The organism is Helicobacter himalayensis, from assembly GCF_001602095.1.
Lineage (GTDB): Bacteria > Campylobacterota > Campylobacteria > Campylobacterales > Helicobacteraceae > Helicobacter_F > Helicobacter_F himalayensis.
Genome location: NZ_CP014991.1, coordinates 1,496,207 through 1,553,877 on the forward strand (window position 1 = coordinate 1,496,207; position 57,671 = coordinate 1,553,877).

The window sequence follows — 57,671 nt, forward strand, 5'->3', positions numbered from 1 at the left end:
CATTGTTATCAAGATTATCAAAAGTGCTTGTTGGTGGGAGTTTCAAGGAAGTAGAATCTTTTACATCGTGCCCGCTAATAGCATCAAGCAATAAGCTTGCATCTTCGACATTTTGCGTGATTGGTCCGATTTGATCCAAACTTGAACTATAAGCTATAAGCCCATATCTGCTCACGCGTCCATAAGTTGGTTTCAATCCAACGCAACCACAATACCCTGCTGGTTGGCGGATAGAACCACCTGTATCACTACCTAAGGAAGCGATGGCTAAGCCCCCCGCCACTGCCACAGCACCTCCACCACTTGAGCCACCGGGCACGCGTGAAGTATCGCGCGGATTTTTCGTGCGTCCATACGCGCTAGATTCTGTCGTGCTTCCCATAGCAAATTCGTCCATATTCGCGCGCCCAAAGCCACACATACCATTTTTATGGAGATTTTCAATCACACTTGCATTATATGGCGCAATATAGCCTCTCAAAATATTCGAGCCGCAAGTAACCTCCCAACCTTTGACATTAATATTGTCTTTGATTAAAATTGGCACGCCCACTTCATTTGAGCTTTCAAGCGCGCCGATATAGGCGTTTAATTCAATATTTTCTTTTGCTTTTTTGATGATTTCAGATTTTATTTCTTTGAGTTGTTCTTCTTTAAGACTTAATGCTTCTTTTAAAGTTACCATACAAACCTCTTAAGTGAAAATTTCGCGCGCATTATAATGGCTTTTGGCTTAGTAGCATATTATTTCACCATAGAATACACACCCTGATTTTTGGTGAGAATCTCAAGCAGATTCCCGCTTTTAAACATATTGCAAATTAAAATTGGCAGTTTATTTTCCTTCGCAAGTGCTATGGCAGTATCGTCCATCACCTTTATATGGTCGCGCAGTGCCTCATCATAGCTCACAACATCAAGCATTTTTGCATCACTAAATTTCTTTGGGTCTTTATCATACACGCCATCTACCTTTGTAGCCTTGATGATGACACCAGCACCAATCTCCACTGCACGCAAAGTAGCTGCGCTATCGGTGGTAAAGAATGGATTCCCGGTCCCAGCGGCAAAAATCACCACACGCCCTTTCTCCAAATGCCTAATCGCGCGCCTGTGAATATAGCTCTCACACACCTCTCTAATCTCAATCGCACTCTGCACTCTCACATCGATACCCAAATGCTCTAACGCCTCTTGCATAGCCACTGCGTTGATAACTGTTGCAAGCATTCCCATATAATCCCCGCTTGTGCGACGTATAATCCCACCTTGCGCAGCGCTCACACCTCGTATGATATTCCCTCCACCGATGACTAATCCGATTTCTAAGCCAGATTCTCTAAGCGTTTTGATTTCTTTTGCGATATATTCCAAAACACCAACATCAATGCCAAAACCGCTCTCTCCGCTTAATGCCTCGCCTGAAAATTTGATTAAAACGCGCTTGTAATTCATAGAATCTCCTCATAAAGTTAGGTTTAAGTCTTTTGGGTCTGTGTGAAAAAATACACGCAATGGTATCTAAGGCTTACTAATATTCTTATTAAGGTGAAGATTCCCTAATTTTAGAGAATCTTTAGCGGGCTAAAACTTTTAAAATCCTATAATCCTATAAGCGTTCTAGCAGTTTTCCAAAAACAAAATTATCTTTCACCTGTGTGATTTGGCAGAGGTACACTCCAGAAGCAAGATTTTGATGAGAATCTAACAAACCTAAGTCGTTCAAATCTGTATCATTAATAAGAATCTCTCCATCAATCTCGCGCGCCCAAAGCCTCGCGCGTGCGCTGTAAAAATACGGGCTAATTTCAGATTTTCCCTCAACAACCACTTCGATATTTTTACCTAGCATTGCGTGAAAATGCGCTTTTTGCTGTTTTGCTATAATCTTATTTAAGCGCTTGATACGCGCATTTATGAGCTTTTTTTCGACTTGTGGAAGGGCAAAACTCTGCGTATTTTCTTGCGGGGAATATTCAAAAATATTCATCCTATCAAAGTTAAACTCCTCCACAAACGCGCACAGCTCTTCAAACTCCACCTCACCCTCCCCCGGATGCCCAAGGATAAAACTTGTGCGCATAAAGGAATTTTCCACCTCGCGCATTTGCTTTAAAAGCTTTAGATGATAGTTTTTGTTCGCGCCACGATTCATAATCTTTAACATAGAATCTGCAATATGCTGCAATGGCATATCAAAATAAGGCAAAAATGTACTTGAGCGCGCGATAGATTCTATAAGTGCTGGTGTCGTGGTGCTGGGATAGAGATACAAAATGCGCGCAGTGATTGGAAGTTGCAATTTATCAATTGCCCCAATTAGCGCGATAAGTCCGTCCTTTTGCCCCCTATCGCGCAAAAATGAGCTAGAATCCTGCGCGATAAAGCTAAAGTCCCTAAAACCCCTGTTGTAGAGACTTTCAAGCTCTTTTAACACAGAATCTAATGTGCGCGAAAAGAGCTTTCCCTTAAAATGTGGTATCGCACAAAAACTGCATTGCTGATTGCAACCCTCACTCAACTTGATATACGCGTGAAAGGTGGAATTGACGATAATGCGCTCATTCCCCTCATCTGCCAAAAAGACCCTTTGTGAATGCAAGCTTCTTTTTTGCTCAAGCATTACATCAATCTTATCATAATCCCCAACACCCGTAATAATATCAATCTCTGGAATCTGCGCCTTAAGCTCATCATAATAGCGCTCACTCAAGCACCCACTCACCACAAGTATTGCGCCATTTTTACGCTTATTTGCTGCTTCAAAAATTGTAGCGATACTCTCTTGCTTTGCAGATTCTATAAAACCGCAGGTATTGATGATGATAGCATCAGCATTTTGTATATCTTGCGTGATGTCATAATGCTTCAGTCGTCCTAACATCACTTCAGAATCTACAAGGTTTTTCGTGCAACCAAGAGAGATGATATGAAGCTTTTTTGCAATTTCTTGTGTGTGTGAATCCACCAAAACTCCTTATGTGTAAAGCCTTGCAAAACCTCATTCTTGCATTAGCATTTCTACTAAAAGTCAGTCTTATTTAAGCAATTCCCAACGAGGCACAAGCCTGCCATCAACTTCATCAGTTGCACACATTCCCATAATATTATATCCAGCATCTACATAATGAATCTCGCCTGTCACGCCACTTGAAAGCTCGCTTAAAAGATACATTGCAGAGTTTCCGACTTGCGTAATGCTGACATTTTCACGCAATGGCGCATTTGCTTCATTCCACTTTAGCATAATGTTAAAATCGCTAATCCCACTTGCTGCAAGCGTTTTAATAGGTCCAGCAGAAATAGCATTCACACGAATATTTTTCTTACCCAAATCATAGGCAAGATAACGCACACTAGATTCTAACGCAGCCTTTGCCACACCCATAATGTTGTAATTTGTCACATATTTCACACTGCCTAAGTAAGTAAGTGTGAGAATCGATGCGCCCGGATTTAGCAAAGGTGCGAGCTCGCGTGAAAGCTCGATGAGAGAATACACAGAGATTTCCATCGCCACATTGAAAGCCTCTTTGCTCGTGTCTAAAAAATCACCCTCTAACGCCTCTTTATTCGCAAATGCCACAGAATGCACGATAAAATCAAGATTCCCAAAATCTTTTTTAATGCTTTCAAAAAGCGCCTTAAAATGCTCTGGTTTAGACACATCTAATTCATACACAAAATCTTGAGAATCTAGCTCCTCTGCAATTGGGCGCACGCGCTTTTCTAAGGTTTCATTAAGGAATGTGAAAGCAAGCTCTGCGCCCTGCTCTTTGCACGCTTTGGCGATTCCATACGCGATTGACCGATTATTAGCCACGCCTACGATGAGACCTTTTTTACCCTTCATAATCATTGTTTGCTCCTTAAAGTATTTTTAGAATCCGCTTTTTTCAAGGCGGAATTATAAAAAAGCTTGGCTTAAAAGAAGCAAACTAGGGCAAAGTTTATGCGAAAGATTTTTTCATATCAATCACATAGTGGAATTTCGCTTTGCCGGTGGTGAGATTCTCATACGCTTCATCGATTTTATCAGTGGTGATGATTTCAACTTCAGGATAGATTTTGTGCTTGAGTGAAAAATCTAGCATTTCTTGCATCTCCTTCATACCACCAATAAGTGAGTCATAGCCTTTTTTACCTGCTTTAAAGATGAAAGCATCAGTATTGAGCGTTGGCATAGAATCTTGTGGTGGCGACCCACATTTCAAAAGCTCAACATATTGCGCTAAATCATAATTTGTCGGAATGGTTGAAATAATCAAATCAAAGCGTTCTCTGACTTCATTTGGATTAGTCGTTGTGTGGAGTTTTAGCACCCATTGCAAGAGCTCCTTTTCTTTTTTATTGTTTCTTGCAAACACGCTTACTTCTGCACCCATTTGCACTGCGTATTTTACCGCCTTGAGCCAAGCACCAAAGCCTACCACCGCTACTTTGCTATCTTTTTTCACCTTGCTAAATTTAAGCGGAGAAGAAGTCATAATGCCCGCGCAAAGCAAAGGTGCGACTTTATCAAGTGGTGCGTCTCTTGGGATAGTTACGGCAAATTTTTCGCTTACAACGATATTGCTTGAATACCCACCGCGCGTGATTTCATCATCGTGGAAGAAGTCTTTGCTATGTATAAGTAAATACGATTTTTTTATTATCGCAGAATTACTCTTGCCCATTGTTGCACATCTCGCATTCTCCGCAGGAATTTACCTACAACCCACACCTGCATAATCACCGACCTTGAATTTTTTCACATTTTTGCTCACGACTATCACACCCCCCGCGATTTCATGTCCGGGCACTAGCGGATAGGTCGTGCCTTCCCACTCGTCTTTGACATAGTGAATATCGCTGTGGCAAATGCCAGAAAACAGAAACTCTATAACAATGTCATTTGCGCCATTGGGTGACGAGAGAAAGTCATAGGTTTGAATTTTGACTTGTTTGAATCTACGCCAAAGCCTTTAGTGAGGATCTCTCCATTGCTAATGGTGTTTTTTATAAAATCTTGCTCGCCCTGTGCGTTTAAGGGCGAAAGGATTGTCCCGCACCCAAAGCTAATGCACTAAATTTCCTGCGGTTTTTACAAACTCTATTCTGTCTTTGTTTGTCGTATTTTTATCCTTTATTTTAAGACTGAAAAATAAAATTATAAAAATGACACTTAGTGCCTATCAAGGGGTTTTGTAAAAATAAGTTTAAACCATCAATTGTTAAACAATCATAGGCTTGTTGCAAAATTAGGTTATCTAAAAAATTTCCCCAAATTTTTTGCCCAGTAGGCTTGCCAAAAGAAAGCCAGCAAAGCGTATTTGAAAGTGGGTAACGCTGAATTCCTTTCACAAAATCAACACGCAAACTTGCTTTTTGCGCAAGCTTTTTTTAATGAGGATCATAGAGATATAGATGTAGTAACCAGTAGGTAAAATGCTTAAAAGCTGTATTTTGATAAATACTCAAAAGCGCGCTGCATTGGCACTTCGATAATTATCTTGCCATTTTCCATAAGTCAAGGAGGCGAGTTGCTGTAAGATAGGGATAGACTCTTGCAAATGCTCTATGCAACGGAAGCTTGTAATAATATCATATTGCCCCCCCCCCTAAGCTCATTTGAGAATCTATTTCATTAGTTGGTATCGTCTGCGCGTAGTCAAATTCCACTTCGCCTCCGCCGAGCTTACGCTCGCGCTCATACTCGACGTTTTTTGGTTGATAAGAATCTTGGATTCTATCACGCTGGTGGAATTTATAGATTCTGTTAATAGAGAGAGATTCTGTGTAAGCGGAATATTATGTTTTTCATAAATTGGCTTTACCTGCTCCTCTAACTCCACACCCATAACAGATTTTGCAAACTGCTTTGCTGGGATTAAAACCCACCATATCCACTACCAAAATCAAGCGAATTCTTGTCGATGAGATTACTTAACACAAAATCAAGCCGAGATTTATTAAAATATAAGCGTCATTGATGAGGTCGTTACGTTGTGTGAGTTTGTCAATTTCCTCTTGGTTGTGCATATTGCCCTGTGCATAAAACTCATCGCTTGTAGTTTGCTAGCTCAAAAACACCAAGCCACAAGATTCACATTCTAAAATATCTAAATTTGGGTTATCCCTTACCTTTCTATCTCTTTTGTGATTTTTCTCACTGCCACATAAATAACATTGTTTCATTTACACTCCTTTTATCAAAGCATTCTTAAAACATGCAATTATATAGCAAACCTCTATTCTTTACGAAAAATAAGAAGTAAAAAGTCGCTTAAACCGTTCTCATCAAGGACTTTTTGCACTTCATTAAAACACGCACAAAGCTTAGTGTATAAATCATTATTTTTGTGATAAGGGGCAAAAGCATGTATCAAATCCATAAAACCTTGACCAAAACACCACTTGCCTACAAGGCTAAATACCCCCCCCCCATATACCTTGCATTAGCCACTTGCAATAAAGATCTTTCACTAAAAATATTAAGATGAAATGGTGGAATCATATGGCGATACACACGAGTTGGCGAAACCATATTCGCAAAACTCGCTAAGCTTGGATGAGAAGGCACTTCAATAACCAAAAGCGCATCTTTTTTCATGTGTATCTTAAAAAACTCAATCACGCCTTTTGGATTTTGTAAATGCTCAATGACATTAAAAAAAGTGATGATATCAGCCTTTTTGATATTTGCCAACAAACTTTCATCACAATTTTGTATATCTAAGAATCCCTCCTGCACAGCATCCTTTTCTAACTTTTGATTAGAAAAATTAATTGCTTTTAGGTCAGATTCAAATCCTTTTATCTCATAGCCTAATCTCTTAGCAGCCCATAAAAGCTCTCCGCCTCCACTGCCAATATCAAGCCACAAACCTCTAGAGAAACAGAATCTTTGCGCTACTTCATCAATAAACTCAGCTTTTGGGGTTGCAATAAGAGCTTTTCTCTTCTCAAAAATTTCATCTGTAAGATACACCTCAAAAGAACTTTCGGCTCCGTCATTGGTATAAAGCTGTGTGAGATCTACAAGAGGATTTTTAAGATACAGATTCTCACAATCCTTGCATTGCACATATTTAAACCCATAAATGCTAGCAAACTCCTCACTATTAGCACTTTCACACATTGGACATTGTGTGAGGTTATATTTTTGCTTGTCTTTAAATTTACGCGCATTCTCAAAACCAAGCCTAATTTGATTTTCAATCCACTCTGGTGTGCGTGCAATAGCACTATTATTAAAAGACTTCCCGTATTTGGTATAGATTCTATCAGTAAGCTTCATCTCATCTCCTTTAACATTTCATTTGCCCTCATCAAATCCTCTTGGGTATTTATATCAATGCTTTCTTTTTCATCCATTACATATGGCACGCTTTTTGGGATTAAAAAACTTTTATATTTCTTAAAAGATTCTGTCTTTGCAATATAAATTGCTCCATTGCTCATAAAAACTTCAGGTAAAGCCTGACGAGGCATAAAAGGAAAAGTATTATTACAAATTCCCTTTAAGTCTCCATTTTTATCTAACATAAAAGCTTTTAGTATTTCATTATCAATAATCTTAACGCTAATCAAGCTTTTTGCATTTTCACTTTTAAATTTCTTAAAGGCTTCATCAATATGTTTATGTGTCCTAAATGGTGAAGTTGGTTGCAACAAAATAAGATTCTCAAACCCTTCAAAACAGCTTAAAGCGTGCAAAATTACACCATCACTTTTGGCATTATCTGTAGCAAGCTCTTTTGGTCTAAGCAAGGGCTTTATTCCACATTCTTCGGCATAAGCTAGATATTCTTGCGAATCACTACTTAAAACGACTTCATCTACACAAGCAGCTTGCTTAACTGCCTGAAAAGTATAATAAAGCAAGGGCTTATCACCCAACAATGCAAGATTTTTGTTTTTTATACCCTTTGAGCCAGCCCTTGCTGGGATTATAGCCAAAGTCATTATCTCCCTTTCTCTAAAACTACTTTATTAAACCTCAATTTAGCCATTAAGTTAAATAAGTTAAAAAGGCGGGATTCTAGCATATTTAAAATACAAAACACATCTAATCTTTACATAAAATCAAATCAATAAATTCTCTCACAGCGCCAAACCCACCATATTTTTGCAAATGAATTATATTTGGAATTTCTTTTACTTTCTTATGAGCATTTTTTGGACAAGCTTTTATGCCTACTTTCTCAAGCACATAAGCACAATTTATATCATCTCCTATGTAAGCAACTTGTGATAATTCTATATTTTCCCTAGCACAAATTTGCTTCAAAACTTGTAGCTTTTGTTCTGGACTTAAACCTAAATAGACATAATCTATCTGTAATTTTTTAGCACGATTTTTTACAAGCTCTGTATTTTCCCCACTAAGTAATGCCGTTTTTATACCTCTTTCTTTCAGCATCTCAAAGCCAAAACCATCAATAGTGTTAAATCTCTTTGCCTCAATTCCATTGTCAAAATAATACATTCCACCATCAGTAAGTGTGCCATCAACATCACTTGCAAAAAGCTTTATTTCACTAAAATTCATAGAAACTCTCCTACTTTGAAAGCGCTGCATAAGAATTTGCGCGATTTCAAAATCAAGTGGTTCATCTACTTCAATACCCTTATACTCTTCCATTTCTATAATCCCCACCTTACCACAAAGTCTATTTTTAAACCTTTTTATATTGCCAAAAGTATTAATATAAAACGCTCCATTCTCCATAAACAACCCCCTAAAATCTTGCCTACGCGCACGCTTTTTAATACTATAATTAAGCGTCTTACCATTCATATCCCAAAAAAATCTTTTCGTTCGCACACAGCTCAATACACTATCAAACTTAGAATCCTCAAAAAGATTAAGCCCATTATTAAAATCAAAGCTCTGAGTAAGTGGTGATGTAGCTTGAACAAGCATAAAGATATCATTGTCTTTGTAATGTGAATTTGCTATAAACTCAAGCATTGCCTTTTCAGTGCTAGAAGAATCTTCTGCATTTTTAGGATCTCTTTTATAGATTCTTGCCTTGCTGAAGCTAAAAGAGCGCACAACTTGCTCTATTTTTTCACAATCAGTAGCGACAACAACTTCATCAATCAAGGATTCTTGCAAAGCCTGCAGATTCCAAAAACACAAAGGTTTGCCACAAAATTCCTTAATATTTTTAAACCTAATACTTTTGCTACCACAACGTAAGGGGACAAATCCTATCTTTCTCATTGACTAGCCTCGATAACAACCAAATTTAAGCTTATTTCTTTGCTCTAATTCTATATCTAAAATCTCTTGTTTTTTTAGTCTAAGCGCTACATATGTTTCATTCAAGGCATTTACAAGTGCTTTAAGCTCATTTGGCTCTAAAGAGGCACTATGATCCGTTCCTTTCCATGTCTTATTTTTTGTAAAATGTCGTTCTATATAACTAGCCCCTAAAGTATAAGCAGCTATGTCAAGATTTATACCTAAGTGATGCCCTGAGTAAGCTATACTTTTTACCTTATCTTTATATTTCTTCTATAGAGCGCAAATCTCAAGCAAACACGCATCTTGAGCTTTGATGGGATAACCTGAAGTGCAGGCATAAAGCACGAGGTTATACGTTTTATGGTTTTCACTAAAAAGCTCTATAATTTTTTCTATTTCTTTTTGTGTGCTCATACCAAGACTTATATGGATTTCACCACTATAATCATCGCGTAAAATCTCCAAAAGTTCATAATTGGTATTACAACCTGATGGAACTTTTAAGAAAGGGGTGTTAAGTTCTATCATTTCTTTAGCTGAAGTGCTATCCCACACGGAAGTGCTATAAATTATCCCCACATTTTTAGCATATTCCTGCAATTCTTTATGTTGGGCTTTACTAAACTCTAAAAATTCCCTATGCTCTCCATAAGTTTTACCATAGGAATTTTTAGGATTCGGATGAGGAGCGTTATATTGAGCTTCATTCAAGAGTTCTTTTGGATTCCTTTTTTGAAACTTAACCACAAATGCACCAGCTTGCTTGGCTAAAACTATAAGCTCTTTTGCAATTTTTATATCACCTTTATGATTACAGCCAATTTCTGCTATAAGTTTTGGTTTTTCATATTTTTTCATTTTAACTCCTATTGTATTTATCTTCATATCTAGTGATATCATCCTCTCCAAAATAGCTACCAAGCTGCACCTCACATAAAATCAATTTGCTTTTTTTAGCAATATTTGTAACTCTATGTTTGCATCCTTTAGGAATATAAATATACGAACCAGCTCTAACTAAAAAATACGAATTTTCTAAAATCATCTCACCAACTCCACTAGCAACAATCCAGTGTTCCTCTCTTTTGTAATGCTTTTGCAAACTTATGCTTTGCTTAGCTTCTATTGTTATAACCTTTAATTGCATAAACCTTGTCAAAACAACACTCTTATAGAATCCCCAAGGACGAAAGAAAATTTCTTTTTCACTTTTATTTTTCTCCAAATTTTTAAATTTTGTTTTGGCTGAAAAATTTGCATTGTGTAATAAAAGCGTATGGAAATTATCCCTTGTTATAAAATTTATAAGTTTATTTTGAGAATCTAGAATTGGCACAATATTGATTTTTTCTATCTTAAAAACCTCACTCAATTTTTCTAAATTACATTCAGATTCTAAGATTGCACAAAAATCTTTTTGGATGATTTGCTCTACTTTTGCAAGTGGATTAAATTTTTTTCCACAAGAGATGATAAATCTTCTTATATCTCCATCGGCAACAATACCAAGCATTTTGTTATCTAAATCTATAACAAACACGACCTTAAATTTGTTGTTTTCTATTTTTTGTAGAGCTTTAAGAATTGTATCTTGTGAGAGAATTTGAAGTTTTTTCATTAAGCACTCCTTTTGCAAAAAGCTAAAGAGTTGCCTTTAAGAGATTTATAATTTAGATTTACCCCCCCCCTAGAGCTTATTTGATTAAATTTCTTTTGTGTCTGTATCTCAAAAAACGCTCCAGTTTTTAAAAGCATAGCAAATTGCTCATCACTTCTTTGCTGCGAAATATTTTCACTAGAATTTTTACTTAGATTTTTAAGTGATTTAATGGTTTTTAAAATAGTCTTTTTATCACTTGGGATATTTGTTACAAAAGTATTTTTAAGCCCACTACGCCCATTCTGTCTTGTACCTACATTTATTCCTTGTATGCCAAAAAATGGAGCTTCTTTAAGTATGCAAGAAGAATTTCCTATAATAAATTCAGCATTTTTAAGCAAAGCAATAAAATACTCAAAACGAATTGATGGAAAAAGCCTAAAATTAGGATTATTATTAAAGATTTCATAACTTTGCATAATAAATTCAAAGCCTAAATCATTGTTTGGATACACTACAATATAGTTTTTACCACTTTCTAGTAAAGCTTTACTGAAAGCTTTAGCTTGAGCTTTCATGGTGTCAAATTCGGTCGTAACTGGATGAAATATAACTATGGCATAATTCTCAAAGCTTATATCATAATAAGCCTTAGCAACCTCAAGACTTATCTTATTGTTTTGTAAAATATCTAAATCTGGAGAGCCTATAATAAAAATACTTTTTTTATCTTCACCTAGCTGAATAAGATTTGTTTTGGCATTGTCATCATTCACTAGGTGAATATGAGAAAGCTTTGATATAGCGTGCCTTAGGCTATCATCTATCGTTCCTGAGATTTCGCCCCCTTCAATATGAGCGACTAAAATATTATTTAAGCTTCCCACACTAGCAGCTGCTAAAGGCTCAATCCTATCTCCATGCACTATAATTAAGTCAGGTTCAAATTCAGTCACAAACCTAGAAAAACCATCAATTGTCGAAGCTAATGCCTTATCCATTTGATAATATCTATCGTGATTAATAAATTTATAAATATTTTTAAAACCCTCTTTTTCCACCTCGCCTAAAGTTGCTCCAAAATAGTGGCTCATATGCATTCCCGTTACAAAAACGAAAAGTTCAAAATTACTATCTTGCTCTACCTTGTGCATAAGCGACTTTAGCTTACCAAAATCAGCTCTAGTTCCGGTTACAAAAGCTATACGCTTTCTGTCTTTATGTTTTTGAGGGCATTTTGAAGAAGTAATCCTTGCTTTTTTCATTCAAAATCCTCCTTTTGAATCTGTCTGTTTGCTACTATATCTCTTAAAGCCCTTTTACCAAGAAGACTTTCATAGTGCTCTGCTCTTATCCCGCCTTTACCCGGACGTTTTACCCAGATATTATTAGGACTAAAAAATTCTCCTTTTTTAATAGGCTTTATACTCACTACACTTGCAAAGGCAAAATCTATGGTAACTTGTTCTTCTCTAGCCGCTTCTTTACTTGTATTATCACCTCTCATTATCCATACCCTTTGACTTTGCTCTATAAGCTCTTTTAGGGCATTTTCGTCCATCGAACACACTATGTCAGGACCAACTCTATCCATACTATCAGTAAAATGTCGCTCCAAAACACTTGCACCCAAAGCTACTGCGCCAAGACAAGCCAAATTACTTAAAGTATGATCGCTTAAACCAACAAGACAGCCAAACTCGCTCTCCATATCACACATAACTTTTAATCGCACCAAATTCTCTGGAGTCGGGTAAAGATTAGTTGTGTGCATGAGCACAAAAGGTATTTGAGCTTTTTTAAAAATCTCTACAGCTTTCCTAATGCTTTGAAGCGAATTCATACCGGTGCTTAAAATTATAGGTTTTTGAAAATTTGCAATATGTTTTAAAAGCGGGTAATTATTACACTCGCCAGAACCTATTTTATAGGCACTTACGCCCATATCTTCTAATCGATTAGCTCCAGCCCTACTAAAAGGGGTGCTAAGATACATAAGTCCCTTGCTTTCAGTATATTCCTTCAAAGCTCTTTCATCCTTTTCACTCAAAGCACATCTTTTCATAATCTCATAAATACTTATTCTGGCATTACCCGGAATTATACTTTTAGCCTCATCACTCATCTCATCTTCTATGATATGCGTTTGATGTTTGATAAGTTTTGCTCCAGCGCGAGATGCACTATCTACCATAAGCTTAGCAATCTCTAAAGAACCATTATGATTTATGCCAATTTCAGGCACTACCAACGGGGGATTAGACTTAGAGATAACGATCTTTGAAGTTAAATAAACATCAGTACTCATCAATTAAGCTCGCAAATCTTTGTTTCTGAAAATACCTTGAGCGCAAAATCCCTATTATCCACTCGCCAATCCTTCATTAAAAGACCTTTTGAATCTGGTTCTGAAAGCTTATTTATGAAAATTGCTATTTTCATGCTTTAGCTTTCAAGCATATTCGGACTTTGATTGTATCTTAAAAATCTTAAAATAAAACTTTTTTACTTTCTTCTTGCGAAGAATCCCACAAAATAGGGATTGTGCATTTATGAAAATAGCAATTTTCATAAATGTATTAAAGGAAGAAGTATGGAGACAACAGCCGTAGTGGTGGCAAGGAAAGGTTCTGTGCGCCTAAAATCAAAATCTATGCTTAAACTTGATGAGAAACAAACACTTATTGAGCGTAAAATCAAACAACTTCAACAATGCAAGCATATTCATCGTGTGGTTTTTGGAAGTGATTGCGAGATTATGCGCGAAGTAGCCAAAAATGCAGGCGCACAAATTGTAGAGCGTCCGCAGTATTATTGTGATGAAAGCAAAGCAAGCGCAAATGAAATGATAGCCAATATGCTCTCTTTGTTCCACACAGACATTGTAGTATGGGCACACTGCACAAATCCACTCATCACACCAGCTACTTATGACAAAGCCATAGAGACTTTTTTTGACAACCTTAAGCAATTTGACAGCCTACTTTCTGTTGTGGAACTCAAAGAGCATTTATGGAAAAGCGATAAATCTTGCGCTCTCAATTACAATCCATTCACACCCAAACATACACCGGCTAAAGAATTAGCACCACTTTATATGCAAGATGGCGGTATCTTTATCCAGCCCTACAAACAAATGAGGGCAAACAGCTACTTTTTTGGGAAAAAACCTTATTTGTTTGAAATCCCAAAAGATGAATTTTTGGACATTAATGAAATGCGTGATTATCTGCTTGCTAAGGCTCTTATACAAGCCTGTAAGGGGGGGGGGAAGGCTAGAACTCTTGCCATATTCCATTTTCAATGCTATCTTGCTCTTTTTGTATATTCAAAATGCAATACTTTCGATTCTCTTTTTAACAATATTTTATCACTCAAAATCAAGTCTAAAATAGTATCCACACAACTTTATAGCACATTCGCATTTTTAGAATCCAAGTTTCCACACCACACTTCTTTCAATAATCCCACACTCAATAAAGTAGCTGTATGAATAAAGTAACTCTACTTGATTGCACTTTGCGCGATGGCGGATATATTAACAATTGGGAATTTAAAGATTCTCAAATTACAAAAATCCTTTCCGCACTAGATTCCGCAAAAATCGACATTATAGAGTGTGGTTACCTCAACGACAAAATAGATAAAAGCTCTAACACGACACTTTTTAAAAATACACAAATCCTTAGCAAGTTTTTGCAAAATATCAAAACGCGAAAAGTTGCGATGATAAATCTTGGAGATTTTGATGTCAGCACACTTTCAGAAAGAAGCCAAACGCTCTTAGATGGTGTTCGTTTGTCTTTTCATAAAGAATACTTAGAATCTGCCTTAGATGTCGCAAAGATTCTCAAAGCTCTTGACTATGGGGTGTATTTTCAACCTATGATTACAAAACGTTATAATGATTTAGAATTCCTACATATGATTGAGAAAGTCAATAAAATAGGGCTTTCCGCACTTTATATCGTAGATAGTTTTGGCTCAATGAGCTTAAAGGAATTTACACGATATTGCGCCCTAGCAGAAAATAATCTTTGGCAAAATTGCGCACTTGGCTACCACTCCCATAATAATATGCAGCTTGCATTTTCAAATGCAATTTTTCTCTGCACACAAAATATAAAACGAGAAGTCATCATAGATTCTAGTATTTATGGGATTGGTAGAGGTGCTGGGAATCTCAATACTGAGTTAATTGCAGACTTTTGCAACAAAGAGTTTAATACACATTATGAGATAATGCCACTTTTAGACATTATTGACACACTCTTACAGAATCTAAGAGCCAAACATTTATGGGGATTTTCACCCGCTCAATACCTCTCCGCATCGCTTGATATACACCCAAACTACGCAAGCTACCTCACCCGTAGAAATGCCAATAAAATCACAATTTTAAAACAAATACTTGAGCAGATTCCAGAAGAGAAAAAATCAACCTTTGATAAAAAGCTCATACAAAAACTTCACGCAGATTTTTTGCTAAAGTGTGTTACACCAATCAAAAAAGAATTTTCTCTCTCAAAAGATAAAAAAGTTTTACTTATAGCCCCGGGCAAAAGCACTGATAAATATCAAGATATTATAAACCAAAAAATACAAAGCAATGAATATCACATAATAGCACTTAATCATATTTCAAAGTTTCCTTGTGATTATTATTTTTTCAGCAACCAAAAACGCTACGATGAATTTAGCACTTTTTTGCAGCCGCACAAAACACTCATTACAAATAATCTTAAAACACATATTCCTAGCAATGAGTTGAGAGGTGTTTTAGACTTTGCAAAGCTCGCGTTTATAGGAGACGAGTTTTTCTCAAATGTGAGCGTGATAATGCTAAATTTCTTAATTTTACAAGGTTTTAAAAGTGTAGAATTTGCCGGGCTTGATGGGTATAAGCTTGTGGAGGAAAATTATAGCTATGATGAATATGATGTGCAGATAACACTCGAAAACATACAAGAACAAAATACATTGATAAAAAATGCACTTCACCTCCTAAAGCCAAAAATTACTATTTCCTTTGTTACACCAAGTATTTTTGAAGAAAACACATTTAAAGGTGCGCTTGAGAATAAAATCTCAGTAAATGGGGGGGGGGGGTAAGTCTATATGATTGTCATATTTTAAATAAAAAATTACCTCTTAGACGCTTCTTAGACAAAAGGAGCGTAGCGTGAAATTTAGTGCTGTTGTTCCTTTCAAAACAAGCTCAAATATGAAAGAAAACTTTTTGCTTCTAAATAATAAGCCATTGTTTTTGTATATTTTTGAGACTTTACTTGCTACGCCTATGATTGATGAGGTAGTTTGCTATTGTGAAAATGAATTAGTAAGGGATTTTTTACCAAAAAATGTGCGTTTCTTAAAGCGTGAAAAATACTTAGATGGAGAATCTATAAAGCCTTGTGATATCCTCAAGGATTTAAGCACAAAGCTTGAGACGCAGTATTTTGTATTATGCGCCATAACAAGTCCTTTTATCAAAAGTCTTTCTATTGTTAAAGGCATAGAGGCAATTTTAGGGGGTAAGTTTGATTGTGCTTTTTCAGTGCAAAAACTCAAACGCTATGCGTGGTTTTTAGATGCGCCCATCAATTATTCTTTAGCAGAAAAAAGTGCTACAAAGGATCTTGCGCCTCTTTATATAGAAACAAAAGGTTTTTATATTTTTGAACGTGCTTTGGCATTGCAATATGGCAGGGATATAGGTTTTAATCCTTGCAAAATCGAAGTAAGCGATATTGAATCTATTAACATAAAGGAGGAAAGTGATTTAGAACTAGCCCAAATAGTTAGCAAGTTTATAAACACACAAACGCACACGCCCTATTTTTTACTTTCAAAACTTTGCAAACATATTATTTTAGATATGGATGGGGTTTTGATAGATTCTGAATATCTTATGTCTAAGGCATGGGAAAATTCTGGTGGCAGTGAGTTTGCGCCATTTAGTGAATATAAAAAACTTGTAGGCTTGCCATTTGATGATATTTGCTTAAAACTTGGTGTTCCAATGCTTGAAATCAAATCTCTTAAAGAAAGGTATTTTAATTTTTCGCAAGTACATGTCAATGAGGTAAGGCTTTTCCCAAATGTTAAAGAAACACTTGAATTTTTTATCCAAAAAGCTGTGAAAATTAGCATAGTAACCTCAAAAAACTATGAAGCAGCACAAAACATTTTGAAGTATTTTGACTTAAGGGTTGATCTTCTTGTAGCACCTAATTTAAAGTTGTATGAAGGGCGCAATAAACCTTTTGGCGACCCACTTCTTTATGCTTGTTTTAAAAATGGCGTAAAGCCTGAAGAGAGCGTGTATGTTGGGGATATGCTAAGTGATTATCAAACAGCAAAAGAAGCGCAAATTGATTTTATTTTGGCGAGTTATGGTTATGGTAGTTTGGAGGTAAGTGCTAATGAAATTAAAGATTTTTCACAGCTTAAACTTATGTTTTTGTAAATAAAGGAGAAAAAATGAAAATATCCGTATTTTTACCTTGTAGAAAAGGCTCACAAAGAGTTGTCAATAAAAACACACGTCCTTTTGGCAATGTTAAATTTGGACTTTTACAAATAAAATTACAGCAACTTCTAAGCACTGCAAATATAGACAGAATCTATTTAAGCTCAGATGATGAAGCGATTTTAGATTTTGCAAAAAAAATGAATAGTGGAAAAATAGTTATTCATAAAAGAAATGAGTTATTAAGTTCAAATTCTGCAAGTGCTGATATGCTCGTTAATCACGCACTTGAACTTATACAAAATGGCGTTATTTTATGGACACATGTTACCTCTCCATTTTTTACACAAAAAGAATATAAAAACGCCATTGCCCTTTACAAAAAAAATCTTTCAAAATTTGATTCTCTAATGAGTGTCACGGCGTTAAAAGGATTCTTTTGGGATAAAAACGGAGCAATAAATTATGATAGAAGTCTAATGAGATGGCCACCTACACAGGATACAGATATTTTATATGAAATAAATAGCGCGTGTTTTATCGCTGGAGTTGATATATATAAAAACGGGGATAGAATCGGAGAAAATCCCTATCTTTACGCTGTGGATAAGATTAAAGGTATGGATATAGATTATGAGGAGGATTTTTTTATGGCACAAAGTTTATTTAAAAGTAATTCTTTGCTAATAGGGGGGGGGGCAAACATAATTTAAGACAAAGTTTATATTTTTCATCACATATTAACGCTTATGCTAGCTCCACTACAAGGAGCGCAGCATGATACTCAAAGCTTTAATTCCTGTGCGTTCTGGAAGTGAAAGGGTGAAAAATAAAAATATCAAACCTTTTGCAGAAAGCTCATTGCTTGAAATCAAAATAAAACAACTCAAACGCATAAGCGAAATTGATAGCATAGTGGTCAATTCAAATTGCGACACAATGCTAACAATAGCTAAAAACTTAGGCGTAGAAACCATAAAAAGAGATGAATACTTTGCTCTTTCTTTAACACCAAACGAAGAGATTTATGCAAATTATGCAAAACACATTGATTGCGATATAGTGCTTTTTGCTGATGTTACAAATCCTTTGCTTAGTGATAAAAGCATAAAAAAAGCTATACAGACCTATAAAAATCTGGACTCAAAATATGATTCTTTAGTTAGCGTTAATGCAGTGCGATTATTTATGTGGCAAAATGGAATCCCACTCAATTATGATGAATCTAAAAAACCAAGAAGTCAAGATTTACCAAAAATTTTTGCTCTAAATTATGCTGTACATATTTTCCCGCACGAGATTTTAAAACGCGGTAGGATAGTAGGGCAAAAGCCATTTTTATTTGAATTAAATAAATTAGAAGCCCTAGATATTGATGAACCACTTGATTTTGAGATTGCAGAATTTCTCTATAAGAAATATTGCTTAATAGGGGGGGGGGGTAAGTTATAAACTCTTTTTTACTACTTCCCTTAAAACAAACACTGCACTTAAAACAAGAGGTGCAGCGTGAGGGTGCTTGGAGTAATTCCTGCTAGATTCAAATCAAGCAGATTCCCCGGCAAACCTTTGGTAAAAATTTTAGGTGTGGAAATGATAAAACGCACCTATATGCAAGCCAAAAATGCAAAAACTCTCGATAAACTTGTAGTTGCTACTGACGATAAGCGTATTTTTGATTTTTGCAAACAGGAAAATTTAGAAGTTGTGAGAACTTCAGAATCTCATCTTACAGGCACAGATAGAATTGCTGAAGTCGCTCATAAAATCAATGCGGATTTTTATGTAAATATACAAGGTGATGAGCCAATTATTGACCCTAGAAGTATAGATGAAATCGTAAATTTTGCGCTAGATTCCCATACAAAAGGTAAAAAATACGAGGTTTTTAATCTCTACAAAAATATAAGTCCAAAAGAAGCGCAACGAGATAGCATAGTAAAAGTTGTTGTTAATGAGAATGATGAGCTTGTTTTTATGTCACGCTTTCCTATACCTTTTAGCAAAAGCTTTGAAAATCCAAATTACAAAAAACAAGTGGCAGTTTATGTTTTTAGCAATTATGCCCTAAAGCTCTTTGAGCAAAGCTTTAAAACACACGGAAAAGGTATTAATGAACGTTTTGAAGATATAGAAATTTTACGCTTTATTGATATGGGAGAAAAAGTAAAAATGCTTGAGTGTTTTTATGATTCTATATCCGTTGATGAGCCTTGTGATGTGAATCTGGTAGAAAAGTGGCTCACACTTAATAAAAACAATGTATAATCGGAGTTCAACTTACTTTAAGGAGTCCAATGATGAAAGTTATTATTTTTGGTAGTGAAAGCACAGGTATGGCATTAGCCCAAAAAACACTAGAAAATGCTTATGAGGGGGGGGGGCATAGAAATACTTTGTTGTGTAGATAACAATCCTAAACGTTGGGAACAATCTATCCAAATCCCCACAAGCAAAGGGGTAAAAACACTAGAAATTAAGAATCCAGAAATCCTAAAAACTACTTCTTTTGACAAGATTCTTATTGCCTCCCTTAGTGGATACGAAGCAATTCCAAAACAATTAGAATCAGACTTTAAAATCCCTAGAGACAAAATTGATGCCTCTTATTGTATGCTTTGCATAGAGGCTCGACTTACTTTTTTAGAATATTTTTCAAAAATCACAAAAAATTTTAATCTAGATGGGGCAGTGGCAGAACTTGGAGTATTTCAAGGGGATTTTGCAAAAAAGATTAATGAATTTTTTCCAAATAGAAAGCTTTACTTATTTGATACTTTTGAGGGTTTTGATACAAGAGATTTACACAATGAAGCACAAAGTGTGCAAGCACTAGGCTCTCATTTAACAAATACTTCTATTGATATTGTCTTAAATAAAATGCCTATTCCGGAGATGGTTACAATCAAACAAGGTTGGTTTCCAGAAAGTGCTAAGGGCATAGAATCGGAGATTTTTTGTTTTGTTAATATTGACACAGATTTATATGATTCTATTTTAAGTGGATTAGAATTTTTCTATCCAAAAATGTGTAAAGGTGGCGTTATATTGATACACGATTATTTTTCGCTAGGATATATCGGTGTCAAAAAGGCTGTTAATACCTTTGCAAATAAATACAACTTATATATTTTACCAATAGGAGATAGTATAAGCGTAGCGATTATGAAAGTTTGAACAACTTTTTTAGCTTGCACTTAAGCTTGATATACCATTAATAAGATTCTGCTTTCAATCTTTGAATCAAATTCAAGCTAAGATCTTTTTGCCTACATAAGTCATTTCTAAAATCGGTAAGAATATAATGCTCAATTGATTCAATAATATTACAAATCTTATGTGGGGATTTATCCCATATCGCATGTTGTTTGATAAATTCACGCAAATCATCAATCTGCGCGCTATTGTCAAATTCATGCGGATTAGAATCTAGTCTTGCTAGATTCTCTTTAAGCTTTTTAAAATTCTTTACATAAATAATATTTTTTGCACCTTGCAACATAATATTTTGCCCTCCAAATACTATGCAAGGGCGATTTGCAAAAGTAGATTCAAAATGAACGGTACCATTAATAGTGGCTACTGCAAACGCATTGTTTATAAGCTCTTTTGAGGGTGTTTCCAAAGATGCAAACTCAACATTTGGTAATTTCTGCAATTCTTTATAAAAACTAATATCCTTGAAATAAGTAAAGCCATAAAGATAGTAAAACATTCTAGGTGAATTAAGCATAAATTGCAATGGATGCTCTTTTATTATCAATTTGCAACCTTCAGGCAAGGCTTTTGAAAGCATTTGGATAATAGTTAGCTGATTTTGCAACGGAACGCAAACATTAGTATTTCCTTCTGGTTCAAAATGAATAGCATAAAAAACATATTTTTGCTTCAAATTAGGCTTGTGGGAAATTTTTTTATAGTAATGTTTCATTTTTTTAAGACATAAAAAATAATAAAAATGCGCCCAGAATCTTCCACCTTTCTTAAATCTTACGCGCCTAAACACATATGAAACAAAATCTACAAGCAACGAACCACCTAATTTAAAAAGTAGCTTTATAAAAGCATTAGTAATCTTAGAGTGTGCAAGATAAAATGGCGGAATCCACTCTAAATCAAACTTAAAATAAAAGTTTTGCTCCAACTCTTCATCGCTAATATACCCACGCACAAAGCGTAAATATGTATTCGTATTAAAACAAAACAATGATGGGGAAAAAAATAATCTTGGCGGCGATGTAAAAACGGGAATATCTCTTCTTTGCGCTACTTCCATACATAGTTCGCAAAGCTGTTTATGTTCGACACCATTGACAAATACAAAATCTATCTTGTGCACATCAAAAATATGATTCCACCAAAAAAGCGCATTAAAGTATTGATTACTTAAAATCATGTTATCAAGTGTTTCTCTATGATAGCTGAAATCAATCTTGCGTTGAGCATCTCTAAATTCGTCAATAATCTCAAAATCTAAGTGTGTAATACCCTCAAGTTTTTCAAATCCAAAACGCCAAATGATATGCAAAATTTTAGTTTCGTCATACTTTGCCCTAAATGTTTCAATATCCTGTTGGCTCTCTACGACAAGAACAATGATTCTATAATCTTTTTCAAAAAAACTATCAATATTTTGACATTGCCTATTTACTACAATAACATTTTTCACAGGCTTTCCTCGCGGAATCTATAAAGTTTTGCAGAAAAATAAAGCAGTAAAAAATAAATTTGCAGAAAAGGAAGTAAAAAGATTAAATCTCTATTGTCCCCCCCCCCAAGGACTTTTTCTAAACTCATACGCGGAAATGCGTCAATATATGAAACTGAAGCACAATTTACAATTCTATTAGCAAATAGTTCGTTTATTGTGCGATAGGCTTTAAAAACTTCAGAATCTATATAAAGAGAATCTGCAATATTTGTGTGCTCAAGCTCATAACTCGTATCTTTTTCCTTATAAAAATGCTTATATTCTAATCTCAAGGCATTATTGCAATCCACTTCATAACCCTTGAATGCGCTTTGCTCACAACCTAAGAGATAAATTTTTTTATATCCTAATCTTAACGCACAAATAATCGACGGAATCAACACGCAAGAATGCGATGGCACAGCAAATGCGCGGGAAAAGAACAATTTCTCAAGCCACTTAAACCCCTCAAATTTAAAAACACCATAAGTTTGTAAAATAATGTTTGGATTGTCAATTTTAAGCCTATCCCTCCAAAGAGAAGGCACAAAAAGAGTTAGCATCTGATTTGTATGCTTTAAAGCGTCTAATGTCTTTTCAAAAAGCTCTCTTTGAAACGTAAAAGACTTGTCTGACACAACTTGATAAGCATTTCCCACAAAATACACAGAATCCATAAGCACATAATATTTGGGTTTGAGTGTTTGAAAAATTGGTTGCAAGATTGAATTATTAAGCATTAACACATCTTTTTGCGCTAAAAATCCCTCAAAACCCTTTACATCTTGCTGTAAGCTTGGAGCATTTGCTATGATAAAAAGTTCCTTATTTTGTGCGTCTTTAGAAGATTTGATACTTGGCAATAAATGGAGATTGCACAATAAAAGCTTCGCAAAGGCAAGCGTCTCAATACAATTAAAAGAAAATTTTTTAAGTCCAATTCCCATCAGGCAATCCTTAAATGGGAATTACAAGTTGTTGAAGTTTTAGGGATATTTATTAGTGGTTGAAAAAATACATTATATAGTGCTTTAAGAAAGACTGCCCCCCCCCCCGCTAAGGATTTTCTCTAAACTCATACGCGGGAATGCGTCAATCATAGATTCTGAAGTGCAGTTTGTTATATTAAAAGACATTTTTCCTAGCTCCTCATAAGCCCTAAAAGCTTGGGTCATACACCTAAACACAAATGCCACGCTATGATGAGCAAATAACTTTTCAGGCTTTCCATTATCATAATAATGTGCATCATAAGAGTAAAGGCGATTTTGAGAATCTACTGAAAGCTGTTTATGCCAATCGCTATTTGCACCAAGTAGATAAATCTCTTTATACCCCAAAACCACTCCACAAGAAAGTGCCGCTATAAGCACATTTATACCGCTTGGGATGGCAAAATTGTATTTATAAAAAAACTTCTGCAAAGGCGCAAAAGTGTATAACTCAAGTGCATTGAAAGTATGTAGATTTATAAAAGGATTCTCTATTTTTATGCACTTCCCCTTCACACGTCTTTTATAAAATATATAAGGCACAAGTAAATCCATTTCCCAATCTACCTTTGCAAATGCCTCGCTCAACACGCCCACACGATTTATAAGCTGAGGATCAATCCCCGCATTTTCATCATAAATCCCCATATAAAAGGGATCCATTAACGTATAATATTTTGGCTTAATTTCAAAAGCTAGTGGGCTAGTAAGGGCTTGATTTACCATCATCACATCTTCACAAGAAAGACTCTTTTCAAACCCAGCAATATCCGCATTGACACTAGGACCATTACCAATAACAAAAAGCCTCTTTTTGTTCTGTGGTGTAATTTGTTTGATACCGGGAAACAAAGTGCCAAATCTCAAGGCATTGACACACCATAATGCAAGATTCCAAGAATTTATAAAAGAGCCTTTAATCTTTTGCTTACAGGTCAATGTGTCCCCCCCATAGTTCTTTTACTTTTTCAATAAAGTTTGGAATTGTATTTAGAAAAACTTTATTTTCTACTTAAGCCCTTTCTTACAACCTTGTAAGGTGGCTCTCAACTTTTAAACAATTTCTTTGCTATGCGCTTGAGTTTGTTGCAGACTCTTATGTGAAATGGTGGCGGCACAAAGCAAATTAAAAAATCCCTATAATCAAGCTCTTTATTTTGCGCTATTTCTTTTGGGTGGATAATATCCTCTCTTAATACATACATATTCATATGCGCGAATTTAGAATCACCATGAGTATTTGTCGCATCATCACGATTAAAGCCAATATTTTGCACCATATTATGTTTGGGATATATACTTAAACCCTGCTCTTTCCATATCGAGTAAGTAAATGGATAATCCCACGCATCAAAAGCTCCCTGCGAATAAGCCTTAAAAATCTTATACCAATATTTTTGCTCTTTTTTATTTTGCCAATTTTGTAATGCTTGAAATTCCTTTTCAAAATCCACAAACTCTTTTTGATACAACCTCCATACTCTAGCCCAGCTAGCCCAACCCCAAATATGATTATATTTCGAAAAATAATAATCCTCTTTCAAACTTTCCTTTGCTTGTTTATCAAAATCAAGCGCACTCCAACCACTCACCATAAAAATATTTTCATTATTTTTGTAACGCTCTAGCATTGCATCACAGAATCTAAAAAAGCTTGTATTTGGCAAACAATCATCTTCTAAAACAATACCCTGCTCTTCATTTTCAAAAAACCAAGTAATGGCACTACTTACAGAATCCTTACAACTTAAATATTTTTCTCTATACAAAGTATGCAACTCACATTCCCAATCAAGCCTAGATTCTAAAGCCCTGCGAAGATTTAAAACAAGTTCTTTTTCGCTTTCTTGTTTAAATGAATTTTGTGCGAGGTAAAGCTTTTTAGGTTTCACTTCTCTAATAGCTTCAAAAACCTTCAAAGTAGTATCTGGTCTCTTATAGGTTAAAAGCAAAATGGGATTTTTACAAGTATAATTTTTAGTCATTCTATTAATGCCCCCTCTATACATTTTTTACAAATTGGATTTTTTCTGTATTCGCCTTTTTTATGTAGGTCTCTAAGCTGGCACATTTGCTCTGAATTCCAAAAATTCTGCATAGAAACACTCCCGGTTTCTTCATATTGGGTGAATATATTTCCCAGCACCATAGATTCACCCCAAAATGTGCAACAAGGTAGCACATTGCCCTCAGCCGTGATAACAAGCTGTTTGTAAGGAAAAGAGCAAGAAAACCCCTCTTTTTTAGCCGTGGTCTTAGAACCTAAATCTTTAGAGGATTTAGGCGGCTTTACCATTTCTTGCGAACCTATCATATCTACTTTCTCCTCCCAAAAATTGATAAAATCCTCTAGTTGGTGTTCGTTTAGTTCGGTTCGAACGAAATTCACTCGCACTAAAGGCAAATACCCCCCCCCCATTTCCTGTTTAAGCTTGACAAGATTTAGCACATTTTCTACAACTTTTTTATAATTTCCGCCCGGGCGCACCTTGTCATACACCTCCTTTGAAAATGCATCAATGCTTACTTGGATTCTGTCTAATCCAGCCTCTATAAGACTTTGTGCGCGAAAAGAATCCAAAAGCAAACCATTGGTAGAGAAGTAAATATCAAGCACGCCTTTTTTCTTGGCATATTGAATAAATTTCTCTAAATCTTTGCGCAAAAGTGGTTCATTAAGGTAATTTAATTTAATAGCCCTTAACCCCTTACTTACACCATCATCAATAATTTTGCAAAAAAGCTCAAAAGGGAAAAGTAAAGATTTTTTCTCACTATTTACTTCTACGCTTAGAGGACACATTGGACATTTAAGATTACAAGTAGCATTGAGTTCAAAATCAATTTGCAAAGGATATTGTGTGATTGTCTGCAAATGTGAAGCCTGCGAATAAGTATCGCGGTAGGAGTGCCATTTAACAGGGTCTTTATAAGCTTTAAGAATTTCTAGCTTTTCTATACCAAAGATTCCGGTAAGTTCTGTTTGATTTCGTTTGAGTTTCATAGCGTTTCCTTATTGTTGGTGTTGTTGAGTTAAGCAATCCCATATTTTCCACGGGGCATTGCCACTTAACCACATTTTAGTAAGGTCGTTTTTGTCCTTGAGTGTATCCATACACTTCCAAAAACCGCTATGACAATAAGTATAAAGCTCGCCATCAAGTGCTAGATTTTTTAGCGGGGATTGCTCAAAAATTGTAGAATGCCCCTCCTTAATATAATCAAAAATTTTTGGTTCGCAGATAAAAAATCCGCCATTAATAAAGCCACTTAAGTGTGTATTACCCCCCCCCCCATTATCTCCTTTTGGCTTTTCGGTAAAATTTTTCACTCTGTGCGTGTTTTCATCAATCTCTAATGCTCCAAAACGTCCCTCTGGTAATATCGAAGCCATAGTGATAGCACCTTTATGCGCCTTATGAAAAGCAAGCTCGGCATACAAATCAATATCACTCACGCCATCGCCATAAGTCAGCATAAATGTTTCATTTATATAAGGTTTTGCATGTAAAATACGCCCGCCGGTCATAGTATCCTGCCCGGTGTAGAGCATCGTTACGCGCCAAGGCTCATTGCGCGTGGTGTGGATTTCAAGCTCATTTTTCTGCATATCAATCGTAATATCGCTATAACGCGCATAGTAGTTTATAAAATAATCCTTAATCACATGTCCCTTGTAGCCTGTAAGAATAATAAAATCATTGAATCCATAAAAGCTATAAATTTTCATAATATGCCATAAAATGGGGTATCCACCGATTTCAACCATTGGCTTTGGCTTTAAATCCGTCTCCTCGCTCAGTCTTGTACCAAAACCACCCGCCAAAATAACCACTTTCATTAGATGATACTCCCTGCCCTTTGCAAATAAACTTCACTTCCTTAAAATAAAGCTGGCTATTGTAGCAAAAATTCCATACTCTTTCCTTAAATCTCCCCGCTCACCTCCTCGGCAATAAAAAATCTCGGGCGATGTTTGGATTCTATATAAATTTTGCCTATATATTCGCCAATCACACCAAGGCTAAGCAACTGCACGCCACTAAAAAAGCTAAGCGGGATTAGCATTGACGCCCAGCCATACACTGCGTTATTGGTAAAAAGCTTGACATACAGCGCAAAAAAGCTAAGCGCGATTGAAAGCACAAAAAACACAAGCCCAAGCGCACTAACCATACGCAGTGGCATTACAGAAAAGCTTGTGATACCATTCCACGCCAAAGATAGCATTTTACGCAATGGATACTTCGACACGCCCGCCTCGCGCTCATTCCTATCATAATACACCTGCGCACTTTTAAAGCCAATCAATGGTACCATACCTCGCAAGAAAAGATTTACCTCCTTAAACTCTAGCAGTGCGCCAAGAGCACGATTTGAAAGCAGACGATAATCCGCGTGGTTGTAGATGATATTCACGCCCATTGTCTGCATAAGTTTGTAGAAAAATAGCGCGGTGTTGCGCTTGAAAAAGCTGTCTTTTTGCCTACTTTGGCGCACGCCATACACGACTTCCGCACCCTGCATAAAATGCGCGATAAACTCATCTATCGCCTCAATATCATCTTGCAAATCGCAATCAATGCTTATCGCGCAGTCGCATTTGTCCTTGGCGTATTCCATAGCGCATAAAAGCGCATTTTGATGTCCTTTATTAGCAGAAAGCCTAAGCGCGGTAATTTTTGGCTTATAAGTAACATTTAATTGGGGGGGGGGGTGAAATGAAGAGTTTTAGAATCTGTGCTTTGTGTGGGTTTTGCAAGATTCTTTAGCACTTCCCAAGTCCTATCCTTGCTCCCATCATCGACAAACACCATTGAAGAATCCCGCGCGATTAATCCCCGCTGTATAAGCGCACTAAGCTTTTGACTGAGCATTTCATAGGTTTTTGGCAGCACCTCTTCTTCGTTGTAGCAAGGAAGCAAGATAAAAAGTTTTGGTGGATTCTGTGGCATAGTCACTCCTTATTGATTGTATCTTCTGTAAGCATTCAAGGTAAATACTGCTGGCTTGGGTATTGGATATATTGCGTATCATAAAAGTTTGGCTGCATAACATCGCGTGTAGCATCGCGTCTTTGTGGTGTCGCGCCAAAGTTATAACGCACACCCGCACTCATTACATAGTCCATATTGTAAGTCCCAAAGAAACTTTTATCAAGTTCAAGGTAGATTCTGCTATTTTGTGAAACCCTCATATCAAATCCAAAAGAAAATACCACGCGAAAATCTGAATCTATGGTTTTGCTTCTGTCTGCGGTTTTTGCAATCTCATCACGCACAAGCATTTCTCCACGAGCACCAAAATCCTTGACCACGCTTCCGCCTACGCGCCAAATCCCTCTGATGTTATTAACCCTAAAAGAATTTAGCATATCTGCACCCACACGCGCAATCGTTACAAAATTTGCCTTACTATCGACAAAAAGCGTGCTTCCAACGCTACGAAAGGCAAGATTCTGTGCGCCAATATAGCCCAAAATTACCTCAGCTTGTGGCTGAAAATAAAATCTGGGCATTCCTCTTAAGCCAAATCTCCTGCCATACTCCGCACTCACATAGCCAGAGCTCACCCCCGCTGTGTCCCTACCTGCAAAGCTTAGCGAGCTTGCAGTGTATTCATTGCGCGAGTAGATGTATTTCCCCACAATGTCTAAATAGCTCAAGTCCGCAAAAAGTGCCGAGCGATAAAAGCCAATCGCAAAGCTATCACTCCGCGCATTTAGCGAACTTCCCGCACCGCTCCCCCAAGAGCTTGTGAAGCTTCCAACCAAGCCAAAATACACCTTTGTGCCTTGATATTGTGTAACCTTATCAAAGCCCCCTTGTAAGCCAAAATTATGCCCATAATAGCCATTTTGCCCCTCAATCCCGCCTTTAATGACTTTCGCCCACATTCCTGAGCTATCATTCCCGCCACGCACCTCTCCTAGACGCTTTGCCATATTATTAGTTTCTGCATAAAGGTTAAAATATGGGCTTAGCACCGCGCCTTCAAGAGGCGTGAAAACCTCGCGCTCCAAAAGCCCATTATCAATGCTTTCAATCGTTACAGAATCTATATACCACTGCTTGCCATTGTGCATTGTAGCGGTTGCGCCAAGTGAAGGATCATTGTCAAAATAGCTATTTTCTAGCTGTGTAGTCCCATCGGTCTTAAGTTCCGTGCGGAAAACGCCTAAGCCCATATATTGCTCTGTGGCGCGGAAAGCATTGTCATCAATGGCATATGAATTTGTAGAATCCACAACGCTTGCTACATAGATTTTTTCACCTCCTGCGTATTGATAATCGCTCGCCGTGCTTGCATCTTGTATGAGTTGCAAATAAGTTGTCCCGTTAAGGGCGTTTGTTGTGAGGATTACTTTTATTTCATCTGTGGCGTTATTTGCGCTTTGTGTGAGATTTAATCCTAAGCGAAATACACCATTTTCTGAACTAAAAAGTGAATTATAAGTAGTAGTGCCACCTGCTGTATTTGCCATAGTTGAAGGTGCTATGGTAAGTGTTTTTTTGCTAAATCCCGCACCCAAAGAACGCGTGATAACTTCGTAATAATCATAGTTTGTGTTATCTTCAGGCATTACGCAATTGCTCGCATTCGTAGTCGCATCACGCGTGCAACCAAGCCAATTATACGAGCTCAAATCCACAATCGCAAGCGCATTCCCAAGCGTAGCCCCACGCGTAGAACCATTTGTGATAAGTGCGCCGTCGTTGCTAAGACGCAAAGAATCTATCTTGCTAGATTCTGGCACAAACCACTGCCCGCCAGAGCCTCGCGGATTCCCTCTGAAGCTTATTTGATTAGCAGAGATAGAATCTGTCCCTATCACACTATTTTCAAAAGTTCCTATAATGCTTGTAAGCCCATTTAGCCCATTGATTGTGCCGTGTAGATAGTCTGTGTTTGCGCTTATGATGTTGTTGTTTGTATCCACACGTGCAGATTCTGCAAAATCTAGCTTCACTGCAATAAGCCCATTGTTTGAAAGAGAAAAATCATAGGTTGAAGCGGAGTTTCCGCCATTTATCACCACAGATGAGCCACTCGCAAAAAGCGCATTTTTGGTGATATTCCCACTTAGCGTGCCTTGCATATACACGCCTTGAGCAAATTCGCTTAAGGTGCTGTTGGCAGAATTTACACCAAGATTAATACTTTCACTCGCGCTAATATTCCCACTATTGTCGGCTGCAAGCGTTTTACTGATATTTGCTAAAATGCTTGTGCCTCCATCAAAGTTAAAACTTCCACTTGAAGTAGGAGGAGGCGTCGTTGTAGAATCTGTCGCGTTGATGATTTTATTAATCATCTCTTGTCCTAGATTCCCAACGCTATAAAAACTATACACAGAATCACTCGTGCCACCACTAATAAGCAAGTTATCATCAAACGAGCCAGAACCTATAAAAGTAATGCGTTTCCTAGAATCACCGCCTATCGTGCCACTAAGGCTTGAAGGGCTGGAGGGCACGCCGGATTCTATCACAGAGACTCGATTCCCGCTTGTATCGATATAGATGCGCTCACTCAAATTTGAAGTACTATTAAACACTGCTTCGATATTAAAATTATCATCGCTTAGCGCGCCTGTTATGCTGACATCTTTAAAACCGATAGTCGCGCCCGCACCTGCACTTGTAGAAGTGCCATTGATTCCATATATTGCAGAATCTACATAAAAATTTATCCCATTGCTAATAAGATATTTTTGGATATTTGAGGCTGTATTAAAGGTGATTGTCTTATCAATTGACCCATCACCATTGCTATCAAAGATCGCGGTGTAGTTGGTTTGTGTCGGGACACTCTTGCTAAAATCAAGCGTTTGACCAATGTTACTAAAGGTATAAACACTATCTTTTGTGCCCTCTACTATGTAGCCATTGTGGAAGTTTGAGTAGTTCGCCCCGCGCTCATCTCCGCCAAAATTTAACACCACATCTTTTTTTGTTTCGCCATAGATATGATTGCCAAAAAAGCTCTGTGCTTGGAATCTATTCGCATAAGAAACATCTAAAGTCCCGCTAAACGCTACGCCGATATTACTCCTCACATAGGAATTCCCGGCAAGCGCGATTGTCGCTTGTCCATACTTGTTTGCAATCTCTGTGGTGTTATCTAGGTCAAATGCGCCAAAATCCACAAAAGTATAGGTGTAGTTGCTATTTGCACCTGATAAGTCGGCATTTTTATCAAGTGCGTTTGCGCCCACAAAAACAAAGTTAGAATTGTCTAATCCCGTGCCTAACGTGCCTTTAAAGCTAGTTGTCGCGCTTAAATCGCTCACGCTCCACTTTGTAAGCCCACCGCTAGCGTTGTTGAAGTTACTAAGAATCTCATTTACCGCATTTTGCCCACTTTGGGAAAGCGCGACGCTAAGGTTGCTCCCAAGCCCATTAAAAATATGCGTGTAGCGCGCCAAACCACCCCCCGTTATGCTTCCAGCACCTGCATTTGTAGAAATATCACTATTAATAACAAGCACTTGCCCGAGAAATTGCTTTATTGAATCAAAATTCAGCACGCCAGCAACACCTGAAGTGGTGATGTTATTAAATCCAACAACAGAATCTGCACTGCCACCACTAAGTGTGTTTGCGCCTGAAAAGCTATGCGCGCCTGCACCTAAAAAGATGAGATTTGCGCGGACATTTTGCCCTAAAGTCGCGCTTTGTGTAAGTGAGGAATTTTCAAGGTTGAGACTTTGAAAATAAGGAGCTAAGTTTGAGTTTAGAGAATCCCAAGTGTTTGCCCCGTTCTGCACGCTTTGCGCACTAGATTGCGCATTAAAAACAGCATTGAGTGTGTTGTAGTTTGTGGTGGTGTTTCCTCCGTTTTGTGTGTCTGAAATGTTAAGATTACTTATACTCGTGCCAAAAAGCGTAAAGTTGATTTTTGAATTTCCATTAGCTACGGCGGGGGCGTTTGTGGTGGTAAAAATATTGCCATCAAGAATTCCAGCGTTTAAGAAAAGCACATTGCTCGTGTTTCTCGTGGTTGTGGTTGCATCGCCGATAAATTGAAAAGTATCCTTGGTTGTATTTGCAACGCCGAATCTATGGGAATTTGCGCCTATAAAGGTTACTTGCGCACTGTCATTTATGCCAATATTCCCGCTCGCATTATTTTGACCGCCCAAATATGCAGAATCTGCAAAAATACTGCCTAAGCTTTGCGTGGCATTTGTCGTGATTGTGTTTGAATGTGTAGCAATGGGGGCAAGCGTGATATTTTGGCTTGCTGTGGGACTTGCAAAGATGAGATTTAGGTTCGAATCGTTGTCATAAAGCAGGCTTCCAGCAATTGAGCTTGTGCGAGAATCTAGATTAAGTTTTGAATTAGTAGTGAGATTGCTAAAATTTAGCGACTTTGTCCCTAAGTCATAAAGTGAAATGTTTGTCGTGCCACTACCGATTTTAAATTCAACTTGATTTTTTTCAATAGCATTTGCACCATTAAAGATAAGGGTTTGAGCATTAGCATTAGCATTAGTAGTCATTACTTGTCCATCAGCAGGATTATAATACCCACCGCTAAAATCTATTGTGTTTCCCTTAAATACTGCGCTATTTACCCCCACGCCGAAATTTTCAGAATCTAGCGCATTGCCAAAAGCCACATCATTTGAAAAATAGGGCTGAAGCATATCATCATTGACATCTACACCACGAAAAATCATTGTAGAATTTGTCGCGACCTGTGGGCAAGCATTTGGTGTGGTGCATGCCATGATATTGTTAGCAGGTTGTGTAACACCCAAAATATTATAAAGCACGCGCCCATATTCAGTTGTCGGATTATAATACACACCCCGCGAAATTTGCCCGGTGCTATCTCTGTACTGCAGGTTTAATATCACATATTCATTGCTTTGATTTGTCCCTCCATCACGAAAATTTAGCCCGATAGAATCAAACCTTTGTGTATTTGAGCTAAAATCAAGAAAAACCCTACGCGTCTTATCAGCCACGCCTGCGCCGATAATCCAAATATTACTATTCTCTAAACGCGTCCCACTTGCATAATCAAAAACATTATCCCCTTTAAATTGGAATCCTACGCCTAGATTCTCAGTTTGTTGTTGATAAAGATAATAGTTTAAAGGAGGATTAATACTAACTTGTGGCTGTGGAAGTGTCGTGGCTTGGAAATTCGTCGCGTTAAAATCATAAGCATTTAGCACATTAAAAAGCGCAAATATATATAATGCCTTAACAAATTTCCTTCTTTTCACGCTTTTCACGCACATTCCCTTGTTTTGCAAATTTTCTCTTTGTCAAAGCAATGTGTATTCCATAAAAATAAAACCAAAATATTAAAGCAAAATCAAAGTAGCCCTTTATGATTCTAAGATTCTAGGCAATGTAATGCCGCGCTGTCCTTGATACTTCCCGCCTCTGTCTTTATAGCTCACTTCACATACATCATCACCTTGCAGGAATAAAACCTGCGCAATGCCCTCATTTGCATAGATTTTAGCCGGTAGTGGCGTGGTGTTGCTAATCTCAATAGTAATATGCCCTTCAAACTCCGGCTCAAAGGGCGTAACATTTACAATAATCCCACATCTCGCATAAGTGCTTTTACCTAGGCAAACGGCTAACACATCGCGAGGCATTCTAAAATATTCAATGCTGTGTGCGAGCGCAAAAGAGTTTGGCGGAATGATACAAAACTGCCCATTTTTGACATTTTTCACCACGACATTTTCCTCTTTGAAGTTTTTTGGATCAACAAGTGCCGCACCAATATTGCTAAAAATCATAAATTCCTCACCCACCCTAATATCATATCCATAGCTTGAAAGCCCGTAGCTTATGGTATTTTTTCCGACTTGCTTTTCACAAAATGGCTCTATCATTTTGTGTTTCAAACTCATCTCTCTAATCCAGCTATCTGCTTTTAATCCCATAACGACACACCCCTTTAGTTACAATTTATGGTATTATAACGAATTAATTTGGCTAGAACACACCACTAGATTACGAAAGGCAGGTTACCATGAATCTACAAGAAATCAAAAAACTTATGGAGCTTTTTAGCAGTAGCGAAATCACAAAACTCAATCTCAAAAATGGCGAATTTGAAATCAAGCTAGAAAAATATGGCACGAGTATCGTTGCAAGTGCGCCTGTTGTTAGCACACCACAAATTATACAAAATGCAGAATCTACTCAAGCTCAAAGCGCACCTGTTGCGAGTGCGCCAACCGCGAATGGAGATTTTATCACTTCTCCGATGGTAGGGACATTCTACCGCTCACCAAGCCCGGGCGCTGCGCCTTATGTGAATGTCGGCGATACGATTAAAAAAGGGCAGACGATAGGCATTATCGAAGCCATGAAGATTATGAATGAAATTGAAGCAGAATGCGACTGCAAGATTCTCGCTATTGAAGTTGATGACGCGACACCTGTGGAATTTAGCACAAACCTCGTGCGAATCCAAAAGCTCTAAGCGCCAAGCTTAGGGATTTGGGATAAGGGGTAAAAAATGAAAACAAAAAAACTTAATAAGATTCTCATCGCGAACCGCGGAGAAATCGCCCTACGCGCGATAAGGACAATCCAAGAAATGGGAAAGCAGGCTATTGCAATCTATTCTACCGCAGATAAAAATACTCACTATCTTGATGTAGCTGATGCTAAAGTGTGCGTAGGTGCGGAAAAATCCTCTCAAAGCTATCTTAACATTCCAGCAATTATGAGTGCAGCAGAGCTTTTTGGTGCAGATGCGATTTTCCCCGGATATGGATTTTTGAGTGAAAATCAAAATTTTGTAGAAATCTGTGCGCATCACAATATCGAGTTTATCGGACCTACGGCAGAAGTAATGGTGCTAATGAGTGATAAATCTAAGGCGAAAGATGTAATGAAAGAAGCGGGCGTGCCAGTGATTATGGGAAGCGATGGTGCGCTAAAGGACTTTAAAGAAGCGCAAAAAATCGCTGAAGAAATCGGCTATCCTGTGATTCTCAAAGCTGCGGCAGGTGGGGGCGGACGCGGAATGCGCGTAGTGGAAAAGCCAGAAGTGCTTAAAAATCTTTATCTTGCAGCAGAATCTGAAGCGCTAAGCGCCTTTGGCGATGGCACAATTTATATGGAAAAGTTTATCCGCAATCCGAAGCATATTGAAGTGCAGATTCTAGCAGATAAATATGGGAATGTCTTGCATATAGGCGAGCGCGACTGCTCGGCGCAAAGACGTCAGCAAAAACTCATTGAGGAATCCCCAGCAGTCGTGCTAAGTGAGAGTGTGCGTAAAAAGCTTCTTAATACTGCCATCAAAGCTGCAAAACACATTGGCTATGTGGGTGCAGGGACTTTTGAATTTTTGCTAGATAGCAACTATGAAGATTTTTATTTTATGGAAATGAATACGCGCTTGCAAGTGGAACACTGCGTGAGTGAGATGGTGAGCGGGTTTGACTTGGTGGAATGGATGATACGCATAGCCGAGGGTGAAAAACTTCCTAGTCAAGATTCTATCACTTTCAAAGGGCATTCTATCGAATGTCGTATCACAGCTGAAGATCCGCAAAAATTCTACCCGTGCCCGGGTAAAATTACAAAATGGATTAGCCCCGGTGGTGCAAATGTGCGCCTTGATAGCCACGCGTATGCGGGCTACACCGTGCCGATGCATTACGATTCTATGATTGGCAAACTCATTGTTTGGGGCAAGGATAGAGATGAGGCGATAAGACGCATGCACCGCGCGCTTTCGGAGTTTTGCATTGAGGGCATTAAGACGACTATTCCTTTTCATATTAAAATGATGGAAAATAGCGACTTCCACCAAAGCAAAATCCACACAAAATACCTCGAACAGACTTTTTTACCGCAAAATGAAGAGTGAGTTGCGGTGATTTTGCGCTTTTTTAAGGGAAATTTATTTTTAAGGAGGTGTTAAGTTATGAAAATATCGAACTTGCAAGCTACGGATTCTTCAAGCATTGCCTTGCAAAAGGCAAACATACAAGAACTCAAATCCCCTGCAAAGACAAAAGAAGCTCAAAGCGTGAAAACGGCGAGCTTGGGAAACCTTAAAGATGAAAATATCAAAGAAACTAACTTAAATATTGGCAAATTGCAGGTTTTGCAAAAATCCCTAGATTCCCTTGAAAATCCTTTGCGTAAGGCACAAAAAGCACTTAGCACAGATTCTAAAGAACAAATTACTCAAGCGCGCGAGCAGGCTGAGGAAATCATCAAATCAAGCACTTTTAATGGGCAAAAAGTCTTTGGTGTGAGCATAAAAGATTCCAAAAACAATGTCGTGCTAGAGCCTGTGATGGTGGATACTTCACTTATTAGCGCTGATAAGCGCGAGCTTGAAATTTTTAGCAAAAATATTCAAAAATCTAAAGCGCAAGTAAAAGAGGCACTAAGCGCGCTTTCAAAAGACGCACAAGAAAATATCCAAACGCTTAACAAGACAAAGAATCTACCAGACAAAGATTCAATAGCAAACGAGCAAGATTCTGGCAAAATCTCTAATTTTTTCAAAAAATTTGGCGACTTTTTGCGTGGTGCGCAAGCAAGTCAAAAACTCGATAGTGAGCGCGTTTCAAAGCTTTTAACATAAAACCAGAGTTCTATTTTTTAAAACATCTTGCAACTTTCTACATTAAAAAAGATAGGATATGTGCGAAAGCGAAGTGAAACGAAACCAGAGCGGAGCTCATAAGAGCTTTTTCTCTTATGAGGATACATCAAAAAAAGGAAAAGTCACTATGCCTAACTTTTACCCTTACAGCACACAGCTTATTGATGAATCTGATAAAAAAGCTTTGCTTAGCGCGCTTGAAGGCACGCATTTAACGCAAGGTCAAAGGGTTGTGGAATTTGAAAAAGCTCTGGCAGAGTTTTGCGGGACAAAATACGCGCTTTGTCTCAACTCTGCTACTTCCGCGCTGTATGTGACTTATCATTGGTTTAAAGCGCAAAATCTAGATTCTCAAATCTATGCCATCACCACACCCATTAGCTTTGTTGCAACCTGCAATATGATGCTTGCAAATGCTATCACACCGCTATTTGCGGAGGTTTTACCAAATGGGAATATTAACCCAAAAAGTGTGCGCGAGATTCTCAATACTCATAAAAACAAAGAATCCATCAAATTACTTGTAAGCGTGGATTATGCAGGCTTAAGCGTGGAGGGCGAAGAGTTAGAAAAAATAGCGCAAGAATTTAATTTAGTGTGGATTTCTGATAGCTCGCACGCTTTTGGCGCAAGCTACAAGGGTGCAAAAATTGGCTCACTAGCACACGCAAGCATTTTTAGCTTCCACGCTATTAAGCCAATCACCACTGCTGAAGGTGGCGCGGTACTGACAAATGATGAAAGCCTTTATACGCACGCGCAAGCTATGTTAAGCCACGGCATTATCAAAGGCAGAGCGTGGAATTATGATTGTATCGACATTGGGTTTAACTTCCGAATGAATGAGCTAAGCGCAGCGCTTGGGCTTTCACAATTGCCAAAAATTGAGCACTTTATTTCTGCGCGCGAAGAAATTGCAAGATTCTATGACGAAATTTTTGCTAAAAATCCCTATTTTAGTGCTATTGTGCGCCCTTCATATATGCAGAGCAGCCATCATCTCTATCCAATTTTACTTTTCCCAAATCTAAGGTGTGCTAAAGAAGATATTTTTAACGCCCTTTTAGCACAAGGCATAGGTGCGCAAGTGCATTACAAGCCTATTTATCAATTTAGTTTATACAAAAAACTTTTTGGAGAAATGCGCCTTGAAAGCGCGGAATCTTTCTATCTCTCCGAGCTTTCAATCCCTTGTGCGCAAAATATGAGCATTAAAGATGCTAAAGAAGTGGCGCGCATTCTCTTGGAAGTGCTAGAATCTAGCGCGTGCGTGAGATAACAATGAAACTTAAAAGGTTTTAAAAAATGAAAAAGAATTTTTGCTTGATATTTTTAACAAGTCTTTTTTGCCTACAAGGCTTTGGAGCGGAATGCTATGAAAATGCGGATTTTTATTTCAAGGTTGAAACAAATTGCAATGAAGAACTTTGCAACACTACGCTTCTGCTGCTTGATAAGAAAAAACCTAATTCTTTTTTATTGCTAGATTCTCAAATCGGAGAGAAAAACACTACTTTTGTGGGTGAAAACGCAACTTACATTTTGGAGCAAAAGGCGTTGTATGTGCTGGATTCTCAAAATATTACAGAATCTAGCGCGCAATCTAACCCACAGGAAACAACCAAAGAAAGTGCGCAAGATTCCCAAACACAAGATTTACAAGATTCCCAACCTAACACACCTGATGCAGAAAATCCTCTTTCAAAAGCAAAAAAGCTCAATTCTATTGCGTGTGTGTATGCTGATGGGCTTAGTTTTAATACATTTTGGCAGGATTTAGGCGAGGGGCAGTATCAATTTGTCAAGCAAAAAACGCAAAATGATAGCAATGATTTGGACAAAGATGGGGATTTTTTTAGCATTTATCAAAATGGAGACAAACTCACTTTTGAATCGCTAGAACTCCGCACTGATAGCAGTGGTGCGGAAAGTCAAAGCCGCATTACACAAGATTTTTTGCTCAAGCCTTTAAGCAAAAATCAAGCCTATATTATTTCCTTGCAAAATAAAGCCTGTGGGGTGCTGGTGGAAAAAAAAGAAAATGAAAACGGCGCGCAGATTCTCAAAGTTAGCTCATTTGCAAATAAAAGTGTGTGTGATTTTTTACGCAAGCCAAATGGAGAGTATCTCATTACTGAAATTTACATTAAAAAGGCTCAAAAGTAAAACTTTTTTTTACCTTGCAAAAATTGTAAAGCTGCGATTGTATCCCATTATTTGTTACTTTTGCAAAACTTCTTTAGAAAAATATCTTCCTTTTGGGTAAATTTGTAGCATTTTGCTTTAAAAATGAGAATCTCACACCAAACAGCCCAAAAATGCGCCATTTTGGGATTGATAACCTAGTTTTTTAAACAAAAATAAATATGTATAAAAAATAATATATATTTACTTACAGCGCGCGTAAGGGTAAAATTACCACCGAATCCACAAATCCCGCGATTCAATGAAAGGAGGTTTTGCATTATAAACAAAATAAAGCATTACAATCTAAAAACCAAACAAGGGGGAAACAATATGCAACCAAACTTAAATCGCCGTGAGTTTATCAAAAATGCGGCAGTGGTTTCAGCAGCTTCAGCTGTTGGATTAAGCGTGCCAAGTGCTGCACTAGCAAAAGCGCAAGATGCACAGAAATCATGGAAATGGGATAAATCTGTTTGTAGATTCTGCGGAACGGGCTGTGGGATTATGGTAGCAACAAAAGATGGACAAATCGTTGCGGTGAAAGGCGACCCAGAAGCACCGGTAAATAGAGGGATTAACTGCATTAAGGGATATTTTTGTGCCAAAATTATGTATGGACAAGATCGCTTGACACAGCCTCTTTTGCGCGTTAATAGCAAAGGTGAGTTTGACAAAAAAGGCAAATTTGCACCTGTAAGCTGGAAACGTGCCTTTGATGAAATGGAAAAGCAATTCAAAAAAGCTTACAACACATTAGGACCAACAAGCGTGGCGATTATGGGAAGTGGGCAATACACCGTGCAAGAAGGCTATGCAGCAGTGAAGCTTATGAAAGGTGGATTCCGTTCAAACAACATTGACCCAAATGCAAGGCATTGTATGGCAAGTGCGGTGGTAGCATTTATGCAAACCTTTGGTGTAGATGAGCCGGCGGGCTGCTATGATGACATTGAGCTTACTGATACTATCATCACTTGGGGCGCGAATATGGCAGAAATGCATCCGGTATTGTGGTCGCGCGTCACTGATAGAAAACTCACAAATGCTAATAAAGTAAAAATTATCAATCTTTCAACTTTCACAAATAGAACTTCAGATATTGCGGATATGGAGATTATCTTCAAGCCACAAACTGACTTAGCTATTTGGAACTACATTGCAAGGGAAATTGTGTATAACAGACCAGAATCTATGGATAAAAAATTCATAGATAATCACTGCGTATTTAGCACAGGCTGGGTAAATATCGGCTATGGTATGCGTAATAATCCAAACCATAAAAGCTTCTCAAAAGCCGAAAAAGACATTGTGGCGAAAGAAAATAGCAAAATCCTAAGCAAAGATGAGGGTGTAACATTACAATATCTTGGGCTAAAAGCTGGCGATGAGCTAAAAATGGAAAAATCTGGCGTAGCTGATGCACATTGGCAAATTAGCTTTGAAGATTTCAAAAAAGCCCTCGCGCCTTACACACTTGATTTTGTCGCACAGCTTGCAAAAGGCGATGATAGTGAAAGCTTAGAATCTTTCAAAGCAAAATTACAACAGCTTGCAAACTACTACATTGAAAAAAATCGCAAGGTTGTAAGCTTTTGGACAATGGGCTTTAACCAACACCAAAGAGGCACTTGGGTAAATGAGCAAAGCTATATGGTGCATATGCTCCTTGGCAAGCAAGCAAAGCCCGGAAACGGTGCATTCTCGCTCACAGGACAGCCTAGCGCATGTGGCACAGCGCGCGAAGTTGGGACATTCTCTCACCGCTTACCAGCAGATATGGTGGTGGCTAATCCAAAACATAGAGAAATCACTGAAAAAATTTGGAATCTTCCAGCAGGCACGCTTAATGGCAAGCCCGGATTCCCATATCTTGGAATCTTAAGAAACCTAGAAGATGAAAAAGTAAAATGGGTGTGGGTGCAAGTCAATAACCCTTGGCAAAACACAGCAAATGCAAACCACTGGATTAAAGCAGCACGCGAGCTAGATAACTTTATCGTGGTAAGCGATAGCTATCCGGGCATTACAGCTAAAATCGCGGATTTGATTTTGCCTTGCGCGATGATTTATGAAAAATGGGGTGCGTATGGAAATGCAGAGCGTAGAACGCAACATTGGAAGCAACAAGTTTTACCACAAGGAAATTCAATGAGTGATACTTGGCAGGTGCTTGAGTTTGCAAAACGTTTTACACTTAAAGAAGTTTGGGGCAAAGATTACCCAGATTTAGGGCTTAAAAGCGTGCTAGAAGAGGCTAAGAAAATGGGTTACAACGAAAATACCACACTTTTTGAATACCTCTTTGCAAATGCAAAAGCGAAGAAATTTAGCGTAAATGATGCAATGCTTAAAAACAAACCGCTTAATTCTGAAGTCTTTGGCGATAGTAGGAAGGTAGAGGGCAGTGATGGCAAGGTATTTAATGGCTATGGATTCTTCGTGCAAAAATATCTTTGGGAGGAATACCGCCTCTTTGGCGTAGGACACGGACACGACTTGGCAGAATTTGATGTGTATCATAAAGTGCGAGGATTGCGCTGGCCTGTGGTTGATGGCAAAGAAACACAATGGCGCTTTAACTCAAAATACGATCCTTATGCGCGCAAAGAATCTGGGGGCAAAGAATTTGCATTCTATGGAAACAAAGGTGCGGCACTGCCTGTTGGTGATTTAAGCAAGCCTGCAGGCGAGGAGAAAAAACCTCTTGCAAATAGAGCAAAAATCTTTTTCCGCCCTTATATGGATCCTTGCGAAATGCCTGATAAGGAATATCCATTGTGGCTTTCAACCGGGCGTGTGTTAGAGCATTGGCATAGTGGAACGATGACTATGCGTGTGCCTGAGCTTTATCGTGCTGTGCCTGAAGCACTTTGCTACATAAGTGAGGCTGACGCGCAAGATAAAAAACTCAAACAAGGCGATCAAGTGTGGGTAGAATCTAGACGCGGAAAAGTCAAAGCACGCGTGGAAATAAATGGTAGAAATCGCCCACCAAAAGGCTTGGTGTATGTGCCGTGGTTTGATGAAAATGTGTTTATTAACAAAGTTTGTCTTGATGCGACTTGTCCGCTTTCAAAACAAACTGACTTTAAAAAATGTGCCGTGAAAGTTTATAAGGCGTAGATTCTAATGGATAAACAACGTAGAAAGGCTTTAAATTCAATCGCGCAAACTATGGGTTTAGTGGCGCTTGGCGGACTTACTTGGGGTGCATTTGTGGCAGAAGCTAAGTCAAATCCGCTTTGGCTCTATCCCCCCGGAGCGCGGGAGAATTTCGCAAATAGTTGCATTCGTTGCGGACTATGCGTAGAAGCCTGCCCATTTTATACGCTAAGCCTTTCAAAAGAAGGCACAAAGGGCTTGCCCGTGTTTGTCCCACGCGAGATTCCGTGCTTTATGTGCGAGGATATCCCTTGTGTGCCTGTATGTCCTACTAATGCGCTAGATGTTAATCTTGTCAGCACAAATGGCAAGCTTGATATTACAAAAGCGCGTATGGGCGTGGCGGTAGTGGATACACTTAATTGTATCGCGTATGCTGGCATACAATGCGATGCGTGCTACCGCGCTTGTCCGCTTATTGATGAGGCGATTTATTTAGAATACAAATCTAATGAGCGCACAGGCAAGCACACGATGATTTTACCTATGGTTGCAAATGACATTTGCACAGGTTGCGGGAAATGTGAAAAAGCCTGCGTCACAGAACTTGCAGCAATCCGCGTACTCCCACGAGAAGCGGTGTTAGGCAAAATGGGGACGAACTATATCAAAGGCTGGGAAGAACAAGATGAGAAACGTTTAGAATCTGCCAAAACACACAAAAAGACAGAATCTAAAGCCCAGACGCTTGATTATCTTAATAATGAGGATTTGTGATGTTAGCCTATCTTGCAAAGCGTAAATATTTGCTACTACGAAGATTCTCACAAATTGGAATCTTGGTGTTATTTTTTTTAGCAAATTGCTCGCTTATAAGCATTAACGGCACGCGATTTTTCGTAACGCAAGGAGATATTGCAAAGTTTGAAAAAAACGAGCGCAATTTAGCCATTGCAAACACAAAAGAGGATTTGCTCTCTTTCAAACTTTTGGAAGGCAACTTAAGCGCGTCTAAAGTTGCGGAAGTTGTGCCTATGAGCGATCCTTTGGCATTTTTGCAAATCTTTTTAGCAGGAGGAGCAATAAGCGCGGATTTAGCACTTGGGGTGGTTGTCGTGTTGCTCATATATGGGGTATTTTTAGGAAGAGGTTATTGCGCATTTGTCTGTCCGATAAATCTCATCACTGATTTTGCCGCCTATGCACGCAGGAAGCTTAAGATTGAAAATATCAAATTTCTTTCAATCCCTAGAAATGCAAAATTTGCAATGCTTGGCTTAAGCTTGTTGCTTTCTCTTATCTTTAGCGTATTGGCTTGGGAGATGATAAGCCCTATTTCGATATTACATCGAGGCATAGTCTTTGGTATGGGTGTTGGAGCGTTTGGAATCTTGGCGGTATTCTTGTTTGATTTATTTGCGCTTAAAAATGGCTTTTGCGCTCATTTGTGTCCTTTGGGCGCGACTTATAGTCTCATTGGCGCAAAGGCATTACTCAAAGTCAAGCATAAGGTGGAAAACTGCACCAAATGTATGGAATGCGTGAGAATCTGCCCAGAATCTCAAGTCCTAGATATGGTAGGCAAACACAGCGACGCGGTAAAAAATATCGCGTGTATAAAATGTGGTCGTTGTATTGAAGTGTGTAATGATAATGCACTAGGTTTTAGCATACTAAACTACAAAAAGGAGAGAGAATGAAAAAGTTGTTATTAGTTGCCTTGGCATTTTTTGGCGCGTGGCTTTATGCAAAAAGCGTAAGCGATACAGAAATCGGGCTTAGGAAAGTTCCACTTGAGAGCGAAAATGTGAAATTGCAGAATTTTAAATTCAACGATGCCCCAGCGGGTGAAAGTCAAAAAATCGAGCGTGCATTTGAAAATGCCCCGCCTCTTATCCCTCACGATATAGAAGGTATGACACCGCTCACACAGCAGGATAATCAATGTATCACCTGCCACGATCCAGCAGTGGCAAAAGATATGGGTGCTACCCCTGTGCCAAGCTCACATATGTTTGACTTGCGCGCTTCTAAAAAGATGAGCACAATTTCAGATTCACGCTTTAACTGCACGCAGTGCCATGTCCCACAAGCAAACGCAAAGCCTGTGGTGGGTAATAATTTCAAGCCTGTTTTCACAAACGAAAAACAAAAGCATCAATCAAACTTGCTTGATGTGCTCAATCAAGGCGTGAAATAAACTATTCAATGTTAGATTCTATTATTTTGATAGAATCTAACACGAATTCCAACACGATATCAATTTGAAGGCATAAGATTTTGCGGATTCTTAAAATTTATTTTTTACTACCTTTTTTGCTTACGCTAGGTTTTGGCGCACCATTGCAACCAAAACTAGAACTAAAAATAAAGTATGAAATTTCTTCGCTTGAGTTGCAAGAAGATACTTTATTTGTCTCAACCACGCAAGGTGTGCTTTTAGTATATGATATTAAGAATCCACAAAATCCTATTTTAAAGCAAACAATCACGCTCCCTTCTTATAAAGATTTTTTTGATAATTCTTATAAGCCAAAGATTTACAACACTGCGACAAACGCACAGGGCGAGATTCTCATTATCGCAGCAAATGGCAATTCCACGCGCGATATATTTTTGCAAAAAAATGACAAATTGGAGCTGTTACTTGAGGATCAAAATATCGCAAAAGCTGCGTGGGTTTCCCCCACTGAAGTAATTTTTGGATTCTTAAGCCACGAAATCGCGCTTTTTAATGTAGCGACAAAAACACTTATTTATCAAAACCAAATTACAAACTCAAGCTTTAGCGATATGCTTTACAACGCAAAAGATAGGATTCTCTACACCACGGGGGAATCTGGCGCGATTTATATCATCGATCCAGAATCTGGCGCGTTGATAGAAAAAATTAGCAACATAAATAAAGACAGAGTATTTCAAATCGCCTTTGGTGATAATAAGCTCGTAAGTGCGGGGAATGACAGACGCGTGGGCGTCTATACCTTGGAATCTGGCACAAAACTCACGCGTACAGATTCTCTAAAAACAAACTTTTTGGTTTATAGCGTTGGCATTAGTCAAAATGGCGAAAATATCGCATATATGAGCGATGAATTTGGTGAAATTACGATTACAAACTCCCACAATCTCAATGCGCCAAAAATAATACTAAAAGGCGTTAATGGTGTGGCAAATAGTATCTTTTTTTACAAAGATTTTGTTATCGTTGGCTGTGATGGCGACACCATCTACTTTTTTTATATTAGGGGGTGAAAAATGAATATCTCAAGTATCATTATCCGCGCAAAAACTCAAAATTGGCAGAATCTGCTAGAGAAAATTAATAAAATCGCTTATACAGAAGTCGCGCTTGAAGATTCTCAAAAAGGCATTATTATCGCCACCATTCAAGCCCCAGATACAGGCAAAGATATTGCCTCACTAAAAGAAATCAGCCAGCTTAAAGGCGTGTTAAGCGCGGATATGCACCTAACTTATAGTGAAGAGGAATTTAAGGGCTGTGAAATCAATATGAATGAAGTTGCTGAACTCATTGATACCACGCCGGTTGAAGAGATGAAATATAATGGCGATGTCAATAATCTTATGAAAGAATAGCGCCACCCACACTGCATTTTTAAGCACAAAAATTGTAAAATACCCTTTCACGCGCAAAGCACGCAGATTTGAAAATACACGCAAAGAATATCTAAAAATATTATGAAAAAAAGTGAGAGAAGGTAGCAATGACAACATTTAATACTTTTTTTATCAAGTGTTTAAGCAATACGCTTGGCTTTTTTTTAGCAAAAATCCCACATTCTTTTTTTCTTTTGCATGTGAAAGCCTTAGGCGCACTTTTTTGTTTCCTTGATAAGCGCAGATTCAACGATGCACTTGCAAATCTAAATTTTGTTTATGAGGATTCTCTTTCTCCAGCACAGAAAGAAGCCATTATCAAGCGCGCATACAAAAACTTCGCCTTTGTGCTTTTAGAATCTGTGCGCGTAGTGTTTTTAAATAAGAAAAAATATGCAGCGCGCTTTAGCTTTGAGAATGAGCATTTCATCACAAATTCTATTGCTAAAGATGGCAGTGCAGTGCTTATAAGCGCGCATTATGGCTATTGGGAGGCGATGGCTAGCATTTTGCCGCCTCATTACAGAATGTGCCAAATGGCTTCTTTAGGGCGCTTGACAGAATATCCGAGTATTAATCATATGATTATCAAACGGCGCGAGGCACAGGGTGTGAAGATGATTGACAAAAAAGGTGCATTTAAACATTTGCTAAAAATGTATAATGAAAAAAATGCACTTGTTGGAATCCTTGTCGATCAAAATATCGGGCTCAATGAAGGTATAGAAGTACGCTTTTTTGGTAAAAAAGCCACGCATACCACAATCGCTTCAATCCTTTCAAGACGCTTTAATGTCGCGATTGTGCCGGTGTTTATTGATTTTAATGAAGATTATTCACGCTTTGTTGTGCGCTTTTTTGAGCCCATCAGAGCACAAAATTCAAATGATAGTAACGCAGATATTTTGCACGCGACCCAAATGCAGGCAAATATCACAGAAGAAGTTATCCGCACGCACCCAAGTAGTTGGTTTTGGTTTCATAAACGCTTTAAGATTTTCTATCCGCAGATTTATACGCAAAAAAAGGCTTAATCTATGGAACTTTTTACGCATAAATTAACGCCTCAAGCAAATTTTTTTATCTCACAATCCCACCCAACACTTAAAATTAAGCTAAGTGGCGAGTGGAACTACACCACATCAAAAGCAAAACTCAAGGCTCTGCGCGCGAGTTTGCAAAAAGCAAATGTGCCAATCGAGCTAGAATTTGATTCAAACCTTGAAATAGATTTCGCACTTTGTGCGTTGCTTAAGTCATTTTTAGAATCAAAGTCCTACACCTTAGGTGAAAATCAAAATATTATCGAAATGTTCGCACTGCTTGAAAACTACCCGCAAGCCTACCCTATCCCGCATAAACCAAACTCGCTTCTTACTTCTTTTCAAGAATTAGGTGAAGGGGTGAAGAGCTTTTTTACAAATATGATTGATTTTATCAATTTCTTTGGTATGTGCCTTTTCTATCTCTTTTTAAGCCTTGTGCGTCCTAAGCGCTTTAAAATTGCCTCGATTTTTTATCACATTTCAGAATCTGGACTTAAAGCTATGCCTGTGGTGCTTATAACAAGCTTTATTGTAAGCTATGCAATCGCTATGCAAGGCGTTATACAGCTAGATAAAATGGGCGTACCAATTCTTAGTGTGGAGATTATTGCAAAGCTTTCTTTGCGCGAATTAGGACCTTTTGTTTTGGCGCTTGTTGTAGCTGGGCGCTCGGCTTCAGCTTACAGCGCGCAAATTGGCGTGATGAATCTCGCCGAAGAAAATGACGCGCTCAAAACTATGGGTTTTAGTGTGATTGATTTTTTAGTAACGCCTAGAATCTTAGCGCTTGTCATCACTATGCCGCTGCTTGTATTTTTAGCAGATATTGTAAGCCTCCTTTCTGGTATGCTTGCCATTAACGCGCAGGCTGGCATTAGTTTTACGCAATATTGGGAGCGCTTTTATGAGCATGTCAGTATCACACATTTTTTAGTCGGTATGGCAAAAGCGCCTTTTTTTGGGCTGGCTATCGCGCTAGTTGGCTGCTATCGGGGATTAAAAGTGCATGGCGATACAGAATCCTTAGGCAAAGAAACGACTTTAAGCGTGGTAAATGCGATATTTTGGGTGATTGTGATTAATGCGATATTTTCATTTTTTACCACAGCACTTGGAGTGTGAAAATGCAAAAAAATATCATCGAAGTAGAAAACCTCTGCACGCGCTATGGGGAAATAACAATCCACGATAACATAAGCTTTGTCGTTAGAGAGCTTGAAATCTTTGCAATCCTAGGTGGCAGTGGAAGCGGGAAAAGCACCTTGCTACACAATATGCTTTATCTGCAAAAGCCTTACGCTGGAAGTATCAAGTTTTTTTCACGCGATATTTGGAGCGTGATAGATTCTAGACGCAGGGAAATTTTGGATCATATTAGCATTATGTTTCAATTTGGTGCGCTTTTTAGCTCTATGAATATTTTAGATAATGTCGTAATGCCACTCTCACAAAAAGGCGCTTTTCCACAAAAGACAGCCGAGCAGTTAGCACTATTTTGGATTGAGCGTGTGGGATTGCCAATGCAGAGCGCGTATAAATATCCTCACGAGCTAAGTGGTGGTATGAAAAAGCGGGCTGCATTAGCGCGCGCACTTATTACAAGCCCAAAGATTCTCTTTTTAGATGAGCCTACAAGCGGACTTGACCCAAAAAGTGCGCAGGGCTTTGATGAACTCATTCTTTCCTTACGCGAAATTGCAAAAACCACCATTGTGATGGTAACACACGATTTAGATTCTATACGCGATAGCGTGGATAGATTTATTTTATTAGAAAACAAAAAAATCGCATTTTACGGGAATCTGCAAGAGCTAAAAGCAAGCGGTTTGAAAACAGATATTTTTTCAGGCTCAAGGGGTCAGCGCATAATGTCTTAAATATTTTTCTTTATCTTCCTACTTAATCTACTTGTCAAAAGCACAACAAAACCAATCCATATAAGAATAATCATAGGAAACACAAACGGATTAAGGTCAAGTTTCTCCAAAATCTCTAAAACAAGATTGCTTGCAAAAAATGTGCTAAAGCCGACCACAATAGCCCACAGCAAGCACGCGAACATATTTTGCAAAAGAAAATTTCTAAAATTATAGCGACTAATGCCAATGCTTAGAGGAATGATAAAGCGCACAATATGGATATATTTGCTAATAAAAATGCTTATTTTGCCATATCTTTTAATCCAAATTTGTGCGAGTGCCATTTGACGCGAATATTTTGAGAAAAAAGGCAGAATCTCTTTTTTATAATGACGCGCAAGATAGGCTGTAAGAGAGCTTCCAATGGTATTTGCCACAAAGGCGATAAGCACACAAAGAGTAATATCCATCTTCCCAAGTGAGCTCATCGTCGCAGCAGCTATAAGCCCCACATACCCACCATAAAGGCAGTATGCAAAAAGGAGCAAATAGCCCCAAGTGTCTAAACTATCCAACACATCTTGCAACAAGAGCCTTCCTTATTTAGTAAGCAAATCTCGCAAACACAAGGAAATTATTTGAAGAGGCAATGCGTCCTTGTGTAATAGTGTTGTTACTACTATTCCAAGTGCCAGCATTAGCCGTGTAGCTTACAAAACCACCACCTACTTCTAAACTCATATTTGCCTGATTCCATACCGTGCCTTGCGCCATAAGGTTGTATTCTTGATAGTCTAGGAATGAGGCAAGCGCGTGAATTTTCACTCTTTTCCAATCCATTCCAGCGTATAAATATGCAGTTAGTGTGTTATTAAGGAAGTAAGGCGCTACGCCCCCCGTAGCTACAGTTACGCCAAGCTGATTCACACCACGTCCTAACGTATTGCCGTAATAGCGCGTAGAATCTGTAATCGCCCAAATCCCACCAGTGCCTTCTCTACCGCCTACATAATGCGCACCAAAGCCCACATAAAAATCATTCATAATAGTGATTTTCTCATCACCCCACACAAGAAAGCTAATATCTTCACCTGTTTTTTGAATATCTTTCCAATCTGTATTGCCGTATTGGAAAATCCCGCGTAAAGTTGTCTTTGCATTGAAATTTTTTGCAAGATTTACGCGAAGGCTTGCCGTAATACCACCTTGTGCAAGAGCAGAACCATTTTGTTTTGTGCTTTGGTGATTTCCTTGATTGTCATAAACAAATACACTACCGGGCAATTTTGAGTTAAACAACCCAAACGCGTCAATAAGCCATTTTGAACGATCTGTAAAGCTAAAGCCACCAAGCAAAACTTCTCCGCCGATAAATGCGTTTTTATAATTTTGACTATAAGGTGTCACTCCTGCTAATTGTGTCCCGTTTCTCGCACCAATTTGCCCTTTTTTATACCCAGTGCCAAGCATAGAATTTACCCACGCACCATAAACATCAAAGCGATTTGATACAGAATAGCGCGCCGCAATCCCTTGCATATTTCCATCTAGCCAATCATTCATAATAAAATCGCTATTAAAGCGCCCAACTGCCGCTTCTAGCGTCTCTCTCACCTTATCATCTTTATCTCTCGTGCTTCGCTTATATTTCAAATACGCATCAGAAATATCACCTACACTACTTGAAGGAGTATTGCCTGTGGGGATACTCCACGCACCAATGGCACCAAGCCCAGCATAAAAACCACTTCTATTAAAGTTAAATTCCGCCCCGCTTCGCACATGGAATCCAAATGCGTTAGGCTGTGAGTTAAACATTCCTGTAAGATAACCAAATGGATTGATATTAATCTCCACTGCTGATGCGCTTGAAGCGACAAGCAAACTACCTAGTGTTAAAGACGCGAAAGTCTTTTTCATTGATTCTCCTTATTATTTCTTTTTGTGATAGGGCGCGCATTGTATCTTTTTTGTCCTTAAAAAATTCTATTTCTTTAAATGTATCGCCTGCGCGGAAGTAAATTCCGCAAGGCTTCGCTTCAGCTTCGTTACACTTCGCTTGCGCGCGCATACTCAACGTTTTTTTGATTGATAAGGCTTATAGATTCTGTCCCGATTTTGGTTGTTTAGAATCTATATTTAAATGTATCGTCTGCGTGGAAGTAAATTCCGCAAGGCTTCGCTTTAGCTTCGGCTCTATTCCTTAAATTGTATCACTTACAAGAGCAAAGCCCCCGACAAGCTTCGCTTCGCGTGCATACTTAACGCGTTTCTATTAATTAGCTTCTAAGATTCTGTCACGCGGTTTGATAATCTTTAGATTCTTCGCCTAAAGACTCAGAATAACAAAGAGAGAGGTCAATATGACAAGCCTTGTTTTTGTTATATTGAGTGGGCGCGAAATATCTCGGTTTTTAGAATCTATTCCTTTAGATTCCAAGACTCTTAATATTTGCCACAACACCATCAATAAGCCTTACTCGCGCTTTGTCATACGCCCAAGCGATATGTGGTGTGAGTAAGATTTTATGCGCGATTTTAGGATTCAAAAGCGGGTGGTTTGGCTTCATAGGCTCGTTTTCTAGCACATCTGCACCAAAATAAAGCTCCCTAGATTCCAACTCTTTTGCAATATCCTCCTCATTCACAATGCCCCCACGTCCCATATTTAGCAAAATTGCACGCTTTTTGAGAAGCTTTAGATTCTCAGCATTTAGCAGATTTTTTGTCGCGGGATTAAGTGGTGCGTGGATAGAAATCACATCGCTTGTGCTTAAAAGCTCCTCTAAGTTTTTTTGCGGATAGGTGGCATTGCTATTTTTCCCGCTGGTTGAAAAGTAGCTTACTTTCGCGCCAAAGGCACTTGCTAGCCCTGCTACGCGCTCACCAATGCTCCCTAGCCCAATAATCCCCCACTGCAAGCAATCAAGCTCTAAAAGCGGGTTTTTTATATGCGTGAAAGTTTGACTTTTCACCCATTCGCCATTTTTGCAATAGCGCTCATAATAAGGCAGATTCCCCAAAAAGCTAAGAGCTAGCATTAGCGTGTGTTGCGCCACAGCATTTGTAGAATAGCCCGCGACATTTTTTACCACAATGCCTTTTGCGCTTGCGCATTCTAAATCTACATTATTCATACCCGTAGCCACGATACAAATAAGTTTTAGATTGGGAAGATTTTCTAAAATTTGAGAATCTAGCACGACTTTATTTGTCAGCACGATTTGTGCGTCCTTTGCGCGCTTTATGACTTCATTTGGACTTGTTACAGGATAATGTGTAAAATTCCCCAAACTCTCAAACACACTCAAATCGCATTCCCCAAGCGTTTGAGAATCCAAAAACACGATATTTGCTTTCATTAATCACTCCTTAAAGCTGGATATTGATAAAACCCAAACAATGGTATAATAACTATTCTAAACGCGCAGGCAACAACTGCGTAAAATTCCATAAAAAGAAGTCATTATGCAAAATCTTTCCACTTTTAAGGCTCATACAAAAGTCGTGCAAACACTTTTAGAATCTATCCCTTTTATACGCGAATTTCGTGGGAATGTGATTGTTATCAAATATGGCGGTGCGGCGCAGATTACGCCAAAATTAAAAGAGAGTTTTGCGCTTGATTTGGTGCTTTTGTATATGGTTGGCATAAAGCCTGTCATCGTGCATGGCGGGGGAAAGAGGATAGATTCTATGATTGCAAAATTAGGCATAGAATCTGAATTTAAAGATGGCTATCGCATAACGAGCAAGGAATGTATGAATATCGTAGAAATGGTGCTAAGCGGGGAAATCAACAAGGAGCTAAGTGCGTTTTTAAATCTCCATGGTGCGCAGGCTGTGGGCTTAAGCGGGAAAGATAGCGCAATGCTAAAAGCGCGCCCAAAAGATAATGGCACTTTTGGTTACACCGGCGAGATTACTGAAGTTGATACAAGGCTTTTAGAAAATCTTTTGAATGAAGGATTTTTGCCTGTGGTTGCGCCAATTGCGATGAGTGAAGATTCTATTGGGCTTAATATCAATGCAGACATTGCTGCGTGCGAGATTGCCAAAGCGCTCAAAGCACAAAAAGTGATTTTTCTAACAGACACCACCGGCGTGCTAGATTCTCAAGGCAAGCTTATGAGCTCGCTTAATCCCCAAAGCATTGCAAAGCTCAAAAAAGAAAGGGTCATTAGTGGCGGTATGATACCAAAACTAGAGGCTTGTATCTCGTGCGTGGAATCTAGCGTGCAAAAAGCCCACATCATCGATGGAAGGATTGAGCATTCCCTCCTTTTAGAGCTTTTCACCAATCAAGGCATAGGTACACAAATCACCAAATAACACGCTTTGCGTAGATTCTCAAGTGGTTTTCAAAGCTTCGCACGCCAAAAGGCGATAAAAAGTGCAAATAATCCTAAAGACAAAAAAAGCAAAGAATGTGTATTTTTATACAAAAACGAAAAATCCTGCGTGTTTTTAAGAAACGTCAAAATAGCGCTTTCATCGCTTTCATCTAAACTTGCCTGCACGCGCTCCCATAAATGCGCCTTATAACCAGAAAGCGCGAAATCCTTTGGCGCGCTTACCACCACCTTATTTTGAGAATCTTTAATGAGTGTGTTTTCAAACTCAATCACATCTCCTTGCATACTTGCAAACAGCCATAACAAAGCACCTTGCGTAGAATCTAGCCCTTTTGGTGTGGCAAAATCGCCATCACTTAAAAGCACAATTTTTTCTCCATAAAATTTTGCCATCTCAAGTGCTAAATCCACATTGCTAGCACCATTATCAAGCGCGTTTAAATCAAACTCCAAATGCTCCCCATAAGGCAAAGAGAGATTTTCCAAAAGCAGTGCCTGCGTGCTAAAATCACAGCTAAAAGGGGAAAGCAAATATGCGCTTTGTGAAAAAATAATGATACTAGAGCACAGCTTATGGTTTTTAAGAATCTTCGCAAGCTTTGTGGTGGCAAATTTCAAGCGCGTGGGATAAAGGTCTTTTGCAAGCATTGATTTTGAAACATCAAGTACAAAAACTGCATTTGAACTCTTTGGTAAATTACTCTGTGTCAAGCAAAGCGCGCACGCCGTGCAAAAGCAGATAAATGCGAGAAAAGCAAAGATTCTAAAATCCAAGAGCGCTTTTAAATTTTTGTGTAAAAAAAAGTTTTTCACACTTGCAAAAATCCCTAAAATCCCACTCACAAAGCCATATTTAAGCCACCAATACACAAGCAAAAACACAATTCCAAGCATAATAAAAAAAATCTGCAACGAGTAGCTGTAAGGCACGACTACGCTATGTGGGATAATCTCGCCAATGGCATCAAAAATAGAATCCAAACTTTTAGAATCTGTTGCTAAATACGCGCGCCCACCGCTTGTTTTTGCGATATATTCTAAGCTTGTCAAATCCGCGCCCTCGCCAATACTGATAGTAAAGATTCTCACATTTTTCTCAAGTGCCAAGTTAAGCAGCTCGCTTGTTTTCATCTTTGAATCCGTATCAAAGCCATCGGTAAGCAAAATAATGCTTTTTTGCGCATTTGGGTGCGTGGGCACACTTAGCGCAAAAATTGTGCGCGCCAATGCGTCATTTATCGCTGTTTTACCCCCAGCCATACCAAGACTTAGACTATCAATAAGCGCGCTTAAATACGCTCTATCGCTACTTAGTGGATTTAGCATAAGGCTATGCTCACCAAAAGGTACAAGCAAAATACTATCATAGGGATTTTTAGCGATAAATTTTTTACTCACACGCTTAAGCACCTCAAGGCGATTTGGGCTCTGCGTGCTTTGATTATGCAAAGTTTTTGGATCTTCAAAGTCGTTGATGTTCCCAAAGTCGTTCATATCCATAGAATGGCTCGTATCAAGCACGAGCGCGATTTGACTTTGCATTTTAGGAAAAGAAAATTCACTCAAAATAATATTTGGCTCTGCAAGCGCGCAAATAAGGCAAATCGTGCCCAGAATCTTCAAGCATTCTACAAATTTCACACTTTTTTTTGCGCGCATCATCTGTGCGTTCGCCACGAGCTTTGGCACAAAACGCGCAAACAAAAACAACACCACAAAAGGCAAAATAACAAGAAAGGCTAAGGGTGTATTAAAAATCATACACGCTCGCAGAGTTTTTGGTATTGGCTAAGGATTTCATCACTTAGTGGTGGTGGTGCGGGGCTAAATTTATACATTACAAGCTTAGATTCTAGCTCTTTGGCGAGACGAAACGCGGGGGAATTGTGCTTTAGCGCACGCGGATAAAGTGCGCTAAAAGTAAAGGCAAAGTTTTTAGAATCTGAAATATCTAGAGATTTGAGCGCTTTTTTATAAGGATTTGCACGAAAAAAAATAATTCCGCAAGCAACGCAAACACACACGCACAGCACACTTAGCCCAATATACACTAAAGAATGCGCCCAAAGCAATGAAGGTTCAAAAATATCAGCTAGCTCTTGCATTTTGGCTTAAAATATCTCAAAAGCAAGAAACTCACAAACGCTATGGCGCACACCACACCAATTGTGCTAAACGCCTCGACATAGCCAAAAGGCTGGTGCAAGTCAAAATACTGCCCCCCCAATTCTTTGGATTCTCGAGGCTCTTTTTGTAAAAACTGGCTAAGCCCTTCATTTGCGGTGTTTTCAACCTTATCAAAACTGCATATTTTTTGCTCTTGCATATTTGTGCCTTTTATAAACTTTCAAGACAGGATTCACAGCGCGCGCAGGGTTTCTCTATCGAGCTAGAGACAAACTGCCAGCAACGCGGGCATTTCTCCCCATTTGCGTATGTAAGCACAAATTCACAATTGCTAGATTCCCCAACCTCAGCGCCTTCAATGCTAAACTTCCCAAGCACCTCTCTATCTCCTTGCTCACTTATATGCCCCTGCTCACTTACAATCAGCCAATTTTTAAGCTCGCTAAATTCATCTTGCTTTGTGCTTAGAATGCAAAGCTCAAGGGAATTTTTCACCCTTTTTTCCTTCTTAAGAGAATCTAGCACCTCTCCAAACTTCTCCCTCACGCGCAATAAACGCTTAAAATTAAGCTCATTGTAAGAATCTAGCGCGCGCTTAGTGATTGTGGCTTGAGAAAAAATATCACAATTTTGCAAAGAAAAAATATCTTTTCCGCCCTCTTTTATCACTTCGCTTGCGTATGAAAACGCCTCATATGCGGTATAAGTGAGTGTCGGCGCGATTGCAAAAAGAACTTTTTTGCAAATTAATGCCATTGTAGTTTGTATGCTAAGCCTGCGCGCAGAAGTTACACTATCACAATACAGACTATCCTTGCATAGATCCATATAAATTCCGCTCAAAGTCGTGCTTAAAAAATTCATCAACACACTAAAAGCTTTAGCAAACTCATATTCGCCAAAAAGTTTTATTGCGTTTTGGCATTCTTGCTCCGCGATTTTTAGCACCGCCACATCAAGCGCGCTATCTAGCGGGGCGAGGCTTTGCAAGCCCTCAGTATTGGCAAGCAAAAAGCGCAGGGTATTGCGGATTTTTTTATACTGCTCGGCAGTTTGGTTGAGAATCTCGCCAGAGATTCTTTGGTCGTTTTGATAATCGCTCATCGCCACCCAAAGACGCAGAATCTCGCTCCCGTGCGTTTTTAGCACTTCTTGCGGAGCAATTGTATTGCCTTTTGACTTGCTCATTTTCTCCCCATTACCATCCATTGTGAATCCGTGCGTCAAAAGCGTCTCATATGGGGCTTTGTGATTTATCGCGCAACTTAGCAAAAGTGAGCTTTGAAACCACCCTCTGTGCTGGTCGCTCCCTTCTAAATACATACTCGCAGGACACGCGCCCGCATCATAATTCCCACTTTGCAACACAGCATTCCAAGTGCTACCGCTATCAAACCACACATCTAAAATATGCTTGCCTTTTTGCAAAAACTCCGCGAGGTGGGCAAAGTTTGGCGGAAGTAAATCTTTGACTTCCTTTTCCCACCACGCATCACAGCCCTCTTTTTCAAAAATCTGCGCCACAAAATCAAGCACTTCAGTATCTAATAACACAGAATCATCACGCGTATCGGTAAAAAACGCTATCGGCACACCCCAATCGCGTTGGCGTGAAATGCACCAATCAGGGCGATTTTGTATCATTCCCTCAATCCTGTTGCGCCCAGATTCTGGATAAAATCTCACATTCTTAAGCTCCTGCAACGCAATCTCACGCAAAGTCTTGCCCTCAAAAAACGACGTATCCATCATAATAAACCACTGCGTGGTCGCGCGATAAATCACAGGTTGATGTGAGCGCCAGCAATGCGGGTAGGAATGCGTGATTTTGCTCGCTTTCAAAAGATTTGCCCCCAAAAGCTCCAAAATGCGCGACTGCGCCTTAAAGACTTGCACGCCGATAAATTCTCTTGCATTTGGCAAAAGCCCTAGATTCTCCACAAGTGGCGAAAAACAGCCCTTGTCATCAACAGGCATAATCACTTCCAAACCATACTTTAGCCCGATATAATAATCCTCTTCGCCGTGTCCGGGTGCTGTATGCACCGCTCCTGTGCCGTCATTTAGGCTCACATGCTCACCCAAAATAATTACAGAATCCCGCCCATTAAGCGGATTTTTTGCCTTAAGATTTTCCAAACTCTGCGCGCTAAATTCTTTCACAATCATACCTAAGTTTAGTTCAGAATCTAGCCTTTCAAAAAGGCTTTTTGCCACAATCGCGCCATTTTGACAAAGCACATAAGTCTCATTTGGGTTTATAGCAATGCCGACATTTGCAGGAAGCGTCCAAGGTGTAGTCGTCCAAATCACAAGCCCAGCGCTCAGCGCATTATCAATACCAAGCGCACTTTTTGTATTTTCTTGCAAATCAAACTTCACAAAAATAGAATCTGAAACCTTATCTTGATACTCCACTTCCGCATCTGCAAGCGCGCTCTCACACGCCCAGCTCCAATAAATGGGCTTTGAACGCTGTGTGAGCAGTCCTTTTTTAGCAATCTCACAAAGTGAGCGATAAATCTGCGCTTCAAAGGCAAAATCCATTGTTTTATAAGGATTCTCAAAATCTCCAAGCACTCCAAGCGCTTGAAATTCCTCACTTTGAATCTTGACAAAATCCCCCGCCCACTCACGACAAAGCGCTCTAATCTTTGTTTTTGGAAGTGTGTCTTTTTTTGCCTTTGTGATTTTTTCCTCAACTTTTTGCTCTATGGGCAATCCGTGGCAGTCCCAGCCGGGTACATACGCGATATTTTCACCTGCAAAAA

Annotated in this window: 50 protein-coding genes and 3 pseudogenes (2 of these 53 running past the window's edge); 22 read left to right on the forward strand and 31 right to left on the reverse strand. The window is 38.6% G+C overall.

The features are described 5' to 3' along the window. The 14 genes and pseudogenes from gatA to A3217_RS07235 all read right to left on the reverse strand — a co-directional run. Positions 1 to 685, reverse strand: the 5' portion of a protein-coding gene (gatA, locus tag A3217_RS07175) for an Asp-tRNA(Asn)/Glu-tRNA(Gln) amidotransferase subunit GatA (RefSeq protein ID WP_066389189.1). 671 nt of this gene lie to the left of the window's left edge; the window shows 685 of its 1,356 coding nt (coding positions 1-685); its start codon is at positions 683 to 685; the stop codon falls past the left edge of the window. Between the two features lie 59 nt (positions 686 to 744). Beyond that, entirely contained in the window at positions 745 to 1,455 is a 711-nt protein-coding gene (gene pyrH / locus A3217_RS07180) for a UMP kinase (RefSeq protein ID WP_066389190.1), read from the reverse strand. Between the two features lie 154 nt (positions 1,456 to 1,609). Continuing rightward, complete coding sequence (gene rimO, locus A3217_RS07185; protein ID WP_257722268.1) at positions 1,610 to 2,968, reverse strand: 30S ribosomal protein S12 methylthiotransferase RimO; 1,359 nt, start codon at positions 2,966 to 2,968, stop codon at positions 1,610 to 1,612. Positions 2,969 to 3,037: 69 nt separating this feature from the next. Next, positions 3,038 to 3,859 carry an enoyl-ACP reductase FabI gene (gene fabI / locus A3217_RS07190; RefSeq protein ID WP_066389192.1) on the reverse strand — a complete coding sequence of 274 codons (822 nt, stop codon included), beginning with the start codon at positions 3,857 to 3,859 and terminating at the stop codon, positions 3,038 to 3,040. A gap of 91 nt (positions 3,860 to 3,950) precedes the next feature. Further along, positions 3,951 to 5,002 (reverse strand): annotated as a pseudogene (locus A3217_RS07195) (NAD(P)-dependent alcohol dehydrogenase). Positions 5,003 to 5,130: 128 nt separating this feature from the next. Beyond that, positions 5,131 to 5,358 (reverse strand): hypothetical protein, encoded by a 228-nt coding sequence (locus tag A3217_RS07200; RefSeq protein ID WP_066389196.1) that lies wholly within the window; start codon positions 5,356 to 5,358, stop codon positions 5,131 to 5,133. 260 nt (positions 5,359 to 5,618) lie between these two features. Continuing rightward, positions 5,619 to 5,840 carry a hypothetical protein gene (locus A3217_RS09090; RefSeq protein WP_156471887.1) on the reverse strand — a complete coding sequence of 74 codons (222 nt, stop codon included), beginning with the start codon at positions 5,838 to 5,840 and terminating at the stop codon, positions 5,619 to 5,621. 560 nt (positions 5,841 to 6,400) lie between these two features. Then, positions 6,401 to 7,279, reverse strand: coding sequence for a class I SAM-dependent methyltransferase (locus A3217_RS07205; protein WP_066389197.1), 879 nt, complete (start codon positions 7,277 to 7,279; stop codon positions 6,401 to 6,403). Further along, positions 7,276 to 7,947, reverse strand: coding sequence for an acylneuraminate cytidylyltransferase family protein (locus tag A3217_RS07210; protein ID WP_066389198.1), 672 nt, complete (start codon positions 7,945 to 7,947; stop codon positions 7,276 to 7,278). The genes A3217_RS07205 and A3217_RS07210 overlap by 4 nt, the downstream gene beginning before the upstream one ends. Before the next feature lie 103 nt (positions 7,948 to 8,050). Next, on the reverse strand, positions 8,051 to 9,211 hold the full coding sequence (locus tag A3217_RS07215) for an acylneuraminate cytidylyltransferase (protein ID WP_066389199.1): 1,161 nt from the start codon (positions 9,209 to 9,211) through the stop codon (positions 8,051 to 8,053). A gap of 3 nt (positions 9,212 to 9,214) precedes the next feature. Then, positions 9,215 to 10,135 (reverse strand): annotated as a pseudogene (locus tag A3217_RS07220) (N-acetylneuraminate synthase family protein). Then, a complete protein-coding gene (locus tag A3217_RS07225; protein ID WP_066389200.1) occupies positions 10,095 to 10,853 on the reverse strand; it encodes a CBS domain-containing protein in 759 nt (252 codons plus the stop codon). Before A3217_RS07225 ends, A3217_RS07220 begins: the two are co-directional and overlap by 41 nt. A gap of 77 nt (positions 10,854 to 10,930) precedes the next feature. Further along, a pseudogene (neuC, locus tag A3217_RS07230) lies at positions 10,931 to 12,100 on the reverse strand (UDP-N-acetylglucosamine 2-epimerase); the annotation flags it as partial. Beyond that, complete coding sequence (locus tag A3217_RS07235; RefSeq protein ID WP_066389202.1) at positions 12,097 to 13,143, reverse strand: N-acetylneuraminate synthase family protein; 1,047 nt, start codon at positions 13,141 to 13,143, stop codon at positions 12,097 to 12,099. The gene A3217_RS07235 and the pseudogene neuC, both read right to left, overlap by 4 nt. Before the next feature lie 285 nt (positions 13,144 to 13,428). Between A3217_RS07235 and A3217_RS07240 the strand changes: the two genes are divergently transcribed. The 7 genes from A3217_RS07240 (at position 13,429) to A3217_RS07270 (ending at position 20,484) form a co-directional block, all read left to right on the forward strand. Beyond that, positions 13,429 to 14,328 (forward strand): acylneuraminate cytidylyltransferase family protein, encoded by a 900-nt coding sequence (locus A3217_RS07240; RefSeq protein ID WP_066389203.1) that lies wholly within the window; start codon positions 13,429 to 13,431, stop codon positions 14,326 to 14,328. Then, on the forward strand, positions 14,325 to 15,947 hold the full coding sequence (locus A3217_RS07245) for an aldolase catalytic domain-containing protein (RefSeq protein ID WP_066389204.1): 1,623 nt from the start codon (positions 14,325 to 14,327) through the stop codon (positions 15,945 to 15,947). Before A3217_RS07240 ends, A3217_RS07245 begins: the two co-directional genes overlap by 4 nt. A gap of 70 nt (positions 15,948 to 16,017) precedes the next feature. Continuing rightward, complete coding sequence (locus tag A3217_RS07250) at positions 16,018 to 17,304, forward strand: HAD hydrolase-like protein (protein ID WP_066389205.1); 1,287 nt, start codon at positions 16,018 to 16,020, stop codon at positions 17,302 to 17,304. A gap of 14 nt (positions 17,305 to 17,318) precedes the next feature. Beyond that, on the forward strand, positions 17,319 to 18,020 hold the full coding sequence (locus A3217_RS07255) for an acylneuraminate cytidylyltransferase family protein (RefSeq protein ID WP_066389206.1): 702 nt from the start codon (positions 17,319 to 17,321) through the stop codon (positions 18,018 to 18,020). Between the two features lie 64 nt (positions 18,021 to 18,084). Continuing rightward, positions 18,085 to 18,759, forward strand: coding sequence for an acylneuraminate cytidylyltransferase family protein (locus A3217_RS07260; protein WP_066389208.1), 675 nt, complete (start codon positions 18,085 to 18,087; stop codon positions 18,757 to 18,759). 63 nt (positions 18,760 to 18,822) lie between these two features. Then, on the forward strand, positions 18,823 to 19,575 hold the full coding sequence (locus A3217_RS07265) for a 3-deoxy-manno-octulosonate cytidylyltransferase (RefSeq protein WP_231860304.1): 753 nt from the start codon (positions 18,823 to 18,825) through the stop codon (positions 19,573 to 19,575). A 102-nt stretch (positions 19,576 to 19,677) separates the two neighbouring features. Continuing rightward, the gene (locus A3217_RS07270; RefSeq protein WP_082807975.1) at positions 19,678 to 20,484 is read left to right on the forward strand and encodes a TylF/MycF/NovP-related O-methyltransferase; all 807 of its coding nucleotides are present in this window, start codon (positions 19,678 to 19,680) and stop codon (positions 20,482 to 20,484) included. Positions 20,485 to 20,521: 37 nt separating this feature from the next. Here A3217_RS07270 and A3217_RS07275 read toward each other — a convergent pair whose 3' ends face one another. From A3217_RS07275 to dcd, 10 genes are all read right to left on the reverse strand, one after another. Continuing rightward, the gene (locus A3217_RS07275; protein WP_066389213.1) at positions 20,522 to 21,976 is read right to left on the reverse strand and encodes a hypothetical protein; all 1,455 of its coding nucleotides are present in this window, start codon (positions 21,974 to 21,976) and stop codon (positions 20,522 to 20,524) included. Continuing rightward, the gene (locus A3217_RS07280) at positions 21,973 to 22,944 is read right to left on the reverse strand and encodes a hypothetical protein (RefSeq protein WP_066389215.1); all 972 of its coding nucleotides are present in this window, start codon (positions 22,942 to 22,944) and stop codon (positions 21,973 to 21,975) included. The genes A3217_RS07275 and A3217_RS07280 overlap by 4 nt, the downstream gene beginning before the upstream one ends. Before the next feature lie 84 nt (positions 22,945 to 23,028). Beyond that, positions 23,029 to 23,928, reverse strand: a complete 900-nt coding sequence (locus A3217_RS07285) for a hypothetical protein (protein ID WP_066389216.1) — start codon at positions 23,926 to 23,928, stop codon at positions 23,029 to 23,031. Between the two features lie 107 nt (positions 23,929 to 24,035). Further along, on the reverse strand, positions 24,036 to 24,974 hold the full coding sequence (locus tag A3217_RS07290; RefSeq protein ID WP_066389218.1) for a methyltransferase FkbM: 939 nt from the start codon (positions 24,972 to 24,974) through the stop codon (positions 24,036 to 24,038). After that, positions 24,971 to 25,993 (reverse strand): radical SAM/SPASM domain-containing protein, encoded by a 1,023-nt coding sequence (locus A3217_RS07295; protein ID WP_066389220.1) that lies wholly within the window; start codon positions 25,991 to 25,993, stop codon positions 24,971 to 24,973. The genes A3217_RS07290 and A3217_RS07295 overlap by 4 nt, the downstream gene beginning before the upstream one ends. Before the next feature lie 9 nt (positions 25,994 to 26,002). Further along, positions 26,003 to 26,830: a glucose-1-phosphate cytidylyltransferase gene (gene rfbF / locus A3217_RS07300; RefSeq protein ID WP_066389222.1), complete on the reverse strand. Its 828-nt coding sequence runs from the start codon at positions 26,828 to 26,830 to the stop codon at positions 26,003 to 26,005. Between the two features lie 86 nt (positions 26,831 to 26,916). Beyond that, entirely contained in the window at positions 26,917 to 27,669 is a 753-nt protein-coding gene (locus A3217_RS07305) for a glycosyltransferase (RefSeq protein WP_231860305.1), read from the reverse strand. 20 nt (positions 27,670 to 27,689) lie between these two features. Next, complete coding sequence (locus A3217_RS09470) at positions 27,690 to 27,944, reverse strand: glycosyltransferase (RefSeq protein WP_231860224.1); 255 nt, start codon at positions 27,942 to 27,944, stop codon at positions 27,690 to 27,692. 35 nt (positions 27,945 to 27,979) lie between these two features. Further along, positions 27,980 to 33,259 (reverse strand): autotransporter outer membrane beta-barrel domain-containing protein, encoded by a 5,280-nt coding sequence (locus A3217_RS07310; RefSeq protein WP_066389223.1) that lies wholly within the window; start codon positions 33,257 to 33,259, stop codon positions 27,980 to 27,982. 75 nt (positions 33,260 to 33,334) lie between these two features. Next, the gene (dcd, locus tag A3217_RS07315; RefSeq protein WP_066389224.1) at positions 33,335 to 33,907 is read right to left on the reverse strand and encodes a dCTP deaminase; all 573 of its coding nucleotides are present in this window, start codon (positions 33,905 to 33,907) and stop codon (positions 33,335 to 33,337) included. An 89-nt stretch (positions 33,908 to 33,996) separates the two neighbouring features. Here dcd and accB point away from each other — a divergent pair, with 89 nt between their 5' ends. The 14 genes from accB (at position 33,997) to A3217_RS07385 (ending at position 48,436) form a co-directional block, all read left to right on the forward strand. Further along, the gene (accB, locus tag A3217_RS07320; protein ID WP_066389225.1) at positions 33,997 to 34,452 is read left to right on the forward strand and encodes an acetyl-CoA carboxylase biotin carboxyl carrier protein; all 456 of its coding nucleotides are present in this window, start codon (positions 33,997 to 33,999) and stop codon (positions 34,450 to 34,452) included. Between the two features lie 36 nt (positions 34,453 to 34,488). Next, on the forward strand, positions 34,489 to 35,853 hold the full coding sequence (locus tag A3217_RS07325) for an acetyl-CoA carboxylase biotin carboxylase subunit (RefSeq protein ID WP_066389226.1): 1,365 nt from the start codon (positions 34,489 to 34,491) through the stop codon (positions 35,851 to 35,853). 57 nt (positions 35,854 to 35,910) lie between these two features. Further along, complete coding sequence (locus tag A3217_RS07330) at positions 35,911 to 36,582, forward strand: hypothetical protein (RefSeq protein WP_066389227.1); 672 nt, start codon at positions 35,911 to 35,913, stop codon at positions 36,580 to 36,582. A 148-nt stretch (positions 36,583 to 36,730) separates the two neighbouring features. Then, the gene (gene pseC, locus A3217_RS07335) at positions 36,731 to 37,882 is read left to right on the forward strand and encodes a UDP-4-amino-4,6-dideoxy-N-acetyl-beta-L-altrosamine transaminase (protein WP_066389799.1); all 1,152 of its coding nucleotides are present in this window, start codon (positions 36,731 to 36,733) and stop codon (positions 37,880 to 37,882) included. A gap of 26 nt (positions 37,883 to 37,908) precedes the next feature. After that, complete coding sequence (locus A3217_RS07340) at positions 37,909 to 38,769, forward strand: hypothetical protein (protein ID WP_066389228.1); 861 nt, start codon at positions 37,909 to 37,911, stop codon at positions 38,767 to 38,769. A gap of 351 nt (positions 38,770 to 39,120) precedes the next feature. Further along, positions 39,121 to 41,913: a nitrate reductase catalytic subunit NapA gene (napA, locus tag A3217_RS07345; RefSeq protein ID WP_066389229.1), complete on the forward strand. Its 2,793-nt coding sequence runs from the start codon at positions 39,121 to 39,123 to the stop codon at positions 41,911 to 41,913. A 6-nt stretch (positions 41,914 to 41,919) separates the two neighbouring features. Further along, positions 41,920 to 42,669 (forward strand): ferredoxin-type protein NapG, encoded by a 750-nt coding sequence (gene napG / locus A3217_RS07350; RefSeq protein ID WP_066389230.1) that lies wholly within the window; start codon positions 41,920 to 41,922, stop codon positions 42,667 to 42,669. Beyond that, positions 42,669 to 43,592 carry a quinol dehydrogenase ferredoxin subunit NapH gene (gene napH, locus A3217_RS07355; RefSeq protein WP_066389232.1) on the forward strand — a complete coding sequence of 308 codons (924 nt, stop codon included), beginning with the start codon at positions 42,669 to 42,671 and terminating at the stop codon, positions 43,590 to 43,592. Before napG ends, napH begins: the two co-directional genes overlap by 1 nt. Beyond that, positions 43,589 to 44,092: a nitrate reductase cytochrome c-type subunit gene (locus tag A3217_RS07360; protein WP_066389233.1), complete on the forward strand. Its 504-nt coding sequence runs from the start codon at positions 43,589 to 43,591 to the stop codon at positions 44,090 to 44,092. Before napH ends, A3217_RS07360 begins: the two co-directional genes overlap by 4 nt. 80 nt (positions 44,093 to 44,172) lie before the next feature. Further along, complete coding sequence (locus tag A3217_RS07365; RefSeq protein ID WP_066389234.1) at positions 44,173 to 45,147, forward strand: WD40 repeat domain-containing protein; 975 nt, start codon at positions 44,173 to 44,175, stop codon at positions 45,145 to 45,147. Between the two features lie 3 nt (positions 45,148 to 45,150). Beyond that, complete coding sequence (locus tag A3217_RS07370; protein ID WP_066389236.1) at positions 45,151 to 45,492, forward strand: chaperone NapD; 342 nt, start codon at positions 45,151 to 45,153, stop codon at positions 45,490 to 45,492. Positions 45,493 to 45,620: 128 nt separating this feature from the next. After that, on the forward strand, positions 45,621 to 46,547 hold the full coding sequence (locus A3217_RS07375) for a lipid A biosynthesis lauroyl acyltransferase (RefSeq protein WP_066389238.1): 927 nt from the start codon (positions 45,621 to 45,623) through the stop codon (positions 46,545 to 46,547). A gap of 3 nt (positions 46,548 to 46,550) precedes the next feature. Further along, entirely contained in the window at positions 46,551 to 47,681 is a 1,131-nt protein-coding gene (locus tag A3217_RS07380; RefSeq protein WP_066389240.1) for an MlaE family ABC transporter permease, read from the forward strand. Between the two features lie 2 nt (positions 47,682 to 47,683). Next, positions 47,684 to 48,436, forward strand: coding sequence for an ABC transporter ATP-binding protein (locus A3217_RS07385; RefSeq protein ID WP_066389241.1), 753 nt, complete (start codon positions 47,684 to 47,686; stop codon positions 48,434 to 48,436). On the opposite strand, the gene A3217_RS07390 is transcribed toward A3217_RS07385, so the two are convergent. The 3 genes from A3217_RS07390 to A3217_RS07405 all read right to left on the reverse strand — a co-directional run bounded on the left by A3217_RS07390 (position 48,433) and on the right by A3217_RS07405 (position 51,780). After that, positions 48,433 to 48,996 carry a DedA family protein gene (locus A3217_RS07390; RefSeq protein WP_231860306.1) on the reverse strand — a complete coding sequence of 188 codons (564 nt, stop codon included), beginning with the start codon at positions 48,994 to 48,996 and terminating at the stop codon, positions 48,433 to 48,435. The two genes, A3217_RS07385 and A3217_RS07390, sit on opposite strands and share 4 nt — an antisense overlap. 25 nt (positions 48,997 to 49,021) lie before the next feature. Further along, a complete protein-coding gene (locus tag A3217_RS07395) occupies positions 49,022 to 50,338 on the reverse strand; it encodes a hypothetical protein (protein ID WP_066389244.1) in 1,317 nt (438 codons plus the stop codon). Positions 50,339 to 50,847: 509 nt separating this feature from the next. After that, entirely contained in the window at positions 50,848 to 51,780 is a 933-nt protein-coding gene (locus A3217_RS07405) for a D-2-hydroxyacid dehydrogenase (RefSeq protein WP_066389252.1), read from the reverse strand. 106 nt (positions 51,781 to 51,886) lie between these two features. Here A3217_RS07405 and argB point away from each other — a divergent pair, with 106 nt between their 5' ends. Beyond that, positions 51,887 to 52,750 carry an acetylglutamate kinase gene (gene argB / locus A3217_RS07410; RefSeq protein ID WP_066389253.1) on the forward strand — a complete coding sequence of 288 codons (864 nt, stop codon included), beginning with the start codon at positions 51,887 to 51,889 and terminating at the stop codon, positions 52,748 to 52,750. 29 nt (positions 52,751 to 52,779) lie between these two features. On the opposite strand, the gene A3217_RS07415 is transcribed toward argB, so the two are convergent. The 4 genes in view from A3217_RS07415 to ileS are tightly spaced (at most 11 nt apart) and all read right to left on the reverse strand, a layout consistent with a single transcriptional unit that may run on beyond the window. Continuing rightward, the gene (locus A3217_RS07415; protein ID WP_066389254.1) at positions 52,780 to 54,534 is read right to left on the reverse strand and encodes a vWA domain-containing protein; all 1,755 of its coding nucleotides are present in this window, start codon (positions 54,532 to 54,534) and stop codon (positions 52,780 to 52,782) included. Continuing rightward, positions 54,531 to 54,878 (reverse strand): hypothetical protein, encoded by a 348-nt coding sequence (locus A3217_RS07420; protein ID WP_066389255.1) that lies wholly within the window; start codon positions 54,876 to 54,878, stop codon positions 54,531 to 54,533. The genes A3217_RS07415 and A3217_RS07420 overlap by 4 nt, the downstream gene beginning before the upstream one ends. Beyond that, the gene (locus A3217_RS07425) at positions 54,866 to 55,099 is read right to left on the reverse strand and encodes a hypothetical protein (protein WP_066389256.1); all 234 of its coding nucleotides are present in this window, start codon (positions 55,097 to 55,099) and stop codon (positions 54,866 to 54,868) included. Before A3217_RS07425 ends, A3217_RS07420 begins: the two co-directional genes overlap by 13 nt. 11 nt (positions 55,100 to 55,110) lie before the next feature. Beyond that, on the reverse strand, positions 55,111 to 57,671 hold the 3' portion of the coding sequence (ileS, locus tag A3217_RS07430) for an isoleucine--tRNA ligase (protein ID WP_066389257.1). 247 nt of this gene lie beyond the right edge of the window; the window shows 2,561 of its 2,808 coding nt (coding positions 248-2,808); its start codon lies off the right edge, out of view — the gene reads right to left on this strand; it ends in the stop codon at positions 55,111 to 55,113.

Excerpts from the sequence above, each read along its gene's own strand:
- pyrH (WP_066389190.1), bottom strand. The coding sequence starts at position 1,455 with ATGAATTACAAGCGCGTTTTAATCAAATTTTCAGGCGAGGCATTAAGC.
- fabI (WP_066389192.1), bottom strand. The coding sequence starts at position 3,859 with ATGATTATGAAGGGTAAAAAAGGTCTCATCGTAGGCGTGGCTAATAAT.
- A3217_RS09090 (WP_156471887.1), bottom strand. The coding sequence starts at position 5,840 with ATGGGTGTGGAGTTAGAGGAGCAGGTAAAGCCAATTTATGAAAAACAT.
- A3217_RS07205 (WP_066389197.1), bottom strand. The coding sequence starts at position 7,279 with ATGAAGCTTACTGATAGAATCTATACCAAATACGGGAAGTCTTTTAAT.
- A3217_RS07210 (WP_066389198.1), bottom strand. The coding sequence starts at position 7,947 with ATGACTTTGGCTATAATCCCAGCAAGGGCTGGCTCAAAGGGTATAAAA.
- A3217_RS07215 (WP_066389199.1), bottom strand. The coding sequence starts at position 9,211 with ATGAGAAAGATAGGATTTGTCCCCTTACGTTGTGGTAGCAAAAGTATT.
- A3217_RS07225 (WP_066389200.1), bottom strand. The coding sequence starts at position 10,853 with ATGAAAAAACTTCAAATTCTCTCACAAGATACAATTCTTAAAGCTCTA.
- A3217_RS07235 (WP_066389202.1), bottom strand. The coding sequence starts at position 13,143 with ATGAGTACTGATGTTTATTTAACTTCAAAGATCGTTATCTCTAAGTCT.
- A3217_RS07240 (WP_066389203.1), top strand. The coding sequence starts at position 13,429 with ATGGAGACAACAGCCGTAGTGGTGGCAAGGAAAGGTTCTGTGCGCCTA.
- A3217_RS07245 (WP_066389204.1), top strand. The coding sequence starts at position 14,325 with ATGAATAAAGTAACTCTACTTGATTGCACTTTGCGCGATGGCGGATAT.
- A3217_RS07255 (WP_066389206.1), top strand. The coding sequence starts at position 17,319 with ATGAAAATATCCGTATTTTTACCTTGTAGAAAAGGCTCACAAAGAGTT.
- A3217_RS07260 (WP_066389208.1), top strand. The coding sequence starts at position 18,085 with ATGATACTCAAAGCTTTAATTCCTGTGCGTTCTGGAAGTGAAAGGGTG.
- A3217_RS07270 (WP_082807975.1), top strand. The coding sequence starts at position 19,678 with ATGAGGGGGGGGGGCATAGAAATACTTTGTTGTGTAGATAACAATCCT.
- A3217_RS07280 (WP_066389215.1), bottom strand. The coding sequence starts at position 22,944 with ATGGGAATTGGACTTAAAAAATTTTCTTTTAATTGTATTGAGACGCTT.
- A3217_RS07290 (WP_066389218.1), bottom strand. The coding sequence starts at position 24,974 with ATGACTAAAAATTATACTTGTAAAAATCCCATTTTGCTTTTAACCTAT.
- A3217_RS07295 (WP_066389220.1), bottom strand. The coding sequence starts at position 25,993 with ATGAAACTCAAACGAAATCAAACAGAACTTACCGGAATCTTTGGTATA.
- rfbF (WP_066389222.1), bottom strand. The coding sequence starts at position 26,830 with ATGAAAGTGGTTATTTTGGCGGGTGGTTTTGGTACAAGACTGAGCGAG.
- A3217_RS09470 (WP_231860224.1), bottom strand. The coding sequence starts at position 27,944 with ATGCCACAGAATCCACCAAAACTTTTTATCTTGCTTCCTTGCTACAAC.
- dcd (WP_066389224.1), bottom strand. The coding sequence starts at position 33,907 with ATGGGATTAAAAGCAGATAGCTGGATTAGAGAGATGAGTTTGAAACAC.
- accB (WP_066389225.1), top strand. The coding sequence starts at position 33,997 with ATGAATCTACAAGAAATCAAAAAACTTATGGAGCTTTTTAGCAGTAGC.
- A3217_RS07325 (WP_066389226.1), top strand. The coding sequence starts at position 34,489 with ATGAAAACAAAAAAACTTAATAAGATTCTCATCGCGAACCGCGGAGAA.
- A3217_RS07330 (WP_066389227.1), top strand. The coding sequence starts at position 35,911 with ATGAAAATATCGAACTTGCAAGCTACGGATTCTTCAAGCATTGCCTTG.
- pseC (WP_066389799.1), top strand. The coding sequence starts at position 36,731 with ATGCCTAACTTTTACCCTTACAGCACACAGCTTATTGATGAATCTGAT.
- A3217_RS07340 (WP_066389228.1), top strand. The coding sequence starts at position 37,909 with ATGAAAAAGAATTTTTGCTTGATATTTTTAACAAGTCTTTTTTGCCTA.
- napA (WP_066389229.1), top strand. The coding sequence starts at position 39,121 with ATGCAACCAAACTTAAATCGCCGTGAGTTTATCAAAAATGCGGCAGTG.
- napG (WP_066389230.1), top strand. The coding sequence starts at position 41,920 with ATGGATAAACAACGTAGAAAGGCTTTAAATTCAATCGCGCAAACTATG.
- napH (WP_066389232.1), top strand. The coding sequence starts at position 42,669 with ATGTTAGCCTATCTTGCAAAGCGTAAATATTTGCTACTACGAAGATTC.
- A3217_RS07360 (WP_066389233.1), top strand. The coding sequence starts at position 43,589 with ATGAAAAAGTTGTTATTAGTTGCCTTGGCATTTTTTGGCGCGTGGCTT.
- A3217_RS07370 (WP_066389236.1), top strand. The coding sequence starts at position 45,151 with ATGAATATCTCAAGTATCATTATCCGCGCAAAAACTCAAAATTGGCAG.
- A3217_RS07375 (WP_066389238.1), top strand. The coding sequence starts at position 45,621 with ATGACAACATTTAATACTTTTTTTATCAAGTGTTTAAGCAATACGCTT.
- A3217_RS07380 (WP_066389240.1), top strand. The coding sequence starts at position 46,551 with ATGGAACTTTTTACGCATAAATTAACGCCTCAAGCAAATTTTTTTATC.
- A3217_RS07385 (WP_066389241.1), top strand. The coding sequence starts at position 47,684 with ATGCAAAAAAATATCATCGAAGTAGAAAACCTCTGCACGCGCTATGGG.
- A3217_RS07395 (WP_066389244.1), bottom strand. The coding sequence starts at position 50,338 with ATGAAAAAGACTTTCGCGTCTTTAACACTAGGTAGTTTGCTTGTCGCT.
- A3217_RS07405 (WP_066389252.1), bottom strand. The coding sequence starts at position 51,780 with ATGAAAGCAAATATCGTGTTTTTGGATTCTCAAACGCTTGGGGAATGC.
- argB (WP_066389253.1), top strand. The coding sequence starts at position 51,887 with ATGCAAAATCTTTCCACTTTTAAGGCTCATACAAAAGTCGTGCAAACA.
- A3217_RS07415 (WP_066389254.1), bottom strand. The coding sequence starts at position 54,534 with ATGATTTTTAATACACCCTTAGCCTTTCTTGTTATTTTGCCTTTTGTG.
- A3217_RS07420 (WP_066389255.1), bottom strand. The coding sequence starts at position 54,878 with ATGCAAGAGCTAGCTGATATTTTTGAACCTTCATTGCTTTGGGCGCAT.
- A3217_RS07425 (WP_066389256.1), bottom strand. The coding sequence starts at position 55,099 with ATGCAAGAGCAAAAAATATGCAGTTTTGATAAGGTTGAAAACACCGCA.